Consider the following 56,181-nt stretch of genomic DNA (forward strand, 5'->3'; position numbering starts at 1 on the left):
CCGGGTCCGCCACGTACAAGGGCAAGGTGAAGGTCACCGGCCTCGGCACGCCCAACGAGATGCGCAAGTACGTCGGGGACGGCACGGTCGAGGCGTTCGAGCTGTGGGACCCGGCCAAGCTCGGCGAGCTCACCGCCCGCACGGCCGTCGCGCTGGCCTCCGGGCAGATCACGGGTGACAAGGGTGAGAGCTTCAAGGCCGGCGGCATGGGCGAGTACACCATCGGTGAGGACGGCGTGATCAACCTCGGCAAGCCGCAGGTGTTCGACAAGAACAACATCGATCAGTTCGACTTCTGACGCTCAGGGTCCTTCTGATGGATCTCCGTGGGAGAAGGAGCGGCGTTCGGTGCGTGCTCTCGCCGTGCCGTGTGGAAGCCCTCGTAGCGGCGCTACTTGGGCTTCCGTCGGGTGCAGCGGGGCCCGGTCCGTCGTCCCCTGCACGAACGGCTGCTTCGTGCACAGGCCGTGCCCGGTGAACAGCGGTCGTACGGCGGTGGCGCCGGTGCTCTCGGCGCCCTCGCGCAGCACCGAGTTGAGGGCCGCGAGACGGGAGCGCAGCACCTTGGCCTTCTCCTCGGTGAGCCCTTCGTCCTTCAGGCAGCCGAGATCCTCGCCGAAGGGGTCGTAGTACTCGTTGACCAGTACCTTCGGGTGCTGGGGCAGGTCGGAGAGCCGGCTGAGCAGCGTCTCGTAGTCCAGCGTGAACCGGGAGATCCGGCGCTGGAAGAAGGCGTCCGAGGCATTGTCGTCGCAGCTCGGCGAGGCGGCGCAGAGCCGGACGAGGTCCGCCCAGCCGACGTCGTTGGCCCCGACGCTGACGATGACCAGCGAGGCGTCCGTGGCGCGCTGCGCCTCGGCGAGCTGCGGCGGTGCCACCCGGTCGCCGAGTATCTGCACCCCGAGCAGCCCGTCGCGGACCGTGGCGCCGGAGCAGGCGAGGTTGAGCACCTTCCAGCGGTTGTTCTCCGCGAGCACCCGCGCGTACGCGTCGGCGCTGCGCTTGCACGCGGTGTCCAGTGCGTCGGGGTCGGGCAGCGGACGGTTGCCCGTGCCGGCCGCGGTGGAGTCCCCGAGGACCACGGCCCGTACGTCGCCGAGCACCGGGCCCTCGGCGCGCGGCACCGCGGTGACCGGGCTGCGGCCCACCAGGTCCGCGAGCGACCGGACCTTGCGCAGCGCGTCGGGGGTGGAGGAGGCCAGCAGGTAGAAGCCGACGGCGTTGAGCGCGCACACCACCGCGACGCCGGCCGCCAGCATCCGTACGGTGCGGCGCCACGGCATGCGGCGCAGTCCCGTCCAGGCGGCGAGCAGCAGCAGGACCAGACCGACGGCGACGGCCGTCTCCCACAGGCCGTAGCTGAGCCAGCCCGAGGCCAGTCTGCCCTTCAGATGCAGTGCGAGCTGGCTGTGGTCGCCGGATCGCAGCAGATGGTCCACCTGGGAGTCGGTGGCTATGTGCGTGAGCTGGAGCCGTGGCCGGATCGGTCCGTCGAAGTGGACCTTCGTCGGGATCGGCTGGCCGAACAGATCGAGTTCGCCGGGCCCGGACAGGCTCAGCCCCAGGGGCGCGGCCCCCACCCGGACGGTCTGGCCCGCCACCGACACGGATTGCAGCGGCGTGAGGCGCACGGCCAGCCACACGGCCGCGAGCGCCGCCGCGGCCATGCCGACGACGTGGGCGAGGACGATCCCGGCGCGGCGCAGCACCGGGTGCGGGCGGCGCGGTACTGGAGCTGTTCCCGTCGCTTCCTCCGGTCTTCCGGTCACTGCCGGTCGCCTCCGCCCCGTCGGTCCGTCGTCACCGGTCGCGGGCGCCCGCGGACCACCGTGGTGGGCAGGCGCGCCGGTCATCCCGGTTGAAGTGCCCCGCGCCGCGCCTCCTACGCCTCTCCCGGCGGACGCCGTCCCCGGCCCGAGACGGCGTCCCGGACACGGTCGGCGATCCGGAGCACGGGGCCGAGCATCTTGTGCGCGGCGGGGGAGTGCGGCGCCGACGGGTGGGGGCGCAACGGCGCCCTGGTCAGGGTGATCCGCACCTTGTCCCCGAGGAAGACCAGCTGCTCCTCGGAGACCTCGGCGGCGAGCAGCGGGAACAGCCGGTTCTCCTCGTCGGCCACATGGGCGCGGACCTCGCGGATCAGTTCCCTCAGTACGCGGTCGAGGTCCGGGTGGTCCGCGGGCAGGCCGTCGAGACCGGCGGCGAGCCGCTCGACGGCGGCGTGGTCGGCGATCTCCTTGTCCGCCAGGGCGTCCCCGTCCGGGACGTGCTCGCGCACCGCCGGATACAGGAACGCCTCCTCGGCGGAGGAGTGCCGCATCAGCCGGCTCACGGCCCGGTCCGCGCAGACCCGGCGTTCGGGGCTCGACGGGGGCAGCTCCTCGATCCGCGCGAAGAGCCGCTCCACCTCGCGGTGGTCGCTGGTCAGTTCCTCGATGACGGTTCCGCCGTGCCACGGCATCGCGGTCACCTGCCTTCCGGACCCTGGGCTGCCCCGGCGCCGGACGCGGCCGGGCCGTTCGGCGGGTCCCCGCGGTGCGGCACGCCGAAACGGCGGGGCGGAGCGGACGGTGTCCGCCGCGCGCCACCGCCCGCCGCCGTGTGCCGCTCCGGCGGTGCCGGGCGCGTGCCATGAGGCGACGTCAGGACGCGGCCGGGCGGCGGGTCCTGCGGCCGTACGCCTTTTGATGCCGGATTCAAGAAGTCGTGTCGATGTTGTTGACGCCGAGTCGAACAAGGCGCACATTACTTCTCGGTAGAACCGTTCGGTAACCGAGTGGCACCTCCCCGTTCCCCCGTCACCCGATCCCCGTCCCCGCCGACGGCGCGCGCGGCGTCCCCGCGCCCGGCCGCCGCCGGCCTCTCTTGAGCCGCCGAGTTCCCCACCCGTACGCCGCCGGGCACCGCCGTGCCCGGATCCGGCCTGCCCGACTCCGAGGAGAGAGCAGAATGCCCAGACGTGCACTCCGCCGTGCCCTGACGGCCGCCGCCACCGCCGCGAGCGCACTGGCCCTCGGCCTGGCCGCACCCAGCAGCGCCCACGCCGCCGCGCCCCTGCCGTACGTCGCCCTCGGCGACAGCTACAGCGCCGGTTCCGGCGTGCTGCCCGCCGACCTCTCGGCACCCCTGCTCTGCCTGCGCTCCACGCTGAACTACCCGCACGTCATCGCCGAACGCACCGGCGCCGACCTCACCGACGTCACCTGCGGCGCCGCCGAGACCGGCGACTTCACCGAGGCCCAGTACCCCGGCGTCCCCGCACAGCTCGACGCGGTCAAGAGCGACACCCGCCTGGTCACCCTCACCATCGGCGGCAACGACAACAACACCTTCATCGGCGCCATGCTGGCCTGCGGCACCGCCGGCATCGTCACGGCCGGACACGGCAGCCCCTGCAAGACGCTGTACGGCAGCACCTTCGACGACCAGATCGACGACACCACCTACCCCGCCGTCAAGGCCGCCCTCCAGAAGGTCCACGCCAAGGCACCGAACGCCCGGGTCGCCGCGCTCGGCTACCCCTGGATCATGCCGGCCGCCGCCGACAGCTCCTGCTTCCTCAAGATGCCCATCGCCTCCGGCGACGTGCCGTATCTGCGCGCCATCCAGGCCCACCTCAACGCGGTCATCGGGCGCGCCGCCCGGGAGACCGGCGCCACCTTCGTCGACTTCTCGAAGACCTCCGACGGACACGACGCCTGCTCGGCGAGCGGCACCCGCTGGATCGAGCCCCTCCTCTTCGGCACCAATATCGTCCCCGTCCACCCCAACGCGCGCGGCGAGCGCGCGATGGCCGAGCAGACGATGTCGGCCCTCGGCCTCGACTGACCGCCGGACCGGCCCACCGGCCGGTGGCCCGCCGCCGTACCACGCCGGCGGCGGGCCACCACCCCTCTCACCGGCGGACACCGGCGGACACCGGCGGACACCGGCGGACCGCCACCGCTCAGCCGCGTCCGGACCGGTCGGTGACCGGCGGCCGGTCCGGAGCCTCGTCGTGCGAACGCCGGCGCCGCCGCACCCGCCACACCACGAGCAGCACGACCACCAGCACCGCGATCACGACGGCGGCGGCCCGCCCGACCAGACTCTCGGCATGCTGGTACGCGGCGCCCGCCCCGTACCCCAGCAGCGTGAACCCGACCCCCCAGACCAGTCCGCCCAACGCGTTGAACAGCAGGAACCGCCGGTACGGCATCCGCGAGGCCCCGGCCAGCGCCGGCATCAGCGCGCGGAACAGCGCGACGAACCGGCCGAGGAACACCGCCGCGGGACCGCGTCGGCGTATCAGCTCGCTCGCCCTGTCGACTCCCTCGGAGTGACGGCGCAGCGGCCGGCTGTTCATGATGCGCGGCCCGAGCCGCCGCCCGATCTCGTACCCGACGCTGTCGCCCGTCACCGCGGCCAGGACCACCACGGCGGCCAGCAACCACACGTCCACGGTGCCCTGCCGGGCCAGTACCCCGCCGATGACCACCGCGGTCTCGCCCGGCAGGACGAAGCCGAAGAACAGCGCGTCCTCGGCGAACACCAGACCCGCGACCACGAGGTAGATCACAGGTCCGGACAGCCCGCTGAGCCAGTCGGTCACGACGTGCACCCGCCGACTCCTTCCCGCACCGGTCAGCCGGGACGGCCCACTCGTACGTCGCCCCGGAGTACGGCGGGTTCCCCCGGGAGGCCTCCCGCAATCCGGCGGGTCCGCGCGCGGCAGGACGCCGCCGGCGGTGTCGGTCAGGCCGGGCCCAGCAGGGCGGCGAGCGTGGTGACCACGCCGTTCTCGGTGTGCGCGGGCGCCTGGTGGCGGGCACGGAGCTTGATCTCGGGGTGGGCGTTGGCCATGGCGAACGACCAGGTCGCCGTGTCGAGCATCTCCAGGTCGTTGAGGTAGTCCCCGAAGACCACCGTCTGCTCCGGCGTGATGCCGAGGCGCCGCTGGAGACCGCGCACGGCGGCGCCCTTGTTGGCGGTCGGGTTCATCACGTCGGTCCAGTGCTCGCCGGAGAGGACGACCTGGTGGGTGAGTCCGTACCGCTTCAGCGCGGGCGCGGTGCCCTCCTCGGCCCGGCCGAAGTCGTAGAAGGCGAGCTTGATGAGGTCGTCGTCGACGGCGGTGACGTCCTCGACCTGCTCCAGGCGCGCGTAGTACTTGCGTACCTCGGCGAGGAAGGCGGCGTCGGTGCGCTCGACGTAGGCGGACTTCTTCCCGCACACCACCGTGCCGACGTCGACCCCCTGAGCGGGCAGCTCCCGCATCGTGCCGACCACCTCGGCGACGACGTCGCGGTCCAGCACGTCGGAGCTGAGCTCATGGCCGTCCCGGACGACATAGGTGCCGTTCTCGGCGATGAAGACCGTACCGGCGGCGGCCCGCCGGAACTGCTCCCGCAGGGTGGCGTACTGGCGTCCGCTGGCGGGGCAGAAGACGATGCCGCGCCGTTCCATCCGGCTCAGCAGCGGCCAGAACTCCTCGGGTATGCGGCCCTCGCTGTCCAGCAGGGTGCCGTCCATGTCGGTGACGACGAGCCGGATGTCGGGCCGGGCCTCGGACAGCGGGGGGAGCGGGGGCGTCGGATGGTGCGGGGAGGTCATGAATGTCCTGAGCAGGGCGGGTGTGTGGTCCTCCAGTGTAGTGAGGGACGTTTGCGGAGGCCGGAGGGGGTGCGAAGGGCTCCGCGCACGGTGAGTGCGCGGAGCCCGGGGGGTCAGGACGTGGTGCAGGAGACCGTCGGCCAGGTCCAGCTTCCGTTGGTCTGGATGGTGACGCCCCAGTTGTCGCCGCTGCCGTTCGGTTTGGCGGTGAGCACCTGCGCGCTGGGGTAGCTCGCGCTGATGTTCCAGGTGGAGAGGATCTTCTCGGGGGAGGGCACGTTCATCGTGACCGTCCAGTTGCTGGAGCCGCTGACGGAGACGTTGAGGTTGTAGATGCGCGGGATCGCCGCGAGGGTGTTGGCGGGCCACTCGTGCATGAGGATGACCTGCCCGTTGCCGAGCCGGTTCACCGCCTGCACGATCGCGTCGGTGCTCGCGCCGTTCCAGTCCTGCGAGTCGACGTCCCAGATGACCTCGGTCAGCCCGTACTTGGCCTCGACCGCCTTCAGCGTGGAGTTGGTCTCCCCGTACGGCGGCCGGAACAGCTTCGGCGTGCCGCCGCCGGCGTTGGCGATGGCCTGCTGGGTCCGTGACACCTCCGAGTCGATCGCCGACTGGCTCTGCTGGATCAGATGCGGGTGGGTGTAGCTGTGGTTGCCCACCCACATGCCCGCGTTGACCTCGGCCGCCACCTGGGAGGGGTACGAGGCGGCGTACTGGCCCTCGTTGAACATGGTGGCCCGCAGCCCGTTCTGCTTGAGGGCGTTGAGCACGGCCGGGGTGTGGTCGTTGGACGGGCCGTCGTCGAAGGTGAGTCCGACGTACCCGTTGCAGGTGGCGGCCTGCGACGGGGCCGCGTCGATCACCGCCGTACCCGCCACGGCCAGCGCGACGACCGCCAGCCTGGCGACCAGGGAACGCAGCGCCGGTGGTGCCGTGGTTCTCAGTGGTGCCGTGGTTCTCATGGGGACCTCCTCTCCGTTCCGGTCGCGGTCAGCTCGCCGAGCAGCTGACGGTGGGCCAGGTCCAGGTGCCGTTGGTCTGGATGGTGACGCCCCAGTTGTTGCCGCTGCCGTTCGGTTTGGCGGTGAGCACCTGCGAACTGGGGTAACTGGCGCTGATGTTCCAGGTGGAGAGGATCTTCTCGGGGGAGGGCACGTTCATCGTGACCGTCCAGTTGCTGGAGCCGCTGACGGAGACGTTGAGGTTGTAGCCGCTGCTCTGGTAGCCCTCGGTCGCCAGGATCATGTAGTGGTTGAGGGTGCCGAGCGGCATGCCGTGGGACTGCCAGGCGTCGAAGTGGTTGCCGGTGGTGATGGTGCCGCCGGTGCGCTTGGACTGCCGGACGCTCCAGTACTGGTTGAAGGTCTTGTTGTCGCCCTCGATGGAGGGCGCGTTGGTGCGGGTCGTCTCGTAGATGTCGTACGTGCCGCCGTCGCTCGTGACCGTGCCCTTGTAGTTGCCGGTGGGCCGGTAGGTGCCCCAGTTGTCGACGATGTAGTACTCGACGAGCGGGTTCGACGACCAGCCGTAGAGCGACAGATAGGCGTTGCCGGACGGGTTGAAGCTGCCCGAGTAACTGACGGCCTTGCGGCTGCCGTTGCTCCAGCCCTTGCCCGCGACGAAGTTCCCGGTGTTCCGCCACGAGGTGCTGTAGTTCCCGCCGGACCCGGTGTTCATGGAGACGGTGCCGGGGCTGTCGGTCCAGAACGAGTAGTAGTAACCGCCGCTGGTGCCGGTCTGGTTCGAGGTGATCGTGTCGGCACTCGCGGTGCCGGACAGCATCAGCGAGGCCACGGCGGCCAGGGCGACGGCCCAGGCTGCCCTGACGAGCAGGGTGAGGCGGCCGCCTGCGCGGCCTCTGGGATGGACGAGCGCGTTCATGTCGGTTGCGTCCTCCTGCGGATCGGCTGGTGTGGGGGGTGGGCGGCGCCGGCACGGCCCGTGGGGCTCTCAACGGCGAACAGTGTTGGCCTGACCTTGTCAACTGTCAATAGTTTCGGTGTCGTTAACGAAAGCTTCGAGAGTTTCGGGGGTGCGAAGAAGGGTGTACGTGCTGGTCATGGCCAATGATGAGGAGGGCGCCTCGAAAGTCATACTTAACGCCGTGGGGCGTGGGGTGGCACCGAGTGCCGTATGTCCGAAACTTTCGGGGCTTCCTGTGTCACGGTGCCGGGCGCCTTCCGGACTGTCGGGGGCGGTGCGTGGAAACGTGTCGGGGCAGGGAACGATGGGGTGAGGAAACGGGCGGGGTGAGGGAGCGCGGTGAGCGAGCGTCAGGACCGGGAGTGGACTGCCATGACGCCCGGCGACTTCGACCGGGAGGCACCGCTGCGCCTGAACGTGGGCACCGGGCCCACCCCCGTACCGGCCGAGCCCGACGAGTACGGCACCGCGCCCCTGTTCGGCGACGAGGCGCCGGCCCGGCCTCCGGCGCCCCGGCCGGCCGGACGCCGGACCGTCCGCGTCGAACAGGACCGGCTGTTCTAGCGGCACCGACCGACCGCTCCGGCTCCGTCGGCCGCCGACCTGCCCGAAAGGTCCGCAAGGCCCGTCGCGCCTATATTGGCCTGGTGATCGGTCGTCTGGATTTCCTGTACGCCGCCGACGACAGTGTCACCGACAGTGACGTGCTCCGGCTCGCCGTGCAGCACGCGATGGCGGAACTGGGCGCCCTGGGCGGATGCGTTCATGTGCGGGGGAGCGGGGGAGAACTCCACCTCGTGTCCTCGGCGGGTCTGCCCGCGGTGTCCGTACGGGCCTGGGAGGTGCTGCCCGGTGACAGCGCCTCCGCGACGGCGCGGGCGGTGGGCTGCGACGGGCGCGCGTGGGACCCGCCCGGCAGCCGGCCCGCCGACGCCGTGCTGCCGCCGGCCGGCGCGGCCGGCCGGGTCGCCGTCCCGCTGCACGGCGCGGAAGGGCGGGTCGGCGCCCTGACCCTGCTGACCGGCCGCCGCCGGGAGCCCTCGGCCGAGGAGTGGCGGTTCCTGCGCCAGGTCGCCGACTGGGTCCACGACCGGCTCACCGCCTGGCCCCTCCCGGACCCGCCGGCCCGCATCCCGGCGACGAACCCCGCCGACCCCACGGCCCCCGCCCCCACCGACGCACGGGAACTCGCCCGCGCCCTCTGGAACGCCGAGGACGCCCTCCTCCGCGTCGACACCGCCTGGCGGGTCACCGCCGCCAACCCCGCCGCCCGTGCCCTGCTCGGTCACCCGGACGGGCCCACCGCCGTCGGCCGGGTCCTGTGGCAGGAGCCCGGCCCCTGGCAGCCGCCGGACGCCGAGGAGCGGTGCCGTCTCGCCGTCGCCCGCGGGCGCGCCGCAGGTTTCGACGCCGTGCTGCCGGCCACCGGACGCTGCCACCACGTACGGGTGCTGCCCGCGCCCGGCGGCGCCGTCCTGCACGTCATGGAGGCGGGCGCGTGGCGGCGCCGGCAGGCCGACGAGGTGGCCGCCATCCGCGGCTCCGCCGAACGGGCCCGCAGCACCGTCGAGCTGACCACCGCACTGGCCGCCGCACGCACGTCCCAGGACGTGGTCACGGCGGTGGCCGAGCGCGTACTGCCGCCCTTCGCGGCCCACGGCCTGCTCGTCCTCGTCCGGGAGGGCGACCGCCTCGCGTACATCGGCTCCGTGGGCTACCCCCGGTCCTTCCTGGACGACATGGGCGGCACCCGGGGCATGACCATGACCGGCCGCCTGCCCGCCGAACGGGCGCTCCTGCGCGACGAGCCCCTGTTCTACGCGTCCCGCGAGGAGTGGCTGGCCGACAACCCCGGCGACGACCGGCCGCCCAGCACCAAACAGGCCTGGGCGTTCCTGCCGCTCACGGCCTCGGGGCGCACCTTCGGCGTCTGCGTCATGGCGTTCGACACCGAGCGCCGCCTCACCCCCGAGGAACGCACCCTGCTCCTCACCATCAGCGCCCTGGTGGCCCAGGCGCTGGAGCGGGCCCGGCTGTCCGACGCCGAACTCACCCGCTCCCGCGAGCTCCAGCGCGATCTGCTGCCCCGGCACCTGCCCCGGCTGCGCGAGGCGACCGCCACGGCCCGCTATGTGCCGGCCGGACAGGGCTCGGACGTGGGCGGCGACTGGTACGACCTCATCCCGCTCTCGGCCGGGCGGGTCGCCCTGGTGTGCGGGGACGTGATGGGACACGGACTGTCCGAGGCGGCCACGATGGGCCGGCTGCGCACGGCGACGCACACCCTGGCCGCCCTCGAACTGCCGCCGGACGAACTGATGGGCCACCTCAACGACATCGTCGCGGAGATCGGCCCCGACGCCTACGCCACCTGCCTCTACACGCTGTACGACGCCACCACCGGCACCTGCACCGTGGTCCGGGCCGGCCATCCGCCCCCGCTGGTGGTGCACCCGGACGGCCGCACCGCCTACCCGGACGTCCCCGACAACCCGCCACTGGGCGGCGCCCGGCCGCCGTTCGAGACGGCGGACCTGACGTTGCCGGCCGACAGTCTGCTGCTCCTCTACACCGACGGCCTGGTCGAGTCGGCGCAGCGGGACATCGACGAGGGCATGGCCGCGCTCGCCCGGCTGGCGGCCGCCGCCGACCGCACCGACCTCGACCGGCTCGCGGACCATCTCGTCGCCCGGCTCCTGCCCGGCGGGCAGCCCGCCACGGACGACGCCGCGCTCCTCGTGGCCTGTCTGCACGCGCTGCCCCGGGCGGACGTGGCGTCCTGGCAACTGCCCGACGGTCCCCGGGCGGCCGGCGAGGCGCGCCGACACGTACGGGAGCAGCTGGCGACCTGGCATCTGGACGACCTGTCCGTGACGACGGAACTGCTCGCGAGTGAACTCGTCGGGAACGTGGTCCGGCACGCCAAGGGCCCCATCGGCTTCCGGCTGCTGCGCACCGGCGCCCTGGTGTGCGAGGTGTCCGACGCCAGCCTCACCATGCCGCGCGTCCGGCGTGCCTCGGAGACCGACGAGGGCGGCCGGGGGCTGCAATTGGTGAGTGTGCTGGCCGAGCGGTGGGGCAGCCGGTTCACGCCCGACGGCAAGACCATCTGGACCGAGCAGCCGCTGACACCGTCGCCCGAGACGGTCGCCGAGGCACTGCTCTCCCTGGCGGACGCGGACTGACGCCGCGGCACCCGCGTACGGGTGCGCCGTGCGGGGCGGCAGGGGCGGCGGCCGAACGTGTACAGTCCCTGGCGCACGCCAACAACCCTGCTCCACCCCCGTGTTCACGGTGCGCGGTGCGACGGCGACGGCGTGCCGACCCCCACGAGCACACGGAAGCCAGGTACCGCAGTGCATGAGCGCAAGCCGCGTTGGCGGCTGCCCCTGACCGTCACGGCCGGCCTGCTGGCCGCCACCGGACTCGCCACCGCCCCGCCCCTCGCCCTCGCGTCGTCCACGGAGTCCTCGGGGTCCTCGGCCAACGCGACCGCGCAGAGCCAGGACGCCACCCGGCAGAGCGCCTTCGCGCGGGCCGCGGCGGAGTACCACGTGCCCCTGCCCGTCCTGCTCGCCGTCGCCTACCACGAGTCCGCGTGGGACGCGCCCGAGGGCGAGCACAGCACCAGCGGCGGCTACGGCCTCATGCATCTCACCGATGTGACGCCGAAGATGATGGCCGCGGGCGAGGCGGGCGCGGCCGGCCGCGCCGACGCCAAGAAGCTGGCCGCCGACCCGGCCCTGCACACCCTCGACGCGGCGGCCGACCTGACGGGCATGTCGTCCGGCGCGCTGCGCGACGACGAGGACGCCAACATCCGCGGCGGCGCCGCCCTGCTCGCCTCCTACGCCAGGGCCACCGTCGGTGACACCCCGTCCGACCCCGGCAAGTGGTACGCCGCCGTGGCCCGTTACAGCGGCTCCCAGGACGAGCGCGCCGCCCGCGCCTTCGCCGACCGGGTCTTCGCCACGATCCGCGGCGGCGCCGCCGAGACCACCGGGGACGGCCAGCGCGTACGGCTGTCCGCCGCACCGGACGTCAAGCCCGCCACCGGCCAGCTCGCCGTGCTGGACCTGAAGAAGACGGCCGCGGACGACACCGAGTGCCCGGCGGAGCTCGACTGCTCCTTCGTCGCGGCGGCATCGGCCAACGGCCAGGTCTCCGACCGGCCCGCCAACGGCATCCGGATCGACTCCATCGTCATCCACGACACCGAGTCGTCCTACGAGTCGGCCATCAACACCTTCCAGCAGCCGGGCGGCGGTTCGGCGCACTACGTCATCCGCTCCTCGGACGGCGCCGTGACCCAGATGGTGCCCACCAAGGACCTCTCCTTCCACGCGGGCAACTACTCGGCCAACATGCACTCCCTCGGCATCGAGCACGAGGGGTACGCCGCCTCCGGGGGCACCTGGTACACCCAGACCGAGTACGAGACCAGCGCCGCCCTCGTCAGATACCTGGCCGACCGCTTCGACATCCCGCTGGACCGGCAGCACATCATCGGCCACGACAACGTGGCCGGCCCCAGCTCCGCCCTCGTCTCCGGCATGCACTGGGACCCGGGCCCGTCCTGGGACTGGCAGCGCTTCATGCGCCTGGTCGAGGCCCCGGCCGACGGCAAGCACGGCGTCGGCCCGGTCGGCACGGCCGTGACGATCACCCCTGGCTACGCGGACAACGAGCAGACCGTGCGGGTGTGCCCGTCCGACGACCCCACGGGGAACACGCCGGAGTGCACCGAGCGCACCCAGCCGTCCAACTTCGTGTATCTGCGCACCGCGCCCAGCGACACCGCCCCGCTCTTCGGCGACCAGGCCCTGCACGCCGACGGCGTCGGCACCGACCGTGTCAACGACTGGGGCAGCACCGCGCAGGCCGGTCAGCAGTTCGTCGTCGCCGGGCGCGAGGGCGACTGGACGGCCATCTGGTTCAGCGGCGAGAAGGTGTGGTTCCACAACCCGCACGGCTGCAACACGACCCCCGCCCACGACGTGACGCTGGTCGGCGCGGCCGGCACCTCGCCGGTGGCGGTGTACGGGTCGAGCTACCCGGACGCCGACGAGTACCCCGACGGCCTCTCGCCCTCCACCCAGGCCCCGCTCAGCGCCTACCGGGTGCCGCCCGGCCAGGCCTACGTGGCCACCGCGCAGGCCGAGCCCACCGACGACTACTTCCCCTCCAGTGGCCGGGTCGTGACCGGCGGCAAGAAGATGTACACCATCCAGTACAACCACCGCACGGCCCTGGTGTACGAGGGTGACGTGACCGCCGGGAAGTGACGGCACACCGGCACCGACCGGGCCCCTCGCCCCCGCACCCGCGGCGGGCGAGGGGCCCGTTCCGTTCGCCCCTCAGCCGTCCAGCGAGGCCACGTACGGCGCCAGCTTCTCCGGGTTGAGGATCCACAGGAGCCGGTCGATGCCGTCCGCGCGGGCGTCGATCGACAGCAGCGCCTTCGCCGTCCCCTCGGACGAGACCAGCACCGCCGGACGCCCGTTGGCCTCCACCCACCGCACCTCGGCATCGGGCCAGAAGCGCGGCGCGAAGGCCACCATGACCTTCGACACATGGGTCCGCCCGACGATCGGGATGCGCGCCGCGTTGCGGATGCCGCCGCCGTCGGAGTAGTGCACGACGTCGGCGGTGAGGACCCGCTCCAGCGCCGCCAGGTCGCCCGTCCGTGCCGCGGCCACGAACACCTCGAGCAGCCTCCGGTGCTCCGCCGGGCTCACCCGCTCCCGGCGCTCGGCGGCCAGATGCCTGCGCGCCCGGCTCACCAGCTGGCGGGCGTTGGCCTCACTGGTCTGAAGGATCTCCGCGACCTGCCGGTGCGGGTAGTCGAAGGCCTCCCGGAGCACGTACGCGGCCCGCTCGAGGGGGTTCAGCTTCTCCAGCAGGAAGAGCACCGCCAGCTCGACGGCCTCGGCGCGCTCCGCGCCCACCTGCGGGTCCGCCCGGGTGTCGAGCGGCTCGGGCAGCCATGGGCCGATGTAGGTCTCCCGCCGTGCCTGGGCGGACGTGGCCCGGTTGATGGCGAGCCGGGTGGTGACGGTGGTCAGGAACGCCGCCGGTTCACGGACGCCCGTACGGTCGGTGTTCTGCCAGCGCACCCAGGCGTCCTGGAGGATGTCCTCCGCCTCGGCCGAGCTGCCGAGCATGCGGTAGGCGATGCCGAACAACTGCGGCCGCGCCGCGAGGAACTGCCGGGTCGCCCGGTCCAGGGAATCGGCCTCGGCCTCGGTCTGCATGCTCGTCCCTTCCGGCGGCGGGGCGCCCATGCTATCGCCGCCCCGCCGGCACACGCGCGGGAGCCGCCCCCGGACCCGGGACGGCTCCCACGCGTTGCGAGTGCCGCTCAGCCGAACTGCCCGGGCTGGTAGCCGCCGGCCGGCTGCTGGTTGATCACGTTGATGCGGTTGTAGGCGTTGATGACGGCGATGAGCGAGATCAGCGCCACCAGCTGCTCCTCGTCGTAGTGCTTCGCGGCGCGCGCCCAGGCGTCGTCGGTGACGCCGCCGGAGGCGTCGGCGAGGCGCGTGCCCTGCTCCGTCAGCTCCAGTGCGGCCCGCTCCGCCTCGGTGAACACCGTGGCCTCGCGCCAGGCGGCCACCAGGTTGAGCCGCACGGAGGTCTCCCCGGCGGCGGCGGCGTCCTTGGTGTGCATGTCGGTGCAGAACCCGCACCCGTTGATCTGGCTGGCGCGGATCTTCACCAGCTCCTGGGTGGCGGCCGGCAGCCCGGCGTCCGAGGCCGCCTTCCCCGCCGAGTTGATGTGCTTCAGCACCTTGCCGCCGAGCGCACTGCCGAAGTAGTCGAGCCGCGATTCCATGGTGAACTCCTGGTCGAGTAGCCGGTTACACACTGCTGACCGGACAGGCCCACGGGATGTGACACGCCTCCGGGAAGAAATCCGAATGGGTGCCGTGGGCGGGCGGGGCACGGGCGGTCTGCGTACGTTCGGTGACGAGCGCGTCACCCTGTGATGCGGGCCTCTCGGCCCGCCGCGGGCGGAGGACGCGGCTCCGGGCCGGTTGCCGGTCCGTTCCCCATCCCGCCCGCGCAGGGGAGTCGCCCCCGCGCCGGCCCGGCGGAAGGTTCATGGAAGTGGCGATATCCCTTGCCCGGCGCGTCACGGTGGTGGCGGCGTGTACGGCGTCCCTGGTTCTCACGGGTGGTCCGGCGGCGTGGAGCGTGCCCGCCGCCACCGTCGTCGCGGCCCCGCACGGCGGCCCGGCCCCGCGCGGCGGTGACACCGAGGACCGTGCGCCGATGCCGGCGGACCCGATGGCCTACGAGTTCGGCCGGACCCTGGCGTCACTGGACGTGGAGGAGCTCGAGACGACGTTCCTCGCCCAGATCGTCGCCCAGTACCGGACCGTCGTCGACATGGCGCGGCTCGAGGTCGAACGCGGCGCCGACGCCGCCGTCCGCGACCGGGCCAGGGCCATGGTCACCGACCGCGGGCAGCAGGCCGAGCAGTGCGAGAAGTGGCTGCACGACTGGTACGGCATGACGCCGGAGCAGGCCATGGACAAGGCGCCGGCGAAGGCCCGCGAGCAGATGGCCGCGCTGCGGCAGGGCATGGCGCGGATGACCGACGACCTGCGCAAGGTCGACAAGGGCGAGAAGTTCGACACCGAGTTCGCGCGCCGGATGGTCTCCCTGCACTCCGCCGCCGCCGTCGAATACTCCGAACCGCAGGTGCGCGCCACGCACCCGGAGCTGCGCGCGGCGGCGGCCTCCGGCATGAACTCCCAGCTCGCCGGGGTCACCGAACTGATCGGCTGGCTGACCGGCCAGGTCGCCGACGCCCAGGACAGGGGGGCGCTGCCCACGACCCCGCAGACGCCCCAGGCCCCGGTGCCCCAGGGCGCGGCGCACGCCGGCGCCGGCGGCACCCAGGGGCCGGCCGCCCCGCTGACGGCGGCCGCCGGCGGCGCGCTGCTCGCGGTGGGCGGCGGCTTCGCTCTGACGCTGCTGCGCCGCAGGCGCGCGACCGTGCGGCAGCGGGGCTGAGCCCGGCCGCGCTCCGGCCGCTCCCGACCGGAAGGGAGCGGCCGGAACGCGGTACCTCGGACACCGCGCTCAACAAATCGAGACACATGCAAAAGTCTGTACAAGCTCAAAGCAACAAATCTTGACGAGAACAATCGCCGCGCGTACGTTCCGCAACGGCCGCAGGTGCGTGAATTCGGCCTGCCCGCCCACCCGTTGGAAGCTCCGCCCCCACCTTCCGCCGAGGAGTGCGCCGTGCACGGAACGAGACGTATTGTCATGCTCAGAACCAGAGTGCGGGGGCGGCTGCTGTCCCTCCTCGCCGTCCTCGGACTCGCCCTGGGCGCCCTGGTCGGCCTGCCCGGGGCGGCCCAGGCCGCCGGTTCGCTGCCGTGCGACCTCTACGGCGACGCCGGCACCCCCTGCGTCGCCGCGCACAGCACCGTGCGCGCCCTGTTCTCCTCGTACGACGGCCCCCTGTACCGGGTCACGCGCGTCTCGGACGGCGCCGCCACCGACATCGGGCTGCTGGCGCCGGGCGGTTACGCCGACGCCGGGCGCCAAGACACCTTCTGCGGCGGCACGAGCTGCCGTATCACCCGGATCTACGACCAGACCTCGCGCCACAACGACCTCAACCCCGGCCCCGCGGGCACCGCCGGCATGGGCGCGGACCGCGGCGCCGACGCCAGCGAACTCGCCGTCACCGCCGGCGGTCACAAGGTGTACGGCATCTTCACCTCGCCCGGCGTCGGCTACCGCTCCACGGGCGCCGCCTCCGGTGTCGCGGTCAACGGGCAGCCCGAGGGCGTCTACATGGTGGCCAGCGGCACCCACGTCGGCTCCGCCTGCTGCTTCGACTACGGCAACGCCGAGAGCACCCCGGCCGACACCGGCAACGGTCACATGGACGCCGTGTCCATCGCCACCACCTGCTACTTCGCGCCCTGCACCGGCTCCGGGCCGTGGGTCGAGGCCGACCTGGAGAACGGCATGTTCCAGGGCGACAACGGCTCCAACACCGCCAACCGCGGCAACAACAGCACCTACGTCACGGCCGTGCTGAAGAACAACGGGCAGACCCGGTACGCGCTCAAGGGCGGCAACTCGCAGTCCGGCGGGCTGACCACCTGGTGGGACGGCGGACTGCCCACCCGCGGCGGCTACCAGCCCATGCACCAGGAGGGCGGCATCATCCTGGGCACCGGCGGTGACAACAGCAACTGGAACATGGGCACGTTCTTCGAGGGTGCGATGGTCTCGGGCTACCCGAGCGACGCCGTCGAGAACGCGGTCCAGGCGAACATCGTCTCCGTCGGCTACTCCGGCCAGACCAACGTGCCCAACGGCCCCCAGGGCACCATCACCGGGCCCGGCGGCAAGTGCGTCGACGTGGCCGCCGACGACACCGGGGTCAACGGCGCCGCCGTGCAGCTGTGGGACTGCCAGTCCTACGCGGAGGACCAGCACTGGACCCACAACCCCGACGGCTCCCTCTCCACGCTCGGCCGGTGCCTGGACATCGAGAACAACGGCACGGCCAACGGTGCCAAGCTGGAGCTGTGGGACTGCAACGGGGTGGGCGGCCAGAAGTGGGTGCGGCAGGCGGACGGTTCGCTGCGCAACCCGCAGTCCGGGCGGTGCCTGGACTCGCCCAGCGGCGCCACCGGCAACGGCACCCGGTTGCAGATCTACGACTGCAACGGCTCGGCCGCGCAGAAGTTCTCGGTCGACGCCGGTTCACCGGTGGCCGGTCCGGGGAGCAAGTGCGTGGACGTCGCCGCCGACGACACCGGGGTGAACGGCACCGCCGTGCAGCTCTGGGACTGCCAGAGCTGGGCCGTCGACCAGCACTGGTACCACGCCTCCGACACCTCGCTGCGCACCCTGGGCCGGTGCCTGGACATCGAGAACAACGGCACGGCCAACGGTGCCAAGGTCGAGCTGTGGGACTGCAACGGGGTGGGCGGCCAGAAGTGGGTGCAGCAGGCGGACGGTTCGCTGCGCAACCCGCAGTCCGGGCGGTGCCTGGACTCGCCCAGCGGCGCCACGGCCAACGGCACGCGGCTCCAGATCTACGACTGCAACGGTTCGGCCGCGCAGAAGTTCGCACTGGGGTGACGGTCGCCGTGTGAGCCGGGGTACGGCGCCGTCCGGGCGTCGTGCCCCCGTCATGCGTATCTCCGTCATGCGTGTCCCCGTCGGGCGTGCCGCGCTCAGTCGCCCGACCCCGCACGCACCGCGCGGCCCACCTTGGCGCGCAGGGCGACGAACGCGTCGGAGCCGCGGGTGGCGATCTGGTCACGCTCGCCCGGGAGTTCGACCGGGAGGTCCAGGACGATGTGGGCGGCAGGGCCGGGCGAGAGGACGACCACCCGGTCGCCGACGTAGACGCTCTCGTCGATGTCGTGGGTGACCAGGACCGTCGTCGTGCCGTCGGCGCGGTGCACCTGGAGGAGCAGATCCTCCAGATCCTCCCGGGTCTGCGCGTCCAGCGAGCCGAAGGGCTCGTCCAGGAGCAGCAGGGCCGGACGGCACACCAACGCCCTGGCCAGCGCCACGCGTTGCTGCATACCGCCGGAGAGCTGCCAGGGATGCCGGCGGGCGGCGTCGGACAGGCCGACCCGCTCCAGCATCCGCGTGGCCTCGGCGCGCCGCTCGGTGCGGCGCAGGCCGCGGCGGCGCAGCGGCAGGGCGACGTTGTCCAGGACCGTCAGCCAGGGCAGCAGCGAGCGGCCGTAGTCCTGGAAGACGACCGCCAGCCGGTCGGGGACCCCGATGACCGGCTCGCCGTCCAGGCTGATCGTGCCCTCCGTCGCGGGCAGCAGCCCGGCGATGGTGCGCAGCAGTGTGGACTTGCCGCAGCCCGACGGGCCCGCCACGCACAGGAGTTGCCCGTCGGGCACGGTGAGGGTGAGGTCGCGCAGCACACGTTGGTCGCCGTAACACCGGCCGAGGGAGTCGAGACGCAGCATGCCGGGCCTCACCCGGCCCAGGGGTCGGTGTAGAGCGCCTCGCCGGTGTCGGCGATCCGCAGGTGCAGCAGTCGCGGGCCGTCGTCGTCGTCCTCGTCCGCCGCGGCCAGCACCCGGTCCAGGGCGGCCGGCAGCCCGGCGGGGTCCTCCGCGTACTCCGCCGGGCAGCCGAAGGCCGCGGCCAGGGCCGGGAAGTCGACGCCCCCGATCTCCGTGCCGGGCACCGGGGCGACGCCGATACGGCGGCCCAGGCCGCGCACGGCCGCGTACCCGCCGTTGTCCAGGACGACGTAGCTGACGGGCGCCCGGTGGCGGGCGGCGGTCCACAGTGCCTGGACCGAGTAGAGCGCGGACCCGTCGCCGAGCACGCACACCACCCGCCGCCGGTCCGCCAGCGCCCGCCCCACGGCCAGCGGCAGCCCCCAGCCGAGGGCCCCGCTGCCGGTGGTGAGGAACCCGCCCGGGGCCTCGACGGGCACGCGCGCGTGGAGCGCGTCCCGGTGACTGGGCGTCTCCTCGACGAGGACCCGGTCCCGGGGCAGCCGGGCGCGCAGCGCGTCGAAGACGTACTCCGCGGTGAGCGCGTCCCCCGGCGCGGCCGGGGCCGGTGCGGGGCGGGGCGGAGGCGGTTCCCGGTCGGCGGGTTCCAGCAGTGTGGTGAGTTGGGCGAGCGCGGTCCTGAGCGTGGTGACGACGCTGGTGCCGGTGGGCAGCCAGGCCGCCTGTGCCGGATCGCAGTCCAGGTGGAACAGCTCGGTCCCCGGCCGCAGCGGCGGACCGTCCCCGGCCACGTGGTACGTGAACACCGGCGCCCCGAGCGCGACCACCACGTCGTACGCGGCGAGGCGGTCGGCCAGTTGCCCGGGGACCGGCGGCAGGAAGCCCTGGAAGAGGGGGTGCCGTTCGGGGAAGCCGGAGCGGCCGGAGAGCGGGCTGATCCACACCGCCGCCCGGGTCCGCTCGGCCAGCGCGACGGCCTCGGGGAGCGCCCCCTCGTCGTCCACGCCGGGACCGACGACCAGTGCGGGGCGGGCGCACCCGGAGAGGCGGGCGGCCACCGCGGACAGCGCGGCCGGGTCCGCGGTGAAGCCGCTGTGCACCGTGCGCGGGAGGACGGGCTCCGCCGGCCGGTCCCAGTCGTCCTCGGGGACGGAGACGAACACCGGCCCGCGCGGCGGTGTCGACGCGATGCGGTGGGCCTCGGCCAGCACGGCGGGCACATCGGCGGCGCGCTCGGGCTGCCGGGAGAACTTCACGTACGGGCGCGGGAAGCGGGCCGGTTCGTCCGCGCCGAGGAACGGCCGGAGCTGGAGCAGGGAGCGCGACTGCTGGCCGGCGACGATCACCAGCGGGACGCGGTCGCGGTAGGCGTTGAAGACGGCGCCGAGCGCGTGTCCGACGCCGCCGGCCGAGTGCAGGCTGACGAAGGCGGCGCACCCGGTGCCCAGGGCGTGGCCCGCGGCCATGGCGACCGCCGTGGACTCCTGGAGGCCCAGGACGTAGGCGAAGTCCTCGGGCCAGTCGCGGAACATGCGCAGTTCCGTCGAGCCGGGGTTGCCGAAGACGGTCGTCATGCCGGTGTCGCGCAGGAAGCCCGTGACGGCCTCCCGCACGGTGGTGCCGCGCGGGGGAGTGCGCGCCCCGTCGGCGCCCCCGGTGGTCCCGTCCGCCGTGCCGCTCATACGCTTCTTCCCCCGTTCCTCTCCCCGCCGCCGAGGAGCCGTCCCTCCGCCGCCAGCAGGCCGGTGTTGAGCAGATGACCGAGCACGCCGAGCAGGAGCAGCACCGCCCACACGGTGAGCAGGTCCGAGCGCGACTGTGCGTCGGTGAGGGCGAAGCCGATGCCGTTCGCGGTGCCCGGCAGCAGCTCCGAGAAGACCATGAGGATGAGGCAGAGCGACAGGCTCAGCCGCAGCCCCGCGAAGATCCGCGGCAGCGCGGAGGGCAGCAGCAGGAACCACAGCCGCTCCAGCGGGGTCAGCCGCAGCACCGCGGCCACGTCCAGCCGCAGCGGGTCCGTGGCACGGGCGCCCTCCGCCGTGTTGACCAGCACCGGCCAGAGGGCGCTGAACGCGATCGACGCGAGCTGCATCGGCGTGCCGAAGTCGAACACGACGACGAACACGGGCACCAGGGCAGGCGGCGGGACCGCCCGCGCGAACTGGAGCACCGGGTCGCACAGCGCGTAGACCCGCGGTGAGCGGCCGACCGCCATGCCCAGCGCGATCCCGGCGACGGCCGCCAGCAGGAACCCGGCGCCCAGCCGGCCGAGGCTCGGCAGGATGTCGTCGACGGCGGCGCGGGTGAGGAACACGTGCCGGACGGGCCCGGAGAACCACAGGTCGTAGGCGTGCCGGACGATACGGACCGGCGGCGGGAAGTAGACGCTGCGGTGGGCCACGGTGACCGCCTGCCAGCCGGCCGCGGCGAGCACGGGCACCCCCAGCCGGAGCAGGAGACCGCGCGGCCCGCCCCCGCCGCTCACGCGTCCGCCGCCCGGCGGTGGTCCGGCGTCCACGGGAACAGCCGGCGCTCCGCCCACACCAGGACGCCGTTGAGGACGAGCCCCAGCGCGCCCGCCCAGACCACCCCGGCCAGGACGTCACGGGTGCCGTCGGTGGCGAGCTGCGCCTGGGCGATGAAGATGCCGAGCCCCTGCCCGAACCCGGACAGCAGCTCCGTCGCCACCGCCAGGATGAGCGCGACCGCCGCCGAGATGCGCACCCCCGCCGCGACGAACGGCGCCGTCCCGGGCAACTCCACGCGCAGCAGCACCGCGAGCCGCCCGAAGCCGAAGGCGCGCAGGGTGTCCTTGGCGAGCGGGTCCGCCTCGGCGAGGCCGTACACCGTGTTGAACAGGACCGGCCACACGCACGCGTAGGTGATCAGCGCGACCTCGGTACGGGTGCCCGTGCCGAGGAGCAGCGAGACGAGCGGGATCAGTGCCACGGAGGGCAGCGGGCGCAGGAACTCCACCAGGGTCCGCACGGCGGCTCCGACCAGCGGCAGGCTGCCCAGCAGCAGCCCCAGCGGGACGGCGATCGCGCAGGCCAGGCCGAGCCCGTACGCCCAGGCCCGCAGGGTGGCGCCGACGCCGTCGAGGAAGACGGGGTCGCCCGCCAGCCGGACGGCCCGCGCCACGACCTCCGAGGCCGGCGGGAGGTAGGCGCGGCGCACGATCCCGGCGCGGCCCAGCACCTCGCAGATCCCGAAGGCGAGCAGCACGCCGAGCACACCGAGTCCGTGCCGCCGGGCCCGGCTCATGCCGAGTCCGAACCGCCGGGCCCGGCTCATGCCGAGTCCGTGCCGCCGGGCCCCGCTCACTTGACCAGCAGGGTCGCCGGGTCCAGCGGCTTCTTCAGCAGGCCCTGCTTCGACATCAGCGCGGTCAGCCGGCGCAGTTGCGCGGGATCGGTGGCGGTGGCGTAGGAGGGCAGTGCCATGGACGTGGCCTGGGCCGCGGTGACCTTGGTGTACTGGGGCAGTTCGGCGCGTACGGCGTCGGGGTCCTCGGCGGCGATCTTCGAAGCCGCGCGGATCGCCCGCTGGAACGCGGCGGCGGCCTTGGCGTGCCCGTCGGCGTACTTCCCGGTGGTGACGTAGCCGCTGATGGGCAGCGAGGAGACGGGCGCCGTCCCGCCGTCGATCAGCACCCGCGCCTTGACCTGTTCCCGGATGGCGCTGTCGAAGGGCTCGACCGCGTGCACGGCGTCGACCTGGTGCCGTTCCAGCGCGGGACCCATCTGCGGGAAGGCGATCTGCCGGTAGACGGGACGGCCGAGGCCCTGCTTGTCGAGGATGGCGTCGAGGGTCAGCGACTGGATGTTGTTGAGGATGTTGACCGCGACCTTCCTGCCCTTCAGATCGGCGGCGCTCCTGATGTCCGAGTCCTCCGGCACCAGGACGTCCATCATGTGCGGGGCCACCCGTACGCCCTCGCTGACGATGCGCAGATCGAGGGTGCCCTTCTCGTCGGCCTGGAGGAAGGTGACGTAGTTGGCGCCGGCGATCACGTCGACCTGGCCGTTCTTCAGCGCGGGCAGGGCCTGGATGCTCTGCTGCACTGGCTGGATGGTGACGTCCAGCCTCTCCTTGGTGAACAGCCCCCGGTCGCGGGCGAGATACAGCGCGGCGACGTCGGTGAGCGGCAGCGCGGCCACGGTGATCCTCTCGTGGCCGCCGGACGACTTCGACCCGCCGCCCCCTCCGTCGTCGCCGCAGGCCGCGAGGGACAGCGCGAGTACCACTGCCGCCGCTGCCGGTTTCCCCCAAGTTCCCCGTAAGTGACGTGACGTCATGGACAGCATGCCTACCAGACACGTGTCATGAACACCATCAATCGGGCGGGGCGGAACGCCGCGCCCCGGGGAAAGACCGGGCAAAGAGGTCGCGCCCGCGGCCGCTCAGTGGACCGAGAACCCGCCGTCGACGAAGAGCGACTGCCCGGTGACGTAGGCGGAGGCCGGACCGGCGAGGAAGACGGCCGCGCCCGCGAAGTCCTCGGCCAGACCATTGCGTCCGGTCATCGTGCGCGCGGCGAGCGCCTCGGTCTTCTCCGGGTCGGACGACAGCCGCGCGTTGAGCGGGGTCATCACGAAACCCGGCACGAGCGTGTTGCACGTGACGCCGTACGGCGACCAGGCCTCGGCCTGTGAGCGGGCCAGCGACTCCAGCGCCCCCTTGGAGACCCCGTAGGCACCGCTCTGCACGAAGGCCCGGTGCGCCTGCTGCGAGGTGACATGGATGATCCGCCCGAAGCCGCGCTCGGCCATGCCGGGTCCGAACCGCTGCCCGAGCAGGAAGGGCGCCTCCAGGTTCACCGCCATGGTGGTGTCCCACACCTCCGTGTCCAGCTCGCCCATCGGGGGCCGCAGATTCACCCCCGCGCAGTTGACGAGGATGTCCGGCTCGCCGAAGATCCCGGCGGCCTCCTCGGCGGCCGTGCGCACCCCGGCGCGCCCACCCAGGTCGGCGCTCACCCACGCCGCCCGGCAGCCGTCGGCCGCCAGCTCCTCCACGGTGCCGGCCAGCTTCGCCTCGTCCCGTGCCACGACCACCACCCGGGCCCCCGCCCGCGCCAGCGCCCCGGCGATCGCGCGCCCGATCCCGGAGCTCCCGCCGGTCACCACGGCGACCCGGTAGTCCAGTGCGAACATGGCGGAGAGGTAGTCCCTGGAGCTCATGCGCGCAGCCTAACCGGGTACGGCTGTGCGTACGCCCGGCGGCGGCTGTGGGGAAAGTGTCCCCGGAGTGTCGAGCAGGCATTAACTCGGGATATTTGAGGGTGAGTTGAGAGTCCTACCCGGAGTAACAAGATCGAATTGCCGTATGAACCCTTCGCAGGACGCCCTCGAGCGGGCACGTCTGGACTATGAGAACCACCTCGAGACGTGCCGGCAGTGCGCTCAGGACCGGGTGCCGTGCGCCGCGGCGAAACACCTGCGGCGGCTCTACAACAACCTCGGCAGAGCGGCCAACACCGAACGGGCCCGCCACCGCCCCTGAAGGGCGACGGCGGGTCCGTTCCGTTCGCCGGTGACCGGGAGCCGCGTCCTCAGTGGCCGAGCGTCGCGCGCAGCGAGGGCTGCAACAGATCGGCGTGGGCCCGGACCATGTCGTCGCACAGGTCCCAGATGCGCTCCACGGGCAGCGTGGCCGCGGTCGCCGGGTCGGTCATGGCGGCCTGGCGGATCGAGCGCGGGTCGTCCTCCAGGGCGGCCCGCACCACCAGGTCGTTCATGCTCAGGTACGTACGGTTCAGCGCGGCGCACTGGGCGGGCAGCGCCCCCACCCGCGTCGGCTGGACACCCCCGCCGTCCACCAGGCAGGGCACCTCGACGGTCCCGGAGGCGGGCAGGTTGTCGATCAGCCCCCGGTTCGGGACATTGCCGTACACCGTGCGCGGGGTGCCCGTGGTGATGCTGTGGATGATCTGCGGGGCGTACTCCATGGTGCCCTCTACGGTGAGCGGTTCACCCTTGGCGAGGGCCTCGCGGGTCTGCTCGTAGGCGGCCACGTTCTCGTCGACGATGCCCAGGTAGGCGCCGACCGGCAGCCGCAGCCGCTCGATCTCGCTGTCGTGGTGCAGATACCAGGGCACGTACTCCGAGGAGTGCTCGCTGGTCTCGGTCGGGTAGTAGCCGAGCCGCCGGTACATGTCCACGCGTACCCGGCGCCGCAGCTGGGGGTCCTCGGCGATCAGCGCGTCCAGGCGCGGGTACAGGTCCGCGCCCCGGTGCTCCAGACGCAGCAGCCACGCCTGGTGGTTGACGCCGGCCGCCCGGTAGGTGACCTCGTCGTAGGGGACGCCGAGCAGGTCGGAGAGGTCGCGGACGGTCCAGTACACCGAGTGGCACAGCCCCACGACACGTGTCAGCCCGGTGGCCTGGGCGAGGTACTGGATGTTCATCGTCATCGGGTTGGTGTAGTTGAGCAGCCAGGCGTCGGGGCACACCTCGGCGATGTCCTCGGCGAGCGACTTCAGCAGCGGGAAGGTGCGCAGCGCGCGGAAGATGCCGCCGATGCCGAGGGTGTCGCCGATGGTCTGGCGCAGCCCGTAGCGGGCCGGGATCTCGAAGTCGGTACGGGTGGACTCCCGCATGCCGACCTGGACGATGTTGATGACGAAGTCCGCGTCGGTGAGCGCCGCGCGCCGCTCGGCGTGGGCGGTGATCCGGGGCCGGGGGCCGTCGCCGTCCCGCCCGGTGCGCTCGTCCGCGATGAACTGGGCGGCGCCGCGCGCGGTGTCGAGCCGTTCGGGGTCGATGTCGTGCAGGGCGATGTGCGCGCCGCGCAGCTCGGGGAAGGCCAGCAGGTCGGCCAGGAGCCCCTGCGTGAACACGACGCTGCCCGCGCCGATGAAGGCGATCTTGGGGGTGGTGAGGGACATCAGAGTTCTTCTCCGTAGCGGGCGCCGCCGGAGCGCGCCCCGTTCCGAGTGGTTCCGGCGGCGGGATCGATGCCGCCGGAGAAGGGCAGGTCGTAGGGGTGCGGCAGGCCGGGGAGCCGTCGCTCGCGCGGGCTCATCCCTTCAGGCCGCTGGAGGTGATGGACTGGATGAAGGTCTTCTGCGCGGCGAGGAAGGCGAGCAGTACCGGAAGCACGGTGAGCACATTGCCCGCCATGACCGCGGACCAGTGGGTGTGGTGCTGCCCCTGGAAGGTCGTCAGACCGAGCTGCAACGTGTACTGGGTGTCGTGGTTGATGGCGATGAGCGGCCAGCTCAGGTCGTTCCAGGTGGTGAGGAACGTCAGCACCGCCACCGTGCTCAGGGCCGGCCGGGACAGCGGCAGCACGATCCGGAACAGCACCCGCAGCCGCGAGCAGCCGTCGAGCCAGGCCGCCTCCTCCAGTTCCCTGGGCAGCGACAGGAAGAACTGCCGCAGCAGGAACACGGCGAACGGCGTCACCAGCGAGGGCACGATCAGCGCGCCCAGGGTGTCGATCAGGCCCAGCCGCTTCATCACCAGGAAGGTGGGGATCATGGTGAGCTGGAACGGGATCGCCATGGTGGCCAGCATCAGCCCGAGCAGCAGCCGGGAGCCCGCGAACCGCATCCGGGCGAACGCGTAACCGCCCAGCGCCCCGAGGAGCAGATTGGACACCACCGCGGTCACCGACACGATCAGCGAGTTGGCGAACCAGCGCGGGAACATGGCGTTGCCGATGACGTACCGGTAGCCGTCCAGATGGATGCCGGAGGGCCACAGGGCGGGCGGGAAGCGGTTGATCTCCGCGTCGCTCATCACCGAGCTGAGCGCCAGCCAGACCAGCGGCACGGCGAACAGCAGGCACAGCGGTGCGAGGAGCAGGTGCCAGGCGCTGAACGGCAGCCGCCCGCGGCGCCGGCCGGGGCCGCCGTCCGCCGGGACCCCCTGCGGGGCGGGCGGGGCGGAGGACAGGGAGGGGGCGGAGGACGTGGCCGTCATCGGGTGGCTCCTTCGATGCCGCGGCCGGTGCGTGCCCGCAGCGCCCGGACCAGCCGGGGCAGCACGCCGAGGACGATCAGGACGAGCGCCAGGGTGTAGGCGGCCGCGGCGCCGTAACCGGCGGTGAAGTTCTTGAAGGCCTGCTCCCAGATGAAGTAGACGATGACCGAGGTGGAGCCCAGCGGCCCGCCCTTCGTCGTCACGTACACCAGGTCGAAGACCTGCAAGGCGTTGATGGTCTGCCACAGCAGCAGGAAGACCAGGACCGGGGTGATCGCGGGGAGGGTGACATGGCGCAGCAGATGGCGGCGTCCGGCACCGTCGAGGCGGGCCGCCTCGACCAGCGAGGGCGGCACGTCCTGGAGGGCGGCCAGGAGCACCACCACGCAGAAGCCGGTGCCGCTCCACAGCGAGATCGCGATGAGCGCGTACAGCGCCTGCCCGGGGTCGGTCAGAAAGCCCTGGGGCGAGATGCCGATCTTGTGCAGCACGGAGTTGGCCGCGCCGAACTCGGGGTCGAGGATGAAGGAGAACAGCACGCCCTGCGCGGTGGCCGAGACCACGAACGGCACGAAGACGAGGGTGCGGTACAGGCCCACCAGCCGGATCCGCCGGTTCAGCGCGAGGGCGAGGAACAGACCGAGACCGATGGAGAGCGGCACGTACAGCACCGTGTAGAGCAGGGTGCTGCGGACCGCGTCGGCGAAGTGCGGGTCCTGCGCGAGTGCGCGGTAGTTGTCCAGACCGACCCAGCGACTGGGGGTCACCAGGTCGTCGGCCTGGAACGACAGCAGCAGCGACCAGACCACCGGGACGACGCTGAGCCCGAGGATGACCAGGACCGAGGGCGAGATGAACGCCCACGCGGTGGCGGTCTCCTGGCGCCTGCGGCGCCGTACCGAGCCGGAGCCGGCGGGTGCGCCGGTGCGCGGGGCGTCCGGGTCCGTGCGGTTTCCCTGCTCCTTGCCGTGGTCCGCGAGGGTGAGGGGAGTGGGTAGACGGGGCATGGTGGTCCTCTCAACGCGGGATGAGCAGGGCGGCGTTGGCTTCGTCCGCGCAGGTGCGCAGCGCCTTGGCCGGGGAACTGCGGCCGAGGAGTACGGCGACGATCGCCTGGCCGAGCGCCTGGGAGATCTGCGGGTAGGCCGGGTGCACCGGGCGGGCCCGGGCCGAGTCGAGGGCCGAGGTGAAGACGTGCAGTCCCCCGACCTTCTTCTCCCGGTCCTGCCAGGCGGGCAGCGCCTCGGTGGAGCGGGTCAGCGGGAGGCTGCCGGCGTCGATGTCCCACCGCACGTCCTGCGCGGGCTCGGACAGCCAGGTGACGAACGTGCGGGCCGCCTCGACCCGGGCCGGGCCGTTGTCGAAGACGGTCCAGGTGTCGGGCCCCGAGATGGTCACCGGCTTGCCGCTGTACGTGGGCAGCGGCACCACGTGGTAGTCGATCTTCGCCTGGCGGACGTCGGGCAGCTGCCAGGGGCCGGTGGGCACCATGCCCATCCGGCCGGAGGCGAAGACCTGGTACATCTGCTCGCTGCCGGGCTTGGGGTCGATGTACACGCTCTTGTCGCGGGCGAGCGCGGCGACCGTCTCCAGGGCCCTGACCCCGGTGTCGGCGAAGCCGATGTGCTTGCCGTCCTCGGCGACGACGTCGCCGCCCAGGTCCCAGATCATCGGCCACAGCCGCCAGACGGTGTCCTCGTCGCCGACGCCGGGCCAGCCGGTGCCGAAGACACCGCGCCCCTTGTCGGTGAGCTTGCGGGCGGTGTCGACGAAGTCGTCCCAGCTCCAGCCCGCCTCGGGCAGTTCCAGGCCGGCGTCGCGGAACAGCTTCTTGTTGCACACCACCGCGAGCGCGTCGAGCAGCGCGGGCGCGGCCCGTACCTGTCCGTTGAGGGTGATGGCCGCGCGGGCCGGGGCCCAGAAGCTCTTCCACGGCACGGGGCCGTCGTGCAAGGTGTCGGTGAGGTCCACCACCGAGGGGCTGCGGGCGACGCTCGCCAGGTCGGAGCCGAAGATGTAGGCCACGTCGGGGAAGGAGCCGGCGGCGAGGGCCGCGGTGATCTTCTGGAGCATGGCGTCGGACAGCACACCGCCGCCGGCGTCGACCCGGATTTTGGGGTGGGTGCGGTTGAACTCCGCCACCAGCTTCTCGATCGCGGCCCGCCCGGTGTCCGACTGCCCGTGCCACAGCTCGACGGTGACCCGGCCGTCGGCGCCGACCCCGTCGTCCGTGCCCGCCCCGCAGCCGGCCAGGGCGGCGCCGGCGGCGGTGCCGAGCGCGAGCCCGCCGCCCCGGCGCAGGAGCGTACGGCGGGACGGGCCGGCGTGGCTGCCGGACGGACGGTGTGGTGCGGCCATGGGTGCTCCCGGGGAGGTGCGGAACGGGTGGATGTCACGGGCGTCGTACGGGCGTCGTACAGGTGTCACGGACGCTTCGGGACGGGCGGGACATCGCGGAAGGAGATACCGGCACGGCGGCGGTGTGGGGGTACTGCGCGGTGCGGGGCGAACAGGGGCGGAGCGGGCGGCGGTGCGCCCCCGAGGGCGCCCGCCGCGGGACGGGTCCGTCAGCAGGTCTCGCGGACGTAGCCGTCGCTGCCGGGGGCGGAGACGTCCACGTCGCGCAGGACGATGCTCAGCCGGTCGCCGAACTGGGAGCACGCCTTCTTGAGGTTGGCCTTCTTGTACTCGATGACGACGACGTGGTCGTCGTACGCGTCGGCGTAGTCACCGCACTCGTTCCACTCCGCGCACTCCTCGGCGACGGCGAAGTCCGTGCCCATCTCCTTGTGCGCGGAGGCGAGCTCGGCGGTGTTCTTCTGCCCGATCGCCAGCCCCTTGTCGTGCGCGTGGGCGGAGAGCAGCTTGATGAACGCCTTGGCGTTGGACTCGCTGAGCAGGTCCGTACGGTCGAAGGTGTCCAGGTTGTCCGGCTCGACGGCGTCGAAGCCCTTGTCGGCGCAGGAGTCGATCCAGGAGTCGACGCGGTCGGCGATCCGCTGCCGCTTGTCGGCGGTGCGGATGTCGAGCATCGCCTCGCCCCAGTCCTCGTCGTACACCACCTTGCCGCTGCCGTCCCGCAGCAGCAGGTCGCCCCACTCGTCCTCGGTCCCCGGCTGGGCCTGGAACGCGTTGACGTAGCAGATGTTGTACAGGCCCTTGGCCGGAGAGGCGGTGTGGTCGCGGGAGACCACCTTCACCCCGGCGGGCGGGGTGTAGGGCTCGCCGATCTGGTAGTCGAAGTTCGCGTGCACCGGGGGCAGGGAGACGGACGCGGTGGTGGAGGCGTCCGCCGTGGTGCAGGCGAGCAGCGGACAGAGGGCGGCCGCGGCGGCCGCCCCGACGAGGGCGCGCCTGCGGGACCGTAGGTGAGAGGTGTGGGGCATCTCTGCGCTCCAGAGGATGGGGGGTACGTCCCCGCCTCGGACCCCGGCTCCGCGCGGAAGTCCTGGCGACTCAGTCCGGACTTACGGCGCGGGGCCGTGCTACCGGCTGGGCGTACCTCTGACGCCGGGTGCTCGACCCAGGGCGTTGCATGGAGTAAAGCGAGCAGCTTTCGCCATGTCAACAGATCGAACATGCGCACTTTGCGCACATGGTCATGGCGGTGCGCACATGGCGGCGGGTGCCCGGGCCGGTGCGATCCGTGGTCGTGGCTGGAAGAAAGGTGGATGTCCGGTCGGCGTGGGTCGGTCTATGCTTCCTCGCATGCTGAAGACCGAGCGTCATGCGCGCATACTTGAGCATGTTTCCGCGCGTGGGGCCATGGATGTCACCGAGCTGTCCCGGCTGCTCAAGGTCTCGGGAGCCACCATCCGGCGCGATCTGCAACAGCTCAGCCGGCAGAACCTGCTGCGCCGGACGCACGGGGGAGCGGTACTGGGCGGTGCGGCGCTGCGCGGTGCCGGGCCCGAACTCCCGGTCCCGCACCGCAGCGGGCACCGCCGCGCGGAGAAGCAGGCCATCGCGCGGGCCGCGGCCGAACTGGTCCCGGAGGGCGCGGTCGTCGGGATGACCGGCGGCACCACCGTCACCGAGATCGCGCGGGTACTGGCCGCGCGCGGCCGGGTCACCATCGTCACCAACGCGGTCAACATCGCCGCCGAGATGGTGCCGCACAAGGGCGTCACGCTGGTCGTCGTGGGCGGCTCCGCCCGTACCGAGAGCTATGAACTCGTCGGCCCCATCGCGGAGAAGACGCTCGCCGACCACCACACCGACGTCACCTTCCTCGGTGTGGACGGCATCGGCGCGGCCCACGGCTGCACGACCCACGACCAGTTGGAGGCGGCGACCGACCGGGCGTTCCTCGCCAGCAGCGACCGTACGGTCGTGGTGGCGGACCACTCGAAGATCGGCCGGGTCACCTTCGCCAAGATCTGCCCGCTGCGGGACATCGACCGCCTCGTCACCGACGCCGCCGCGCCCGCGGCCGTCCTCGCGGACATCGGCGACGCGGGCGTGGCGGTGACGGTGGTGTGAGGGCGGGAGGGTGAGACGGCGTCAGGCGCGCTGCCCCGTGGGGTCCGGGTCGCTCTCGGGGCGGGCCGGGGCGGGGGCGTCGGTGGTCCGCTGCCGGGGGAGTTCGATGGCGGCCTGCGCCGGGGCGTCGGCGTCGGCCTCCGCGGGAGCCGTCGCGGACTCCTCGGCGAGGCGTTCCATCCCGCTCGTGGTCTTCAGCGGCTTCTCCTTGAGGAAGACGACGGTGACGAGCGCGAGCAGCGCGCAGGGCGTGGCGAACAGGAACAGATCGGCCGTGGCCACCCCGTAGGCGTGCTCGACGATGGAGCGCAGGGGGGCCGGCAGGGTGTGCATGTCCGGCACACCGCCGCCGCCCGCGCTCCCGCCCGTCGGGGTGATGCCCGCCTCGCGCAGCCCCTTGGCCGTCTCGGTGGCCACCCGGTTGGCGAGGATCGCGCCGAGGACACTGGTGCCGATCGTGCCGCCCATGCTGCGGAAGAACGACAACACCGAGGTCGCCGCGCCGAGTTCGGCGGCGGGCACGTCGTTCTGGGCGGCCAGCACCAGGTTCTGCATCAGCATGCCGACACCGATGCCGAGCACCGCCATGAACAGGCTGAGCAGGGCGAAGGAGGTGTCCGCGCCGATGGTCGAGAGCAGCCCCAGACCGACGGTCATGGCGACGGCTCCCGCCACCAGGTAACGCTTCCACTTCCCGGTCCGGCTGATCACCTGACCGGCCACCGTGGACGACACCAGCAGACCGAGGATCATCGGCAGGCTCATCAGCCCCGCCACCGTGGGCGACTTGCCGAGCGAGACCTGGAAGTACTGCGAGAGGAACACGGTGCCGCCGAACATGGCGACACCCACCAAAAGACTGGCCACGGTGGTCAGCGCGACCGTGCGGTTGCGGAAGATGCCCAGCGGGATGACGGGTTCCGCGGTGCGGGACTCCACGAACACCGCGACGGCCAGCAGGACGACACCGCCGCCGGTGAGCGCGGCGGTCTGCCAGGACGCCCAGTCGAACTGGTTGCCCGCGAGCGACACCCAGATCAGCAGCGCGCACACGCCCGCCACGATCAGGAACGCGCCCAGGAAGTCGATCTTCACCTCGCGCTTGGCCGTGGGCAGGTGCAGGGTGCGCTGGAGCAGCGCGATGGCCAGCAGCGCGAACGGCACGCCGATGAAGAAGCACCAGCGCCAGCCCAGCCACGAGGTGTCCACCAGCACACCGCCGACCAGCGGCCCGGCCACCGTGCCCACCGCGAAGACGGCACCGAAGACGCCCGCGTACTTGCCCAGCCGGCGCGGCGGGATGACGGAGGCCATGACCACCTGGGCCAGCGCCGTCAGACCGCCCGCGCCGATGCCCTGGACGACCCGGCTGACGATGAGCAGCCCCACGCCGTGCGAGAAGCCCGCGAGCAGCGAGCCGACGACGAACATGCTCAGCGACAGCTGTAGCAGCAGCTTCTTGTTGTAGAGGTCCGACAGCTTGCCCCACAGGGGCACGGTCGCGGTCATCGCCAGCAGCTCCGCCGTGACGACCCAGGTGTAGGAGGACTGGCTCGCGCCCAGGTCCGCGATGATGGTGGGCAGGGCGTTGGACACCACGGTGCCCGCCAGGATGGCGACGAACATGCCCGCCATCAGGCCGGACATGGCCTGGAGTATCTGGCGGTTCGTCATGGAGGCCGGGGACGCCTGATCGGGCGCCGGTGGTGCGGTCACGGTTTCTCTTTCGACAGGGATCGACGGGGCCCGCGGGGGCCGACGGCGATCACGGGTGAACTCGGAGGGGTACGGAGGGGGCGGCGGGGGAGGGCCGGCCTCGCGCGGCCGCCGGGGGTTACCGCCGCGGTGCCGGGAGGCCCGCCGCGAGCAGCGTGAAGACCTGCTGGAACACCTCGGCGAACGAGGCCCCGTCGCGGCGGGAGCACCAGTGCTCCACACCGACCCGGACCGCCGTGTGCGCCACGGCCGCCAGCAGCCGCGGATACAGCTCCAGCGCCGCACGCCGCGCCTCGTCGGTGGGCGAGCCGGTGGCGGCCGAGCCGGTGGCGGCGGAGCCGATCCGTGCGGCCACCGCCTCCGCCAGTGCCGTCTCGTCGGCCATGTGGGCCCCGAGGCTGCGCACCAGCAGATGCGGTGCGGAGCGCAGCACCTCGGCGTGCAGCCACCACAGCTCGTGTTCCTGCTCGGCCTCCGCCAGTTCGGCCGCCAGCGCGTCGCGCAGCGCCTCCAGCGGGGAGAGCGCGGCGGGCGCCGCGAGCAGCGCGGCGCGCACCCGGGTGCTGGCCTCGGTGTCGATGACCACGAACGCGTCGTCGCGCGAGTCGAAGTAGTTGAAGAACGTCCGCACGGAGACCCCGGCCGCCGCGCTGATCGCCTCGACGGTCACCTTGTCCACCCCGTGCTCGGCGGCGAGACGGATCGCGGCCTCGGCCAGCGCGGCACGGGTGGCCCGCTTCTTCCGCTCGCGCAGTCCGCCCTCGGCGGCGCCCTTCTCCGACATGCTTGCATGGTATGCAAAAGTGCAGACTCTGCAAAATCCGCCCCGGCGGGAAAGGTCCGCGCCGGTGAGGCCGCTATTGACATGGACGAGACGTGTCCGACCGGCATATCGTTCACCGGCCGCGTGATCATCCGCGAGCCCGTTTCTTCCGTTCTCGTCCGTGGGGGGCGCCGCCGTCATGTCCGCATCCAGTGAGCCGCAGCAGAGACCGGCGGGACCGCCCGCGGAACCGGGGGAGCGGGCGCGGAGCGCGGCATCCGTGCCGCGGGCGGTGCCGGGCCGGGCGTCCTCCGTGCTGCTCGCCGTGGCCGTCGCGGGCCTCGCCCTCGTCGCCGTCACCGACCTGGTGAGCATCTTCGCCGGGATACGGCTGCGGGGCGTGGTGGACGGGGACACCGGTTTCCTCACGGCGTCGCAGCGGGAACTGGACGACGCCGCCGGCTTCTACGACGCGGTCGCCCGGTACCAGGTCATCGCGTATCTGCCCTGTGCGATCGCCTTCGTCACCTGGTTCTTCCACCTGCGCCGCCTGACCGGCCCGCTGGCCCCCGACCGGTTCCGGCACGGGACCGGGTGGGCCGTCGCGGCCTGGTTCATCCCGTTCGCCAACATCTGGCTGCCCCACCGCGTCGCCGCCGACATGTGGCGGGCCGCCACCCCGCTGCCGACCGGGGAGACGCCGTACCGCGAACGCCTGTGGCCGGTGCACCTGTGGTGGGCCCTGTTCGCGTTCGGCATCCTCTTCAACCGGGTGGCCGGGACCAAGTACGACGATGCCGAGCTGCTGACGGACATCCGGTCCGCCGTGACGCAGTACATGGTCGCCGACGCGCTCAACATCGCCGCCGCGGCCGCCGCGGTGCACTTCGCGGTGCGGCTGACCCGGATGCAGCGCCGCAAGGCGGCCGAGGGCCCCTACCTCGCCTCGCCGTTCACCGGCGCACCGCTCTGAGACGTGCCGCGGCGCGCAGGGACCGGCCGCCCCCGAGGGCGACCGGTCCCTGTGTTGCCGTACGGTCCGCTCAGCCGGCGGCGAGCAGTTGCAGCGTGTCGATCACGCGGTGGGAGAAGCCCCACTCGTTGTCGTACCAGGCGACCACCTTGATGTGCCGGCCGTCGACCCGGGTGAGCGCCGAGTCGAAGACGGCGGAGGCCGGATTGCCGGTGATGTCGGCGGAGACCAGCGGGTCCTCCGAGTACTCGAGGATCCCGGCGAGCGGCCCGTCGGCCGCGGTCCGGTAGGCCGCGAGGACCTCGTCACGGGTGACGTCACGGGCGACGGTGGTGTTGAGCTCGACGATCGAGCCCACCGGCACGGGCACGCGGATCGAGTCGCCCGACAGCTTGCCGTCGAGGTTCGGCAGCACCAGGCCGATCGCCTTGGCCGCGCCCGTGGTGGTCGGCACGATGTTCACCCCGGCGGCGCGGGCCCGGCGGGCGTCGCGGTGCGGGCCGTCCTGGAGGTTCTGCTCCTGCGTGTAGGCGTGCACGGTGGTCATGAACCCGTGCTCGATACCGGCGAGTTCGTCGAGGACGGAGGCCAGCGGCGCGAGCGCGTTGGTGGTGCACGAGGCGTTGGAGACGACGGTGTGCGCCGCCGCGTCGTAGGCCTCGGTGTTGACGCCGTACGCGAGCGTCACGTCGGCGCCCGCCGAGGGGGCGCTGACGAGCACCTTGCGCGCACCGGCGGTGAGGTGGACGCGGGCCGCCTCGGCCGAGGTGAAGCGGCCGGTGGCCTCCAGCACCAGGTCGACGTCCAGTGCGGACCAGGGCAGCTTCGCCGGCTCCCGCTCGGCGAGCACCTTGATGCGCCGGCCGTCCACCACGAGCGTGTCCCCGTCGACGCTCACCGGACGGCCGAGCCGGCCCGCGGTGGTGTCGAAGGCGAGCAGCCGCGCGAGCGTGGCGGGCTCGGTCAGGTCGTTGACGGCGACGACCTCCAGGTCGCCGCCGCGCTCCAGCAGGGCGCGCAGCACATTGCGCCCGATGCGGCCGAATCCGTTGATGGCGATGCGAGTCATGAGTGTCAGGTCCTCTCCGTGGTTCGCCACCAGACTCGCGCGCCCCGGGGGCGCGGGACAGCGGCACGATCGCCACGGTCCGCAAGGATCGTGCCAGCCGTCAGCCGTCAGCCGTCAGCCGTCAGCCGTCAGCCGTCAGCCGTCAGCCGTCAGCCGTCAGCCGTCAGCCGTCAGCCGTCAGCCGCCGGCGCACGGGGCGCGCGGTCTACTCGCCCTTCGCGAACGTCCGCCGGTACTCACTCGGCGTGGTGCCGAGGATCCGCTGGAAGTGCAGCCGCAGATTGGCCCCGGTGCCCAGGCCGACGTCACCGGCGATCTGCTCGATGCTGCGCTGCGAGCGTTCCAGCAGTTCACGCGCCACGTCGACGCGGGCCCGCATGACCCACTGCATCGGCGTGTACCCGGTGTCCTCGGCGAACCGCCGCGAGAACGTCCGCGGCGACACCTCCGCGTGCCGGGCCAGCGCCCGCAGGGTGAGGGGCTCGTCCAGCCGGCGCAGCGCCCACTCCCGGGTCGCGGCGAACCGCTCGCCCAGCGGCTCCGGCACACTGCGCGGCACGTACTGCGCCTGCCCGCCGCTGCGGTAGGGCGCCGCGACCAGCCGCCGGGCGGCATGGTTCGACGCGGCCACCCCGAGGTCGCCGCGGAGCAGATGCAGACACAGGTCGATGCCGGAGGCGGCCCCGGCGGAGGTGAGCACACTGCCCTCGTCGACGAAGAGCACGTTCTCGTCGACCCGCACGGCCGGGTGCTTCGCCGCGAGCGCGCGGGTGTAGTGCCAGTGCGTGGTGGCGCGCCGGCCGTCCAGCAGTCCGGTGGCGGCGAGCGCGAAGGCGCCGGTGGAGATCGCGGCGAGCCGCGCGCCCCGGTCGTGCGCGGCCACCAGCGCCTCGACGACGGCGGGCGGCGGCTCCTCCCGGTCCGGGAACCGGTATCCGGGCACGAACACGATCTCGGCCCAGGCGAGCGCGTCGAGCCCGTGCGCCACGTGGTACGACAGTCCGTCACCCCCGGCCACGAGCCCGGGCGCCGCGCCGCACACACGTACCTCGTACGGCATGCTCGCGCGGGTCGTGAACACCTGCGCCGGAATCCCGACGTCGAGCGGCTTCGCCCCTTCGAGCACGAGCACGGCGACGCGGTGGAGAGGGGGAACGGACACGGGAACAGATTACGGTGGCTGATCAGGGGCGCGGGGCCCTGTCAATGTGCGGCCGTGCCGCGCGTGCGCGTCTTTCGGGGGTCCGGGGGCGCAGCCCCCGGGGACGGGAAGGGCGGGGGCGGCGGGGGCGATAAACCGCCCCGCGCACCCCCGCCCACCCCACCTACCGGAAGGAAACCGTCACCGGTGCGTGCACCGACCGGCTCGGCAACGTCACGGTCAACGTCCCCGCGTCCCGGTCCAGGTGGTACGACTTCGGCGACAGCCGCTTCCCGTTCGCCGAGACCTTCCCCGGCACATGATCACCGAGCCCGACCAGCGTGACCGTCCACTCCCGCTTCTTCACCTGGCCGCGGAAGGACCCCTGCACCCCGCCGATCGACACGGTGTGCTGCGCACCCTTCACCCGGTAGCGCACGGTCGTCGTGGCGCTGTGGTGCCGCCCCGTGCCGGTCCCGTCGTCCTCGTACAGCCGGTACGACCCCGACTTCCCGGCCGCGACGGTCAGCGTCACGTCGGTCAGCGGACTGCGGTCGTCGGACGACACGTCGTGCGTGCGGGTCGGCATGATGCCACCGGCCTTGATGAACACCGGCATGGTGTCCAGCGTGGTGGTGACGTCCTGCGTCGTCCCGCCGGTGTACGTCTTGCCGGTGAAGTAGTCGGTCCACTGCCCCGGCGGGAACCAGACCGACGTCGTGGCCGAGTCGCCGGGGTCGGTGACCGGGGCGACCAGCACGTCGGACCCGTAGAAGTACTCGCTGCCGGCGGTGGCGTACGCCTTCGCCTCGTCCGGGTACTCCAGGTAGGTGGGCCGGACGATCGGCACACCGGTGCGGTTGGCCTCCTCGGCGAGCGAGTAGGTGTACGGCACCAGGTTCTCGCGCAGGTTGAGGAACGCGTCGGCCGACTTGCGCGCCGCCGTGCCGTACTGCCAGGGCAGCCGGTCGCTGTGGTTGCTGTGCAGCCGGTCGATGGGCTGGAAGGTGCCGAACTGCACCCACCGCGCGTACAGGTCGTCGGGCAGCTTGCGCGTGGTGCGCGTCTGCCCGCCGTCGGTGTACTGCTCCGAACCGGTCAGCCCCGTCGTGTCGTTGTGGCCGCCGATGTCGTGGGTGATCGACGCCATCCCGGTCGCGGCGGACTCGCCCGGGGTGTAGCCGACCTCCATCTTCAGCACGCCCCACGTGGAGGAGGTGTCACCGGTGAAGTGGACGGTGGAGCGCTTGTCCGCCCACGGTCCCGTGGGCAGCCCCGCCTGGCCGCTGTACCCGGCCGCCTGGAGCGAGCCGTAGGCGCGGGAGAGCACGAAGCCGCGGCCCTCGTTCTCGGCGGTCATGGACGCGTACTGCTGGTTGATCCAGGCGTCCGGGGTCACGCCCGGCAGCGAGGACTGGGAGGCGTCGCAGCACCAGTCGAGCCACCAGAAGTCGTTGCCCTGCTGGTCCATGGTGCGGTGCAGGTCCAGGTAGGCCTGGAGCTGGTCGGGGTCGCCGAAGTCGAAGGTGTAGCAGTCGTTCCCGGCGCCGGCGCTCCCGCCGCAGCCGCCCTTCTTCAGCTTGCCCTTGGCGGTGGCCTGGGCCTTGGCGAACTGCGGGTCGGAGCCGAGGATGCTCGGGTGCACGTTGAGCGTATTGTGCAGCCCCTGGGCGTCGGACCAGTCGGTGAAGAAGCCCTTCGGGTCGGGGAACCTCTTCGTGTCGATTTCCCAGCCGCTCCAGTCGTTGACGGCCTTGTAGTCCGTGTCGGTCACCAGCACGTCGAGCGGGACGCCCTCGGAGCGGAAGGCCGGCAGGATCTTCTTCTGGTAGTCCTCGGCCGTACGGTCGATGTACTCCGAGTACCAGACGCCGTAGGCCCACTGGGGCAGCAGCGCGGGCGGGCCGGTGAGCGTGGCCAGGTCCGTGAGGCCCTGCTTGTAGTCGTGCCCGTAGCCGAAGAGGTAACCGTCCTGGTAGGCACCGCCCTTGTGCTCCGGGCGCTGCCGGATCTTCTTGGTGGCGGTGTCGTACAGCGCCGACGGGGTGTCGTCGAGCAGGTACCAGCCGTCCTTGTTGAGCAGACCGGGCGTGGTGACGGGGGCGGCGCCGCTGCCGGTCACGCCGTCCAGGCCGCGGCGGTATCCGCCGAGCGCGAGGTGCGGCGCGGGCGCGGGGTCGCCCGTGGCGGCCACGGAGACGGTGTCCGCGTTGATGTGGCAACTGCCGTCGTCCGGGCAGCCGAGGGTGACGTCGTTCTCGCCCTTGGCGAGCTTGACCGGCACCGAGGCCGTCTGCCAGTCGTCCCAGTTGTCCGTCGCCGGGAACTCGAGCGTGGCGTGCGCGTCCCCGGCGGTGACCGAGGCGGTACGGGTCTTGTGCTGCCCGTCGCCGCCGGTGCCGTTGGCGTAGCGCACCCGCAGGGTGTAGGTGCCGTCGGCGGGCACGCCCACCAGATGCGTCGTCAGGCCGGAGCCCTTGTTGAGCTCGGCGACGAAGCCGGTGCCCGCGTAGCCGGTGTGGTCCGTGGCGCCGGCGGCCGAGCCGCCGATCCGCCCGGCCTCCGCCTCACAGCTCACCCCGAACGCGCAGTCCCTGATCGCGGTGGTGGCGACCGAGGGGTACGCGTCGCCGGGGCGGACCAGCGCCACGCTGTCCAGGTTGACGTCACCCGAGTCCGAGGCGGTCCGGGTGAGGGCGAGCGTGTGGTGGCCCGCGCCGAGGTCGACCTTGGCGGTGGCGAGCTTCCAGGTGTCCCAGCTGCCCGTGGTGGGCAGCGAGATCTTCTGCGGCGAGCCGCCGTCCACGGTCAGGGTGAGCGTACGGGTCTCGTTCTTGCCGTCCCCGCCCACGGAGTTGGCGTACCGCAGGTCGAACTGGTAGCTCCCGGCCTCCTTGACATCGATGTCAGACGATGCCGAGGCGCCCGTCCCCTCGAAGCCCGCGGCGAACCCGATCCCGGTGTGGTCCCGGTGGTCGGAAGCCAGGGACACCCCGCCCAGCTGGAGGTCCTCCGCCTCGCACAGCGCGCCGAGGGTGCAGGTCAGACGGTGCCAGGGAGAGGCGGTGACCGGCGAATCGCCCGCCGTCACGTCGACGGAGAGGTTGCCCGCGTCGAACGGACCCGAGCCGACCTTGTACCGCAGGGTCACCGCACTGGTCCTGATGGTCAGCCAGCCGTCGGCCGTCCGCGAGGTGTACGAGGCCGGGGAGAACCCGCTGCGCCCGATCGCGTTGAACGTCGGGTCGTCGGTGAACTTCCCGTCGGCCGCGTACTCGGTACGGATCAGCGTCGGTGAGAGGACCTGGAAACGGGCGTCACCGGAGGTGACGGTCGGGATGCGTTGGCTGTGCGCCCCCTTGGCCGTCGCCGCGCCGGTGCCTGCCACAGTCATGGCGGCGGCGACCGCGAGAACGGTGGCCACCCCCGTGTGTCGTCGTACGGTTCTCAGTCGTCTTCTCGGCGGTGAGGTGCTGGTCATGGACAATTCCGTTTCTCCTGTCGGCCATTGCCGCTCGTCCACGCCGGGCGGACCGTGACGGAAGATCGGCCGCACAGCGTGCACATGGCATAGGAGCACGGACCTCCGGTTCATGTCCATGCAAGTGACTCGACGGAATCGGGAGTTGCGCGAATTCGCCCGGTACCGGTCGCTACGCGTCCGCGGGGACGGCGGCCCTGGTCAGCGTGGTCGCCGTCCGTACGGCGCTGGCGACCGCGGTCTCCGGATCGAGCCCGCACAGATCGGTGAGGACGAACAGCGCCTCGGCGCTCACCGCCACCGCGAGGTCCCGTTTCAGCTGTGCGAGGGCCTCCGGGTCGCTCGCCCCGAGCGTGTCCCGGAGCGGCAGCAGCGCGTGGTCGATCAGTCCGAATCGGATGCCGGGGCGGGCGCTCACGGCCTCCGGCCGCACGATCGTCGCCGCGATCATGGCGCGTACCGCACTCTGCCGGGCGAGCACGCCGCGCAGCAGGAACTCGGTGGCGAACGCGACCCGTGCGACCGGGTCCGTGCTGTCCGCGACCGGCGCCAGGGCCTCGGCGGGGGGCGGCCAGGCGCCCGCCAGGGCCTCGCTGACCAGTGAGGGCAGGTCGGGGAAGTAGCGGTAGGCGGTGGCCTCGGACACCAGGGCCCGGCGGGCGACCAGTGGCATCGTCAACTCCGTTCCGTCCGCGATGAGTTCGCGGGCGGCCGTCACGATCGCCGTCCGGGTGCGCTGCCGCTGGTTGGCGCGGCCGCCGGCCGTCCCGGTGCCCGTGTGTGCGGTCATCGAGCGCTCCTTCCTCCTGTTGGGTGGCTCCCATACTAGCGCTTAACCCTCGTTATGAGAGCGCACTTGCATTACGGGATTCCTGTCTCTACTCTCCTGAGAGTCAACTCTCACGAACCGCGAAAGGGGACGGCATGAGCGCCACGAACCAGCCGTCCGTCGTCGGACCGGACGACGGCGAGAGCATCCAGCTCGGCACCACCCGCATGCGCATCCTGGAGGACGGCAGCACCACCGGACACCGCCTCGGCATCGGCGAGATCACGATCGCCCCGCACACCGAGGGCCCGCCCCAGCACCGCCACGCCCAGCACGACGAGGGCTTCTACGTGGTCTCCGGCACCGTCCACTTCACCGTCGGGGACACCACGCACGAGGCCCCGGCCGGCACCCTCGCGATGATCCCGCCGGGCGCCCCGCACACCTTCGCCAACCTCGGCGACGAACCGGCCGTCATCCTCAACACCTTCACGCCCGACCTGTACGTGCAGTACTTCCGCGATCTGCGGAACATGATCGCCGGCGGCCAGGAGCTGACGCCGGAGTCGACGATCGCGGTGATGGGCCGTTACGCCACGGTCCCGGCCACCGACTTCGCCTGACGGCGCTGCCCTCTCCGTACGTCCCCCCTCTCTTCCCACGGCCCGTCCGAGCCGCACCAAGGAGCACCGACATGACCCGCACCACCCACACCCTCACCCTCGACCAGGGCACCCTCGACCTCACCGTCGACCAGTACGGCGAGCAGGGCCACCCCTTCCTCCTGCTGCACGGAGGCGGCGGCCCGGCCACCGTCACCCCGTTCGCCGGCCTGCTGGCCGAACAGCGCCCCGCCAGGGTGTTCGCCCCCGTCCACCCCGGCTTCGACGGCACCACCCGCCCCGACCGGCTCACCGACGTCCCCACCCTGGCCCGGATCTACGCCGAACTCCTCGACACCCTCGGCCTGCGGGACGTCGCCGTCGTCGGCAACTCCATCGGCGGCTGGATCGCCGCCGAACTGGCGGCGCTCGGCAGCGACCGGATCACCAGCGTCATCCTCGTCAACGCCGTCGGCATCGCCGTCCCCGGCCACCCCGTCGCCGACACCTTCTCCCTGACGCCGGTGGAACTCTCCCGGCTCTCCCTCCACGACCCGTCGAAGTTCCGCTTCGACCCCTCGGCGCTCACCGACGCACAGCGCGCGGTCATGGCCGGCAACCGGGCCGCCCTCCAGGTCTACTCGGGTCCGCACTCCATGGCCGATCCCACCCTCATCGACCGGCTGGCCAAGATCGCCCACCCGACGCTGGTGGCCTGGGGCGAGAGCGACCAGGTCGTCGACGCCGACTACGGGCGCGCCTACGCCGAGGCCGTGCCCGGCGCCGAGTTCCGGCTCCTTCGGGCCACCGGGCACATGCCGCAGACCGAGACCCCCGACCAGCTGCTTCCGGTGGTCTGGGACTTCGCCGACGCCCACGCCACCCACCGGCCGCAGCACTGACCGGCGGACGGAGCACCGACGTGCCGGCGACCGACCGCGGGCGACCGACGGTGATCCTGGCCGTGTGCTGCCTCAGCGTGCTGCTGGTCAGCCTCGACACCACGATCCTCAACGTCGCCCTGCCCGCCGTCCAGGCGGACCTGCACTGCTCGCTCGCGGGACTGCAATGGACCCTGGACGCCTACACCCTCGTACTGGCCTCGCTGCTCATCCTGGCCGGCGCCACCGCCGACCGGGTGGGCCGGCGACGCGTCCTCCACCTCGGCCTCGTGCTGTTCACCGCAGGCTCCGCCCTGTGCAGCCTGGCCCCCTCGCTGAACTGGCTGATCGTCTTCCGCATGGCGCAGGCGCTGGGCGGCTGCATGCTCACCCCCGTCGCCATGGCCATCCTCACGCACGCCCACCCGCGGCCGAAGGAGCGGGCCCGCGCCATCGGCGTGTGGGGCGGGGTGGTCGGCATCAGCATGGCGGCCGGGCCGGTCCTCGGCGGCGTGCTGGTGCGGAGCGCCGGGTGGCGGTCGGTGTTCTGGCTCAACGTGCCCATCGGGCTCGCCGCGCTGGTGCTCGCCGCCGTGTTCGTCCCGGAGTCGCGCGCGCCGCGCCCCCGCCGGGCGGACCCGGTCGGACAGCTCCTGCTGACCGGCGCGCTCGGCACGCTGACGTACGCCGTCATCGAGGCGCCGGGCCACGGCTGGACCTCGCCGCTGATCCTGTCCTGCCTGCTCGCCGCGGCGGGCGCGCTGGCCGCGTTCGTCCCCTGCGAACTGCGGCGCGAGGAGCCGCTGATCGACCCCCGGCTCTTCCGCGACGCCTCCTTCGCCGGGGCGACGGTGACGGCGGTGTGCGCCTTCACCGCGCTCGGCGGCTTCCTGTTCGCCGCGTCCCTGCATCTGCAACGGGACCTGGGGCTCGGGCCGCTGGCGGCGGGGACGCGGCTGCTGCCGATGGCGGTGCCGTCGCTGCTGTGCCCGCCGCTGGCCGGGCGGATGGTCGCCGGGCGCGGCCCGCGCCTCCCGCTGCTCCTCGCCGGGGCCGGCATGGCCGCGGGCGGCCTGCTGGCCCTCCCGGCCACCCGGCCCGACACGCACTCCACCCTGCTGCTGCACCTGGCGTTCGCGCTGTTCGGGGTGGGCTTCGGCTTCGTCAACGCGCCCATCACCGACACGGCGGTCTCCGGCCTGCCGCGCGCACAGGCCGGCGTGGCCGCCGCCATCGCCGCCACCAGCCGCCAGGTCGGCGCGGCCCTCGGCATCGCGGTGACCGGCGCGGTACTCGCGGCGGGAAGCCGCACGGCCGCGTGGTGGATCATCGCCGGGTGCGGTGCGGCGGTCCTCGCGGTGAGCGCCTTCACCGCCCGCCGCCGGCCCGCCGCCGCGCACCCCGACGCCGTGGTGGCGCGGCTGCCGGTACGGGGTCGGGGTCAGGACTGGTCGTCGGCGGGCCGGCGCAGCCCCGCGACGAGGATGCCGACGAGGCGGCGGGCGTCGTAGTCCGGGTCGTGTTCCGCCCCGATGCAGAGGTTGCCCACGCCCCGCATGAGCTCGTACGCCTTCGGGCCGGGGCGGATCTCGCCGGACGCGACCGCCGCGTCCATCAACTCGGCGCAGACGGGGAGCAGACGGTCGAGGAAGTGGGCGTGCAGGGACTGGAAGCCGGGGTCGTCGGAGCGCAGTACGGAGGCGAGGCCGTGCTTGGTGACCAGGAAGTCGACGAAGAGGTCGATCCACTGGGCGAGGGCGGCGTGCGGGGTCGCGGCGCTCGCCAGCAGGGCCGGGCCGGCCTCGGCGCAGGCCTCGATCTGGTGCCGGTAGACGGCGACGATCAGGTCCGCGCGGGTGGGGAAGTGGCGGTAGATCGTGCCGGTGCCGACGCCCGCCCTGGCGGCGATGTCCCGTACCGGGGCCTCCACGCCGGAGGCGACGAAGGCCGCGGCGGCCGCGTCCAGGAGGGTCTGGGCGTTGCGGCGGGCGTCCGCCCGCTTGGACCGGGCGGTCTGGGCGGTCGGGGCCGTGCGGTCGTCGGCGTCTTGCACGCGCGTCCCTTCGGTGTGCGTTGGCGGGGGCCGTCTTGGCGGCTCCCATTGTCGCACCGGTGGGTGGGGGTGGGGCTGCGGGTGTGGTGCCGGCTTGCCGCCGGCGGGGGTGGTCCGCGCGGTTCCCCGTGCCCCTTCGGGGGGCCGGGGTCATGCCGTGGTCTCCGCCTCCCCCGGGGTACGGCGGGCCATCCATGCCGCTGTCAGGGCGCCGGAGATGTTGTGCCAGACGGAGAAGACCGCGGCGGGGAGAGCGGCGAGGGGGGTGAAGTGGGCGGTGGCCAGGGAGGCGGCCAGGCCGGAGTTCTGCATGCCGACCTCGAAGGCCATCGCGCGTGCGGCGGGGCGGCCGAGGCGGGTGAGCCGGCCGCAGCAGTAACCGAGGGCCAGCCCGCAGCCGTTGTGCAGTACGACCGCCAGCAGGACGGTCCCCGCCGCCGACCTCAGCGTGTCCGCGCTGCCCGCCACGACCACGGCGACGATCGCGGCGATGGCGAGCGAGGACAGCCACGGCATCGCGCCCAGCACCCGCTCGACCCGGCGCCCGGCGACCAGTCGCACCACCAGCCCCGCGAGGACGGGCAGCAGCACCGTCTTGAGGATGTCGGTCACCATCGACCCCGCGTCCACCGGCAGGTACTCGCCCGCCAGCAGCAGCGTGAGCGGCGGTGTCAACAGCGGCGCGAGGACGGTGGAGACGGTGGCCACCGAGACGGACAGCGCCACGTCGCCCCGCGCCAGATACGTCACCACGTTGGACGCGGTCCCGCTCGGCGCGCAGCCGACGAGGATGACACCGGCCGCGAGCGCGGGGGACAGGTGCAGCAGGTGGGCAAGGAGCCAGCCGAGCCCCGGCATGATCACGTAGTGGGCGGCGAGACCGAGCAGCACCACCCAGGGACGCCGGGCGACGCCCCGGAAGTCGTCGAGCGACATGGTGAGCCCCATGCAGAACATGACCACGCCCAGGAGGTAGGGCACATCGGTGCCGTACCCGGAGAACGTGCCGGGGGAGAGCAGACCGGCCGCGCCCGCGGCGATGACGAGGAGCGGGAAGACGGTGACGGCCCGGCGGGCGGCACGGTCCGCCGGAGCCGGGCCGCCGCCCGCGCCCGTGGGGGAACCGGTGGTCGGTGTGGGGGACTGGGAGCTCTGCATAAGATGCATGTAAATGCCATGTATCGGTGTGCGGCAACGCCGTCTCGGTATACGGGCAGCGAGGGCCGCGGGACTACCTGGTGGGCACCCGCCGCGCCGTCGCGGGAGTGGTCGACGGTGACCGGGTGCTCGGCACGGCGGCGGAGGTGACCTCGATGCGGTCCCCGACGCGGGCGCGCTCGTAGAACCACTTCGCGTCCCCGGCGTCGAGCCCCAGCCACCCCGTCCCGGAGCCGAGCGAGCGGGCCGCCTCGGCGGAGGCGAGGCCGCCGGCGTAGACCTGCGCGTTGTCGGCCGTGCGCAGCTCCACCACGTACGGCACCTTGTACGCGTAGCGGTCCTTGGCGGCGGCGTCGTCCGGGAGCAGCAGGGGTTGGCGCTTGGCCGTGACCGTCAGCGTGCCACCGGCCGGGAACGCGCCGAGGGAGGCGGAGTCGACCCGCATCACCCGGTTCCCGGAGAGCAGTGTGTGCCCGTCGAGGTCCAGGGAGCCGTCCACCTGCCGCGGCACCGGTGCCGCCGTGGGCCGGGGCGAGGCGGCGGACGCCGCGGTCTGCCGGTGATGGCGCGGGCCGGGGTCCTGGGGATGCACGGCGAACACGACCGCCGTCAGCGCGCAGGCGGCCGTGGCCGCGGTGCCGAACGCGGCCGTCGTCCGGCGGCGCAGCAGCCGGCGCCGCGCCCGGAGGCGGATCTCGGCGGGCGGCACGGGGGCCGCGGTCTCGTGTGCGGTCGCCAGCTCGCGCAGCGCGGTGGCCAGCTCATCCGACACGGCCGCTCTCCCTCCTGGCCGGCTCCTCGGCCTCGTCCACCGCCAGCCGCCGGGCCAGCGCCGCCCGCCCGCGCGACAGCCGGGCCTTGACCGTTCCCACGGGCGCACCGGTCTCGGAGGCTACCTGTTCGACACTGAGGTCGCACAGATGGTGAAGGACGATCGCCATCCGCTGACTCTCCGGCAGCTGCCGCAACGCGGCCACCAGGGCGGCGCGTTCGGGACCCGGACCCGGCTCCGATTCGGGTGGCGGGCTGCGGCGCATCAGCTCCACCCAGCGCTTCGCCCGCCGCCAGCGGCTGACCGCGAGCCGCATGGCCACCGTGCGTATCCACGCCTCCGGCGCCTCGTCGGCCAGGAGCCCCCGACGCCGGTCCCAGGCCCGCACGAACGCCTCCTGCACCACGTCCTGCGCCTCGCCCAGATCTCCGGTGAAGGCGTAGAGCTGCCCGGTCAGACGGGGGAACGCGGCCGCGTAGAAGGCGTCGAACTCGTCCTCGGTCATGCTCTCCACCGAACGTCTCGGAATCCCGTGCGACCCACCCGTCCCTGACGTACGGACGGATCACACGGGTCGCGCACATCGAAGCACACCCCGCGGTGGGTACGTCGTGGGGCCGGGGCGTTCGCGCCCGGCCCCGCATGCCTGTGCCGGGCGACGGTTGGTGTCGCCCGGCACGTGCTGAGCGGGGATCAGAGGCCGTCGGCCGCCGTCAGCGCCTGAAGGGCGCTCGCCTGCGTGCGCCAGTCCCTGGTGTTCGGGGTGCTGCCCGACCAGCGCTGGCCCAGACGGTTGAGGGCGTCGCGGTCGGACGCCCAGACCGTGTCGGCCTGCTTCCTGAGGTAGGTGCGGTAGGCGGAGGATCCCGTGGCGCCGGCGAGGTCGGCGAGGTGCCGGACGAAGACGCCCTTGAACTGCTTCTGGTTGTCGTCGCAGGTGCCGGTGCCGGTGTCGCAGGACTCGGTCAGGACGCCGTCGCGGGTCAGTGACGAGGAGGAGAGGGCCGCGTCGGCCAGACGCTTCGCGGTGCTCAGATAGCGGTCGTCGCCGGTCGACCGCCACAGTTGGGTGAACGCCCCGATGGCCAGCCCCTGGTTGTAACTCCACACCGTCTGACCGTTGTTGGCGCAGCCGTCGGTGAGACCGTCGTTGACGAGCCCCGAGGAGTTGATCAGACCGCTGTTCAGGTACCAGTCGGCCGCCGTGGTCGCCCGGGCGCCCCATGTGGTGTCGCCGGACAGCCGCTGGTGCAGTGCGGTGGTGAGCCACAGATAGAGCCCGTTGGTCACCGCGTTCTTGTACGTGCGCTCACGGTTCCACCAGACCCCGCCGCCGCAGGTGCCGGTGTCCCAGAACGTGTGGATGTACGAGGTGATCGTCACCGCCTCGTCCAGGTACCGGCGTTCGTGGGTGTAGTCGTACGCGTCCACCCAGGCGATCGCCCACCATGCCGCGTCGTCGACGGCACGGCTGATGAAGTGGCCCTCGATCGGATCGGAACCGCGGCCGCCCGCGGGGAAGACGCCCCGGTTCTGCTCGAAGGTGCGGGCGACGGCCCAGTCGTAGTCGTGCGTCCCGGTCCGCCGCGCGAAGTCGACGAGCGCGCTGAGCGTGGCCGCCGAGTTCCACCAACTGCTGCGCCACCAGCCCTCGTTCGTCTGGTACGACGCCATCAGCGCATCGGCCGCCGCCCGGGCCCTGGTCGGTGCGGGGCGGGCCCACGCCGTGCAGCTGCCCTCCTGGTGCCCGGCCGCGCGGCCGCAGGCGCGGACCGCGCCGCCGTAGAGCAGGCCGCGCGGGTCCCGGGTGGCGAACATGGCCGTACGGGCCGAGGTGGCGCCGGAGGCGACACTCGTGCGGCCCAGGGAGGAACCCTCGGGCCAACTGGCGCCCTCGTCCCAGGAGCGGTCGAGCCAGATCTCGTCGCCCTGGCCGCCGTTCTCGACGACACCCCAGGCCATCGCGTTGCGCTGGTCCACGTGGAGGCTGATGGTGCGTCCGAAGAGCGTGGTGGACGGCACCGGACGCTCGTCACCGGCCGCCGTGGCGGGGTTCGCGCCGTCGCAGTGGGTGCCGTCGCACACCTTCGGGTACACCCAGTCGGTGCAGCCGACCCCGGCCGCGTCACCGCAGGCGCGGATCCAGCCCCGGCGGTGCCCCACGGGGTCGGTGATGTTGTACATGAGGGTGCGCGTGCCGGTCCACGTGCCGGGGATGCCCGCCTTGCCCAGCAGCCCCTCCCAGGTGGCGCCCCGGTCCCAGGAGCGGTCGAGCCACACGGCGTCGCCCTGTGTGCCGTTGTCGATGCTCGCCCACGCCATGTCGTCCGGGTCGGAGACGTGCAGCCGCAGCACGCGTCCGTTGATCGTGCGGTCGGCGACCGGGAAAGTCTCCTTCTGCGCGCGGGAGGGGTCCAGCGTGTCGCACGCCAGCGCGCAGACCTGCGCCGTCGCCGCCCGGGAGGGCGTGGGCAGGGCGACGACGCCGGCCAGGGCGCCGGTGAGCGTCAGGAGGAGGGAGAGGAGGAGGGGGAGGGACCGCGCCTTCTTGCCGCCGGACAACGTTGTCGTCCGGCGCGGGCGCTTCACGAGAACGCTACTGAAGCCGTTCACGAAGCCGTTCACGACGCCGCTCATGACGCCGCTCATGACGCCGCGTTGAGCAGGTCGAGGGCGCTCTGCTGGCGCGCCGCGTCCACCGTGTCCAGCGGGCCCGACCAGCGCAGCCCGTACTGGTCGAGCGCATTGCGGTCGGCGGAGTGGGCACGGTCCGCCTGGCGCCGCAGATAGGACGTGTAAGGGTGGTCGGAGAGCACGGAGTTGAGCCGGGCCAGGCCGCGCACGTCCGCGCCCTTGAAGGACGGGCCGTCGCCCCCGCAGTCGCCGCTCTCGCACGGGTCGCGCAGGATGCCGTCACTCGTGTGCAGCGAGGACGTGGTGGTCGCCGCGTCGGCGATCTGACGGGCGGCGGTCAGGGTCCCGGAGTCGCCCGTGGCCTTGTAGAGCTCGGCCAGCGCGCCGAGCAGGACGCCCTGGTTGTACGACCACACGGTGTCGCCGTTGTTGCGGCAGGTGGAGAGGTTGACGCCGTCGTTGACCAGGTGCGAGCCGTTGATCATGCCCGTCCCCTGGAACCAGCTCCAGCCGGACCGGGCGCGGGACAGATACGCCGTGTCACCCGGAACGCGGTTGTGCAGGGCCGCGTTGAGCTGGATGTAGAGGGAGTTGGCGATGGCGTTCTTGTAGGTGCGCGCGGTGCTCCACCACACCCCGCCGCCGCATGTGCCGTCCCAGTAGGCGGCCATGTGGTCGGCGTCGGCGCGGGCGGTGTTCAGATACCGGCTGTCGCCCGTGAGGTCGTAGGCGGCCACCCAGGCCAGGCCCCACCAGCCGGTGTCGTCGAGGTAGTCGTTGCGGAACTGCCCGCCCTGGGCGCCTATGTTCTGGTCGTAGGTGCGGGCGATCGCGTAGCGGTAACTGCCCATGCCCGTCACGCGGATGTTGTCGATGACGGCGGTGAGGGCGTTGGCCGAGTTCCACCAACCGGTGGTGTCGAACAGGCCGGTGCCGTAGTTGTACAGGCTCATCAGGCCGGTGGCCGCGGCGGTGCGCCGCTCGCCGGCGTTCCAGGTGGTGCGGGCCCAGGCGGTGCAGGCGATCTCGCCGCGGTCCCCGGCCTTGCCGCAGGCACGCAGCGCGCCGACGCCGTGGTTGTTCCAGTCGTCGACGTTGTACATCAGGGTGCGCCGGCCGCGCTGTCCGGCGGGCACGGTGGTGTCGCCCAGCTTGCTGCCGGAGTTCCAGGTGCGGCCGCCGTCGAGGGAGCGGTCGAGCCAGACCTCGTCGCCGGGGCTGCCGTTCTCCAGGGAGGCCCAGCCCATCGCGTCGCTGTCGTCGAAGTGCAGGACGAGGGAGCGGCCGTAGATGCTCGCGGTGACGGATGCCCGGTCGCCGGGGGAGGAGGCGGGGTCGCGGGCGTCGCAGTAGGTGTTGCAGATGGTCGCCGTCGTGGCGGTGTCCGCGGCGGTGGCCGTGGTCGAGGTGAGGGGAGTGAGGGCGGCGCCGAGGACCATGGCGAGTGCCACGGCGGGCCGGCGCAGCGGGCTGCGTCTGTCCATGGGGGTCATGGGACCTCCCTGCTCGGTGGGGGGACCCGGTCCCGGCCGTCGGGGCGTGCGCCGTGCGGTCGCGTGCCGCGACGGTGGGGCCGGGGAGGTGGGGTGAGAGCGGGGTGGAGGTGAAAGGGGGGAGAGCGCTTTCAGCGAGGCGCCTTGCGGGGACGCCGGGCACAGAGAGCGCTCTCAGACGGTAGTGCCGAGCAGGGAGGGCGTCAACGGGGCGTGGCGGGGGTGGAGTTGGGGCCCCGTCGTCGGGGGTGGAGTTGGGCCTCCGCTGTCGCAGGCGGAGTTGGGCCTCCGACGGGGGCCGGCGTGGCGGACTGGGGCGGCTCCCCGCCGTCGCAGGCGTACGGCGGCCGGATCAGGCGTGGGTGCGCAGACCGTCCAGTACGAGGTCCAGCAGACGCTCCGCCTGCGCGCGCTTGTCGGGGCTCGCGGAGGTGAGGGCGATGCCTTCGAGGGCGGCGCCCATGTCGTCGGGGCCGATGTCGGTGCGGATCGCCCCGGCGGCCACGCAGGCGTCCATGAGGGTGCCGAGGGCGCCCCAGATCAGCTCCCGGCTGTGGCCGTACGGGTTGCCGCTGCCCGACGCGGCGATGGCGCGCAGCGCGTCGATCACGCCGTACTTGACCGTCACGTAGTCGAGGAAGAGCCGGGTCCAGGCGTGCAGCGCCTCCAGGGGAGGTCTCTCCGCCAGCAGGGCGGGGGCCGCGTCGCAGAGCTGGGCCACCTCGTTGCGGTAGACGGCTTCCACCAGCGCTTCCCGGGTCGGGAAGTTGCGGTACAGCGTGGCGCTGCCCACCCCGGCCTCCTTGGCGATGCGCTCCAGATGGGCGTCGAGTCCCTCCGCCGCGAAGACGCGCACGGCCGCCGCGAGGATCTTCTCCCGGTTGCGCCGCGCGTCGGCGCGCAGTGGTCGTGCCGCTTCCTCGGTCATCGGTCCTCGTGATCCCTTCCCAGCGTTCCGGCTTGCTAAGTGGGGGCGCCCCCACTTAGTCTTCGAGGGAAGTGGGGACGCCTCCACTTCCACTGTAGGCCAACGACTGGCCTGCTCCTCTACCGAAGGACGCATCATGTCGGGCATCAAGGGCAAGGTCATCGCGCTCACGGGCGCCAGCAGCGGCATCGGGGAGGCGACGGCGGTCCATCTCGCCGCGCGGGGCGCCCGGCTGGTGCTGGGTGCGCGGCGCGAGGACCGGCTGGACGCGGTGGTGGACCGGATCACGGCGCAGGGCGGCGAGGCGGTCGGGATCGTCATCGACGTCACGCGCCGCGCGGACCTCGTGCGCCTGACCGAAACGGCGGTCGACCGCTTCGGCCGGCTGGGCGTCCTGGTCTCCAACGCGGGCACCATGGCGGTCTCGCCGTTCGACGAACTGCGCCAGGACGACTGGGACGCCATGGTCGCCACCCATGTCACGGGCCTGCTGAACGGCATCGGCGCGGCGTTGCCGGTCTTCCGGCGGCAGCGCTCGGGGCAGTTCGTCAACGTGGCCTCCACCGCGGCCCATGTGGTGAAGGCGCCCATGGGCGTCTACGCGGCGACGAAGACGGCGGTGAGGATACTGAGCGAGGGGCTGCGCCAGGAGGCGGGACCCGATCTGCGCGTCACCCTCGTCTCCCCGGGCTTCACGGACACCGAGGGCGTGGGAAAGACGGCGAGCCCCGAGGTCGCGGCGGCACTGGTGCGGCAGCGCGACGAGATCGCCATGCCGCCCTCGGCCGTCGCCTCGGCCATCGGGTACGCGATCGAGCAGCCGGCGGGCGTGGACATCGGGGAGATCGTCATCCGCTCGACCGCGCAGGCCTGACGGCCGCCCCGCGCGGTCGGGCGGCGGCGGGCTCAGCCGCCGTGGGTGGAGCCGCTGCGGTAGTCCGTGTACGTGTACGGGTTGTCGAGGATCTTCGTCTCCGGCACGTCCGGGTTCATGCCCTTCTGCCAGCCCTCCTCGCCCAGCGACTCGCGCAGATACGCCACCGTGCCGTCGATCTCGCGCCGCGCCGCCGCCAGATCGACGCCCAGCAGCCGGTGCTCGTGCTTGACGACCCTGCCGTTCACCACGACCGTGTGCACATCGCCGCGCTGGGCCTGGAACGCCACGTGGCCGTAGGGGTTGAGCAGCGGGAACGAGACCGGCGAGTGGTCGTTCTTGATCAGTACGACGTCGGCCTTCCGGCCGGGCTCCAGGCTGCCCAGATCGTCACGGCCGAGCGCGTGCGCGCCCCCGCGCGTGGCCCAGGAGACGACCTCCTCGGCGCGCAGCGCGGCGTGCGTGACGGTGTCGCCCTTCGCCTGCGCCTGGAGGTGCTCCCGGGAGCGGTCGGCGCCGAGCGTGGTCCGCATCGCGGAGAACAGATCGCCGCTCCACCAGACGCTGGTGTCCATGGACAGCGACACCGGGATGCCGTGGGCACGGATCGCCCAGGTGGGAGGGTAGCCCTGGCCCGCGCTCTGCTCGCTCTCCGTCGAGACGGAGACAGAGCCCCCGGTCGCGGCGATGCGGTGGTAGGAGTCCGCGGAGAGCGAGGCGGCGTGCACATAGACCGTCTCGGGGGTCATGAACCCGTGGTCGTACATCAGCCGGATGCTGTCGTCGCCGGTCGCGCCCCACACACCGGCGTGCGTGGTCACCGGCACACCGAGCTCGCGGGCCACCTCGAAGGCCGGCTTCTCCGGGAAGGCGGGGTCGCCGGTCACGTCGAAGGCGAGCTGGAAGCCGAGCATGTCGTCCCCGGCGACACGGCGTGCGAAGTCGCGGAACTCCGGGGTGGCCGTCCACTCGGCGGGCGGCTGCTGGATGTTGCCGTAGGCGAGGACGGCCCGGCCGGGCACCGAGCGCAGGGCGTCGACGGCGGCGTCGGCGTGGTCGACCGTCTGGAGGCCGTGCGACCAGTCCACGACCGTCGTGACACCGGCGTCGATCGCCTCGATCGCGGCGAGCAGATTGCCGGCGTGCACGTCCTCGGGGCGGAAGAGCCTGCCGGACTCCAGGTAGTACCAGACGAAGTACTGGGTGAGCGTCCAATCGGCGCCGTAGCCGCGCATCGCGGTCTGCCACATGTGGCGGTGGGTGTCGATCATGCCGGGCATGACGATGCCGTCCGTGGCGTCGATGACGGCGGTGCCCTCGGGGACGTCGAGAGCGGGACCGACGGCGGCGATGCGGTCGTCGACGATCAGCACGTCGGCGCCCGTGAGCACCCGGCGCGACGCGTCCATCGGCAGTACCGTCCCGCCTCGCAGGACCACCGGTCGTCCCGGCCGGAACTCGCTCGACTCGCTCATCCGTGGACTCCTCACACCGCGGGCGCGACCGAAGCTGGCGGACGAGCGTCCGCCAGGCGGTCAGCAATTGATGGATGTCACTCTGAGGAGCGGGCCGAGCAGTGTCAAGCGGCAGCGCGGAATCGGTTCGGACGGGGGAGTGGAGGGGAATGGGGAAGGGTGTCCGTCCACCGGCCGGGCGAGGGGCCGACCTTCGGACGACACCCGTCGGGAAGGGGGTCCGCAGTCGCGCCGTGACTCCGGCCTGCTCGTCTCACCTGCGCTTCCGCCGGCCGGAAGCGTGGTGGCGGTGCGGGGTCTCGTCCGGGAGCGCTCGTCCGCGTGGCGGACGGACCGTGCAGTAGGGTGGCGGCCGTTTCGCCGGCTCCTTCCCCGGTGTTCCCGGCCGTTCCGGGCCGTTCCCGACTGTTCCCGATCGTTCCCGACTGTTCCGAGGAGACGCCATGCCGCGCGAGGGCACCGGACCGGATTTCATCGAGGCGCTGGCCCGCGGCCTGGAGGTGATCACCGCCTTCGCTCCGCACCGGCCCGTCATGGGCCTCAGCGAGCTCGCGACGGCGACCGGGCTGGCCCGGCCCACCGTGCGCCGCATCCTGCTCACCCTCCAGGAACTGGGGTACGTGCGGGCGGACGCGCAGGGGTTCGCGCTCACCCCGCGCGTGCTGGAGCTCGGGGTCGCCTATGTGCGGTCCATGGGGCTGTGGGACGTGGCCCGGCCGCACATGGAGCGCCTGTCGGCGGGGACCGGCGAGTCCGTGTCCGCGGCCCAGCTCGACGGCTCGGACATCGTCTACGTGGCGCGCGTGTCGGTGCCGAAGATCGTCGCCCTCGCCGTCCAGATCGGTACGCGCTTCCCCGCCCTGCAAACCTCGCTCGGCAAGGTGCTGCTCGCCGCGCTCGACCCGGAGCGGCTGGACGGCGTCCTGGCCGAGCCCAGCCGGTCCGGGCTCACCCCGCGCTGGCAGCCGGACCGCGCCGAACGCGACGCGGAGCTGCGCGAGGTCAGGGCGCGCGGCTGGGCGCTCACCGACGAGCAGCTCACTCTGGGCATCCGCTCGGTGGCCGTGCCGCTGCGGGACGGTTCGGGCCGGGTGATCGCCGCGCTCAACGTCAACGCGCATGCCGCGGAGACCTCCGTCGAGCGGCTGCTCGACCATCATCTGCCCCTGCTGTTGCAGGCGGCCGGCGAGATCAGTGCGGACTTCGCGCGTCTGGAGACGGCACCTCACGTCGTGCGGTGACGTGGGGTCGGCTGGGAGTGCGCCCGCCGGGCGGGGAGGTGACGGTGTTCTCGCGGGTGCGGGTGCGGGTGCGGGTGCGGGTGCGGGTGCGGGTGCGGTGCGGGTGAGGGCGCGGGCGCGGGTGCGGGCTGGCTGGGCGCGCAGTTCCTCGCGCCCCTGTAGGGAGCCGCCTCTTGACGTGCGTGCCGTCGGGCGTGCCAGAATCAGTGAGCGGACAGTCGTCCGCAGAGCGGTCAACCATGGAGGCGGTCCTGATGGCAGACGACACCGGGCCCGGCCGGACCGCCCAGGACGGCGGCCCCCTCTCGGGGCTGCTGGTCGCCGACTTCTCCCGGATCCTCGCGGGCCCCTACGCCACCATGCTGCTCGCGGACATGGGCGCCGACGTCATCAAGGTCGAGGGGCCGCGCGGTGACGACACCCGCACCTGGATGCCCCCGGTGCGCGACGGCGTCTCCACGTACTACCTGGGCGTCAACCGAGGCAAGCGCGCCCTCACCCTTGACCTGCGCGATCCCGATGACGCCGAAGCGGCCCGGGAACTCGCCCGCCGCGCGGACGTCCTGATCGAGAACTTCAAACCCGGCGGTCTCACCCGCTACGCCCTCGACTTCGACTCCGTACGGGACGCCAACCCCGGCATCGTCTACGCCTCCATCAGCGGCTTCGGCACCGGCGCGGGCAAGCACGTACCCGGCTACGACCTCATGGTGCAGGCCATCTCCGGGCTGATGAGCCTCACCGGCGACCCGGACGGGCCGCCGTACCGGGCCGGGATCTCCGTCTTCGACGTGATGGCCGGCAACCACGCCGTCATCGGCATCCTCGCCGCCCTGCGCCACCGCGATGCCACCGGCACCGGCCAGCACGTCGAGGTCAACCTGCTGTCCTCGGCGCTCACCGGACTGGTCAATCACAGCTCCGCCTACGCCGCCGGCGGCGTCGTCCCGTACCGGATGGGCAACGCGCACCCCAGCGTCTTCCCCTACGAGCCGCTGCCCACGGCCGACAACGACCTCATCGTCACCGCCGCCAACGACGGCCAGTTCCGCAGACTCTGCGAGGTGCTCGGCATCCCGGAGACCGCCGACGACCCCCGCTTCGCCCGCAACGCCGACCGCACCGCACGCCGCGACGAGCTCCGGCCGCTGCTCGTCGAGCGGCTGCGCACCCGCGGCGCCCTGGAGTGGTTCGAGCTGCTGGTGGCGGCCGGGGTGCCGTGCGGGCCGATCAACACCATCGACGGCGGCTTCG

At 72.6% G+C, this 56,181-nt stretch carries 50 protein-coding genes (2 of these 50 only partly in view); 16 read left to right on the plus strand and 34 right to left on the minus strand.

Annotated elements, in window-relative coordinates; all coding sequences use genetic code 11:
* Positions 1 to 299: the end of a rhamnose ABC transporter substrate-binding protein gene (rhaS, locus tag IO29_RS33900; RefSeq protein ID WP_030379205.1), read on the plus strand. It extends 769 nt beyond the left edge of the window; 299 of the gene's 1,068 nt are visible here — the last part of the coding sequence; the start codon falls outside the window, past its left edge; the stop codon is at positions 297 to 299.
* 3 nt (positions 300 to 302) lie between these two features.
* Here the strand turns inward: rhaS and IO29_RS33905 are convergent, their stop codons facing one another.
* Together IO29_RS33905 and IO29_RS33910 are read right to left on the minus strand one after the other, a co-directional pair.
* The gene (locus IO29_RS33905; protein WP_234316406.1) at positions 303 to 1,769 is read right to left on the minus strand and encodes an SGNH/GDSL hydrolase family protein; all 1,467 of its coding nucleotides are present in this window, start codon (positions 1,767 to 1,769) and stop codon (positions 303 to 305) included.
* 113 nt (positions 1,770 to 1,882) lie between these two features.
* A complete protein-coding gene (locus IO29_RS33910; RefSeq protein ID WP_030379207.1) occupies positions 1,883 to 2,461 on the minus strand; it encodes a hemerythrin domain-containing protein in 579 nt (192 codons plus the stop codon).
* A gap of 488 nt (positions 2,462 to 2,949) precedes the next feature.
* Between IO29_RS33910 and IO29_RS33915 the strand changes: the two genes are divergently transcribed.
* Positions 2,950 to 3,828 carry an SGNH/GDSL hydrolase family protein gene (locus IO29_RS33915; protein WP_030379208.1) on the plus strand — a complete coding sequence of 293 codons (879 nt, stop codon included), beginning with the start codon at positions 2,950 to 2,952 and terminating at the stop codon, positions 3,826 to 3,828.
* Between the two features lie 118 nt (positions 3,829 to 3,946).
* Here IO29_RS33915 and IO29_RS33920 read toward each other — a convergent pair whose 3' ends face one another.
* The 4 genes from IO29_RS33920 to IO29_RS33935 form a co-directional block, all read right to left on the minus strand.
* Positions 3,947 to 4,600, minus strand: coding sequence for a DedA family protein (locus IO29_RS33920; protein WP_051707517.1), 654 nt, complete (start codon positions 4,598 to 4,600; stop codon positions 3,947 to 3,949).
* 134 nt (positions 4,601 to 4,734) lie between these two features.
* Positions 4,735 to 5,592, minus strand: a complete 858-nt coding sequence (locus tag IO29_RS33925) for a Cof-type HAD-IIB family hydrolase (protein ID WP_030379210.1) — start codon at positions 5,590 to 5,592, stop codon at positions 4,735 to 4,737.
* Positions 5,593 to 5,705: 113 nt separating this feature from the next.
* Positions 5,706 to 6,557, minus strand: coding sequence for a polysaccharide deacetylase family protein (locus tag IO29_RS33930; RefSeq protein ID WP_051848720.1), 852 nt, complete (start codon positions 6,555 to 6,557; stop codon positions 5,706 to 5,708).
* A 28-nt stretch (positions 6,558 to 6,585) separates the two neighbouring features.
* Positions 6,586 to 7,476 carry a glycoside hydrolase family 11 protein gene (locus IO29_RS33935; RefSeq protein WP_037840765.1) on the minus strand — a complete coding sequence of 297 codons (891 nt, stop codon included), beginning with the start codon at positions 7,474 to 7,476 and terminating at the stop codon, positions 6,586 to 6,588.
* A 381-nt stretch (positions 7,477 to 7,857) separates the two neighbouring features.
* Here IO29_RS33935 and IO29_RS33940 point away from each other — a divergent pair, with 381 nt between their 5' ends.
* From IO29_RS33940 to IO29_RS33950, 3 genes are all read left to right on the plus strand, one after another.
* Positions 7,858 to 8,082, plus strand: coding sequence for a hypothetical protein (locus IO29_RS33940; RefSeq protein ID WP_030379493.1), 225 nt, complete (start codon positions 7,858 to 7,860; stop codon positions 8,080 to 8,082).
* Positions 8,083 to 8,165: 83 nt separating this feature from the next.
* Positions 8,166 to 10,703 carry an ATP-binding SpoIIE family protein phosphatase gene (locus tag IO29_RS33945; RefSeq protein WP_051707519.1) on the plus strand — a complete coding sequence of 846 codons (2,538 nt, stop codon included), beginning with the start codon at positions 8,166 to 8,168 and terminating at the stop codon, positions 10,701 to 10,703.
* A 171-nt stretch (positions 10,704 to 10,874) separates the two neighbouring features.
* Positions 10,875 to 12,803, plus strand: a complete 1,929-nt coding sequence (locus IO29_RS33950; protein WP_030379495.1) for an N-acetylmuramoyl-L-alanine amidase — start codon at positions 10,875 to 10,877, stop codon at positions 12,801 to 12,803.
* A 72-nt stretch (positions 12,804 to 12,875) separates the two neighbouring features.
* Here IO29_RS33950 and IO29_RS33955 read toward each other — a convergent pair whose 3' ends face one another.
* Both IO29_RS33955 and IO29_RS33960 read right to left on the minus strand, forming a co-directional pair.
* Entirely contained in the window at positions 12,876 to 13,772 is an 897-nt protein-coding gene (locus IO29_RS33955) for an RNA polymerase sigma-70 factor (RefSeq protein WP_030379496.1), read from the minus strand.
* Positions 13,773 to 13,879: 107 nt separating this feature from the next.
* On the minus strand, positions 13,880 to 14,353 hold the full coding sequence (locus tag IO29_RS33960) for a carboxymuconolactone decarboxylase family protein (RefSeq protein ID WP_030379497.1): 474 nt from the start codon (positions 14,351 to 14,353) through the stop codon (positions 13,880 to 13,882).
* 275 nt (positions 14,354 to 14,628) lie between these two features.
* On the opposite strand from IO29_RS33960, the gene IO29_RS35855 reads away from it, so the two are divergent.
* Both IO29_RS35855 and IO29_RS33970 read left to right on the plus strand, forming a co-directional pair.
* Positions 14,629 to 15,540 (plus strand): DUF305 domain-containing protein, encoded by a 912-nt coding sequence (locus IO29_RS35855; RefSeq protein WP_158709313.1) that lies wholly within the window; start codon positions 14,629 to 14,631, stop codon positions 15,538 to 15,540.
* Between the two features lie 258 nt (positions 15,541 to 15,798).
* Complete coding sequence (locus tag IO29_RS33970; RefSeq protein WP_030379499.1) at positions 15,799 to 17,640, plus strand: arabinofuranosidase catalytic domain-containing protein; 1,842 nt, start codon at positions 15,799 to 15,801, stop codon at positions 17,638 to 17,640.
* A gap of 95 nt (positions 17,641 to 17,735) precedes the next feature.
* On the opposite strand, the gene IO29_RS33975 is transcribed toward IO29_RS33970, so the two are convergent.
* From IO29_RS33975 to IO29_RS34000, 6 genes are all read right to left on the minus strand, one after another.
* Positions 17,736 to 18,494 carry an ABC transporter ATP-binding protein gene (locus IO29_RS33975; RefSeq protein WP_030379500.1) on the minus strand — a complete coding sequence of 253 codons (759 nt, stop codon included), beginning with the start codon at positions 18,492 to 18,494 and terminating at the stop codon, positions 17,736 to 17,738.
* A gap of 8 nt (positions 18,495 to 18,502) precedes the next feature.
* A complete protein-coding gene (gene mdlC, locus IO29_RS33980; RefSeq protein WP_078618244.1) occupies positions 18,503 to 20,176 on the minus strand; it encodes a benzoylformate decarboxylase in 1,674 nt (557 codons plus the stop codon).
* Entirely contained in the window at positions 20,173 to 20,979 is an 807-nt protein-coding gene (locus tag IO29_RS33985) for an ABC transporter permease (RefSeq protein ID WP_234307494.1), read from the minus strand. The genes mdlC and IO29_RS33985 overlap by 4 nt, the downstream gene beginning before the upstream one ends.
* The gene (locus IO29_RS33990; RefSeq protein ID WP_030379503.1) at positions 20,976 to 21,788 is read right to left on the minus strand and encodes an ABC transporter permease; all 813 of its coding nucleotides are present in this window, start codon (positions 21,786 to 21,788) and stop codon (positions 20,976 to 20,978) included. Before IO29_RS33990 ends, IO29_RS33985 begins: the two co-directional genes overlap by 4 nt.
* A 26-nt stretch (positions 21,789 to 21,814) precedes the next feature.
* Positions 21,815 to 22,741, minus strand: a complete 927-nt coding sequence (locus IO29_RS33995; RefSeq protein WP_030379504.1) for an ABC transporter substrate-binding protein — start codon at positions 22,739 to 22,741, stop codon at positions 21,815 to 21,817.
* A 156-nt stretch (positions 22,742 to 22,897) separates the two neighbouring features.
* Entirely contained in the window at positions 22,898 to 23,677 is a 780-nt protein-coding gene (locus IO29_RS34000) for an SDR family NAD(P)-dependent oxidoreductase (RefSeq protein ID WP_030379505.1), read from the minus strand.
* A 145-nt stretch (positions 23,678 to 23,822) separates the two neighbouring features.
* Between IO29_RS34000 and IO29_RS39175 the strand changes: the two genes are divergently transcribed.
* Entirely contained in the window at positions 23,823 to 23,999 is a 177-nt protein-coding gene (locus IO29_RS39175) for a hypothetical protein (protein ID WP_199806938.1), read from the plus strand.
* A 49-nt stretch (positions 24,000 to 24,048) separates the two neighbouring features.
* Here IO29_RS39175 and IO29_RS34005 read toward each other — a convergent pair whose 3' ends face one another.
* From IO29_RS34005 to IO29_RS34025, 6 genes are all read right to left on the minus strand, one after another.
* On the minus strand, positions 24,049 to 25,383 hold the full coding sequence (locus tag IO29_RS34005; RefSeq protein WP_030379506.1) for an alpha-glucosidase/alpha-galactosidase: 1,335 nt from the start codon (positions 25,381 to 25,383) through the stop codon (positions 24,049 to 24,051).
* Positions 25,383 to 25,520 (minus strand): hypothetical protein, encoded by a 138-nt coding sequence (locus IO29_RS38760; protein ID WP_158709314.1) that lies wholly within the window; start codon positions 25,518 to 25,520, stop codon positions 25,383 to 25,385. The genes IO29_RS34005 and IO29_RS38760 overlap by 1 nt, the downstream gene beginning before the upstream one ends.
* A complete protein-coding gene (locus tag IO29_RS34010) occupies positions 25,517 to 26,422 on the minus strand; it encodes a carbohydrate ABC transporter permease (RefSeq protein WP_030379507.1) in 906 nt (301 codons plus the stop codon). Before IO29_RS34010 ends, IO29_RS38760 begins: the two co-directional genes overlap by 4 nt.
* Positions 26,419 to 27,429 (minus strand): carbohydrate ABC transporter permease, encoded by a 1,011-nt coding sequence (locus IO29_RS34015; RefSeq protein WP_030379508.1) that lies wholly within the window; start codon positions 27,427 to 27,429, stop codon positions 26,419 to 26,421. The genes IO29_RS34010 and IO29_RS34015 overlap by 4 nt, the downstream gene beginning before the upstream one ends.
* Before the next feature lie 10 nt (positions 27,430 to 27,439).
* Positions 27,440 to 28,780: an ABC transporter substrate-binding protein gene (locus IO29_RS34020; protein ID WP_030379509.1), complete on the minus strand. Its 1,341-nt coding sequence runs from the start codon at positions 28,778 to 28,780 to the stop codon at positions 27,440 to 27,442.
* 209 nt (positions 28,781 to 28,989) lie between these two features.
* Positions 28,990 to 29,808 carry an endo alpha-1,4 polygalactosaminidase gene (locus IO29_RS34025; protein WP_030379510.1) on the minus strand — a complete coding sequence of 273 codons (819 nt, stop codon included), beginning with the start codon at positions 29,806 to 29,808 and terminating at the stop codon, positions 28,990 to 28,992.
* Positions 29,809 to 30,130: 322 nt separating this feature from the next.
* Here IO29_RS34025 and IO29_RS34030 point away from each other — a divergent pair, with 322 nt between their 5' ends.
* Entirely contained in the window at positions 30,131 to 30,904 is a 774-nt protein-coding gene (locus IO29_RS34030; protein ID WP_033225193.1) for a DeoR/GlpR family DNA-binding transcription regulator, read from the plus strand.
* A 21-nt stretch (positions 30,905 to 30,925) separates the two neighbouring features.
* On the opposite strand, the gene IO29_RS34035 is transcribed toward IO29_RS34030, so the two are convergent.
* Together IO29_RS34035 and IO29_RS34040 are read right to left on the minus strand one after the other, a co-directional pair.
* On the minus strand, positions 30,926 to 32,578 hold the full coding sequence (locus tag IO29_RS34035) for an MDR family MFS transporter (protein ID WP_234307498.1): 1,653 nt from the start codon (positions 32,576 to 32,578) through the stop codon (positions 30,926 to 30,928).
* A 160-nt stretch (positions 32,579 to 32,738) separates the two neighbouring features.
* Positions 32,739 to 33,404: a TetR/AcrR family transcriptional regulator gene (locus IO29_RS34040; protein WP_030379513.1), complete on the minus strand. Its 666-nt coding sequence runs from the start codon at positions 33,402 to 33,404 to the stop codon at positions 32,739 to 32,741.
* Between the two features lie 178 nt (positions 33,405 to 33,582).
* On the opposite strand from IO29_RS34040, the gene IO29_RS34045 reads away from it, so the two are divergent.
* Positions 33,583 to 34,356 (plus strand): DUF4328 domain-containing protein, encoded by a 774-nt coding sequence (locus IO29_RS34045; protein WP_078618253.1) that lies wholly within the window; start codon positions 33,583 to 33,585, stop codon positions 34,354 to 34,356.
* 70 nt (positions 34,357 to 34,426) lie between these two features.
* On the opposite strand, the gene gap is transcribed toward IO29_RS34045, so the two are convergent.
* From gap to IO29_RS34065, 4 genes are all read right to left on the minus strand, one after another.
* Entirely contained in the window at positions 34,427 to 35,425 is a 999-nt protein-coding gene (gene gap, locus IO29_RS34050) for a type I glyceraldehyde-3-phosphate dehydrogenase (protein ID WP_030379515.1), read from the minus strand.
* Between the two features lie 205 nt (positions 35,426 to 35,630).
* The gene (locus IO29_RS34055; protein ID WP_030379516.1) at positions 35,631 to 36,587 is read right to left on the minus strand and encodes a GlxA family transcriptional regulator; all 957 of its coding nucleotides are present in this window, start codon (positions 36,585 to 36,587) and stop codon (positions 35,631 to 35,633) included.
* Between the two features lie 163 nt (positions 36,588 to 36,750).
* Positions 36,751 to 39,960: a TIM-barrel domain-containing protein gene (locus tag IO29_RS34060; protein ID WP_030379517.1), complete on the minus strand. Its 3,210-nt coding sequence runs from the start codon at positions 39,958 to 39,960 to the stop codon at positions 36,751 to 36,753.
* 259 nt (positions 39,961 to 40,219) lie between these two features.
* A complete protein-coding gene (locus IO29_RS34065) occupies positions 40,220 to 40,837 on the minus strand; it encodes a TetR/AcrR family transcriptional regulator (protein ID WP_030379518.1) in 618 nt (205 codons plus the stop codon).
* Positions 40,838 to 40,971: 134 nt separating this feature from the next.
* Between IO29_RS34065 and IO29_RS34070 the strand changes: the two genes are divergently transcribed.
* The 3 genes from IO29_RS34070 to IO29_RS34080 all read left to right on the plus strand — a co-directional run bounded on the left by IO29_RS34070 (position 40,972) and on the right by IO29_RS34080 (position 43,810).
* On the plus strand, positions 40,972 to 41,439 hold the full coding sequence (locus tag IO29_RS34070; RefSeq protein WP_030379519.1) for a cupin domain-containing protein: 468 nt from the start codon (positions 40,972 to 40,974) through the stop codon (positions 41,437 to 41,439).
* A gap of 71 nt (positions 41,440 to 41,510) precedes the next feature.
* A complete protein-coding gene (locus tag IO29_RS34075; protein ID WP_030379520.1) occupies positions 41,511 to 42,320 on the plus strand; it encodes an alpha/beta fold hydrolase in 810 nt (269 codons plus the stop codon).
* Between the two features lie 20 nt (positions 42,321 to 42,340).
* The gene (locus IO29_RS34080; RefSeq protein WP_063738092.1) at positions 42,341 to 43,810 is read left to right on the plus strand and encodes a DHA2 family efflux MFS transporter permease subunit; all 1,470 of its coding nucleotides are present in this window, start codon (positions 42,341 to 42,343) and stop codon (positions 43,808 to 43,810) included.
* On the opposite strand, the gene IO29_RS34085 is transcribed toward IO29_RS34080, so the two are convergent.
* The 7 genes from IO29_RS34085 to IO29_RS34115 form a co-directional block, all read right to left on the minus strand.
* Positions 43,741 to 44,352 (minus strand): TetR/AcrR family transcriptional regulator, encoded by a 612-nt coding sequence (locus IO29_RS34085; protein WP_033225194.1) that lies wholly within the window; start codon positions 44,350 to 44,352, stop codon positions 43,741 to 43,743. The genes IO29_RS34080 and IO29_RS34085 overlap by 70 nt on opposite strands.
* 150 nt (positions 44,353 to 44,502) lie before the next feature.
* Positions 44,503 to 45,510: a bile acid:sodium symporter family protein gene (locus IO29_RS34090; protein WP_030379523.1), complete on the minus strand. Its 1,008-nt coding sequence runs from the start codon at positions 45,508 to 45,510 to the stop codon at positions 44,503 to 44,505.
* Between the two features lie 73 nt (positions 45,511 to 45,583).
* The gene (locus IO29_RS34095; RefSeq protein ID WP_051707524.1) at positions 45,584 to 46,282 is read right to left on the minus strand and encodes a hypothetical protein; all 699 of its coding nucleotides are present in this window, start codon (positions 46,280 to 46,282) and stop codon (positions 45,584 to 45,586) included.
* Positions 46,272 to 46,787: a SigE family RNA polymerase sigma factor gene (locus IO29_RS34100; protein WP_030379525.1), complete on the minus strand. Its 516-nt coding sequence runs from the start codon at positions 46,785 to 46,787 to the stop codon at positions 46,272 to 46,274. Before IO29_RS34100 ends, IO29_RS34095 begins: the two co-directional genes overlap by 11 nt.
* A gap of 188 nt (positions 46,788 to 46,975) precedes the next feature.
* Positions 46,976 to 48,919 carry a glycoside hydrolase family 76 protein gene (locus IO29_RS34105; protein ID WP_078618246.1) on the minus strand — a complete coding sequence of 648 codons (1,944 nt, stop codon included), beginning with the start codon at positions 48,917 to 48,919 and terminating at the stop codon, positions 46,976 to 46,978.
* An 8-nt stretch (positions 48,920 to 48,927) separates the two neighbouring features.
* Entirely contained in the window at positions 48,928 to 50,400 is a 1,473-nt protein-coding gene (locus tag IO29_RS34110; protein WP_051707532.1) for a glycoside hydrolase family 76 protein, read from the minus strand.
* Between the two features lie 361 nt (positions 50,401 to 50,761).
* Entirely contained in the window at positions 50,762 to 51,337 is a 576-nt protein-coding gene (locus tag IO29_RS34115; RefSeq protein WP_030379528.1) for a TetR/AcrR family transcriptional regulator, read from the minus strand.
* A 136-nt stretch (positions 51,338 to 51,473) separates the two neighbouring features.
* Here IO29_RS34115 and IO29_RS34120 point away from each other — a divergent pair, with 136 nt between their 5' ends.
* Positions 51,474 to 52,211: an SDR family oxidoreductase gene (locus IO29_RS34120; RefSeq protein WP_030379529.1), complete on the plus strand. Its 738-nt coding sequence runs from the start codon at positions 51,474 to 51,476 to the stop codon at positions 52,209 to 52,211.
* Positions 52,212 to 52,243: 32 nt separating this feature from the next.
* On the opposite strand, the gene IO29_RS34125 is transcribed toward IO29_RS34120, so the two are convergent.
* Positions 52,244 to 53,686, minus strand: a complete 1,443-nt coding sequence (locus IO29_RS34125) for an amidohydrolase family protein (protein ID WP_030379530.1) — start codon at positions 53,684 to 53,686, stop codon at positions 52,244 to 52,246.
* 443 nt (positions 53,687 to 54,129) lie between these two features.
* Here IO29_RS34125 and IO29_RS34130 point away from each other — a divergent pair, with 443 nt between their 5' ends.
* Together IO29_RS34130 and IO29_RS34135 are read left to right on the plus strand one after the other, a co-directional pair.
* On the plus strand, positions 54,130 to 54,927 hold the full coding sequence (locus tag IO29_RS34130) for an IclR family transcriptional regulator domain-containing protein (RefSeq protein ID WP_030379531.1): 798 nt from the start codon (positions 54,130 to 54,132) through the stop codon (positions 54,925 to 54,927).
* Positions 54,928 to 55,181: 254 nt separating this feature from the next.
* Positions 55,182 to 56,181, plus strand: the 5' portion of a protein-coding gene (locus IO29_RS34135) for a CaiB/BaiF CoA transferase family protein (RefSeq protein WP_051707533.1). The gene runs 221 nt beyond the window's last position; only the first 1,000 of its 1,221 coding nucleotides appear in the window; the start codon lies at positions 55,182 to 55,184; its stop codon lies beyond the right edge, outside the window.

This window comes from Streptomyces sp. NRRL F-6676, from assembly GCF_000725625.1.
Classification (GTDB): domain Bacteria; phylum Actinomycetota; class Actinomycetes; order Streptomycetales; family Streptomycetaceae; genus Streptomyces.

What these genes read in the sequence shown, in the direction of transcription:
- IO29_RS33910 (WP_030379207.1), bottom strand. Translation starts at nt 2,461, where the DNA reads ATGCCGTGGCACGGCGGAACCGTCATCGAGGAACTGACCAGCGACCAC.
- IO29_RS33915 (WP_030379208.1), top strand. Translation starts at nt 2,950, where the DNA reads ATGCCCAGACGTGCACTCCGCCGTGCCCTGACGGCCGCCGCCACCGCC.
- IO29_RS33925 (WP_030379210.1), bottom strand. Translation starts at nt 5,592, where the DNA reads ATGACCTCCCCGCACCATCCGACGCCCCCGCTCCCCCCGCTGTCCGAG.
- IO29_RS33930 (WP_051848720.1), bottom strand. Translation starts at nt 6,557, where the DNA reads ATGAGAACCACGGCACCACTGAGAACCACGGCACCACCGGCGCTGCGT.
- IO29_RS33935 (WP_037840765.1), bottom strand. Translation starts at nt 7,476, where the DNA reads ATGAACGCGCTCGTCCATCCCAGAGGCCGCGCAGGCGGCCGCCTCACC.
- IO29_RS33955 (WP_030379496.1), bottom strand. Translation starts at nt 13,772, where the DNA reads ATGCAGACCGAGGCCGAGGCCGATTCCCTGGACCGGGCGACCCGGCAG.
- IO29_RS33960 (WP_030379497.1), bottom strand. Translation starts at nt 14,353, where the DNA reads ATGGAATCGCGGCTCGACTACTTCGGCAGTGCGCTCGGCGGCAAGGTG.
- IO29_RS33970 (WP_030379499.1), top strand. Translation starts at nt 15,799, where the DNA reads ATGCTCAGAACCAGAGTGCGGGGGCGGCTGCTGTCCCTCCTCGCCGTC.
- IO29_RS33975 (WP_030379500.1), bottom strand. Translation starts at nt 18,494, where the DNA reads ATGCTGCGTCTCGACTCCCTCGGCCGGTGTTACGGCGACCAACGTGTG.
- mdlC (WP_078618244.1), bottom strand. Translation starts at nt 20,176, where the DNA reads ATGAGCGGCACGGCGGACGGGACCACCGGGGGCGCCGACGGGGCGCGC.
- IO29_RS33990 (WP_030379503.1), bottom strand. Translation starts at nt 21,788, where the DNA reads ATGAGCCGGGCCCGGCGGTTCGGACTCGGCATGAGCCGGGCCCGGCGG.
- IO29_RS34000 (WP_030379505.1), bottom strand. Translation starts at nt 23,677, where the DNA reads ATGAGCTCCAGGGACTACCTCTCCGCCATGTTCGCACTGGACTACCGG.
- IO29_RS39175 (WP_199806938.1), top strand. Translation starts at nt 23,823, where the DNA reads ATGAACCCTTCGCAGGACGCCCTCGAGCGGGCACGTCTGGACTATGAG.
- IO29_RS34005 (WP_030379506.1), bottom strand. Translation starts at nt 25,383, where the DNA reads ATGTCCCTCACCACCCCCAAGATCGCCTTCATCGGCGCGGGCAGCGTC.
- IO29_RS38760 (WP_158709314.1), bottom strand. Translation starts at nt 25,520, where the DNA reads ATGAGCCCGCGCGAGCGACGGCTCCCCGGCCTGCCGCACCCCTACGAC.
- IO29_RS34010 (WP_030379507.1), bottom strand. Translation starts at nt 26,422, where the DNA reads ATGACGGCCACGTCCTCCGCCCCCTCCCTGTCCTCCGCCCCGCCCGCC.
- IO29_RS34015 (WP_030379508.1), bottom strand. Translation starts at nt 27,429, where the DNA reads ATGCCCCGTCTACCCACTCCCCTCACCCTCGCGGACCACGGCAAGGAG.
- IO29_RS34020 (WP_030379509.1), bottom strand. Translation starts at nt 28,780, where the DNA reads ATGGCCGCACCACACCGTCCGTCCGGCAGCCACGCCGGCCCGTCCCGC.
- IO29_RS34025 (WP_030379510.1), bottom strand. Translation starts at nt 29,808, where the DNA reads ATGCCCCACACCTCTCACCTACGGTCCCGCAGGCGCGCCCTCGTCGGG.
- IO29_RS34030 (WP_033225193.1), top strand. Translation starts at nt 30,131, where the DNA reads ATGCTGAAGACCGAGCGTCATGCGCGCATACTTGAGCATGTTTCCGCG.
- IO29_RS34035 (WP_234307498.1), bottom strand. Translation starts at nt 32,578, where the DNA reads ATGACGAACCGCCAGATACTCCAGGCCATGTCCGGCCTGATGGCGGGC.
- IO29_RS34040 (WP_030379513.1), bottom strand. Translation starts at nt 33,404, where the DNA reads ATGTCGGAGAAGGGCGCCGCCGAGGGCGGACTGCGCGAGCGGAAGAAG.
- IO29_RS34045 (WP_078618253.1), top strand. Translation starts at nt 33,583, where the DNA reads ATGTCCGCATCCAGTGAGCCGCAGCAGAGACCGGCGGGACCGCCCGCG.
- gap (WP_030379515.1), bottom strand. Translation starts at nt 35,425, where the DNA reads ATGACTCGCATCGCCATCAACGGATTCGGCCGCATCGGGCGCAATGTG.
- IO29_RS34060 (WP_030379517.1), bottom strand. Translation starts at nt 39,960, where the DNA reads ATGACTGTGGCAGGCACCGGCGCGGCGACGGCCAAGGGGGCGCACAGC.
- IO29_RS34065 (WP_030379518.1), bottom strand. Translation starts at nt 40,837, where the DNA reads ATGACCGCACACACGGGCACCGGGACGGCCGGCGGCCGCGCCAACCAG.
- IO29_RS34070 (WP_030379519.1), top strand. Translation starts at nt 40,972, where the DNA reads ATGAGCGCCACGAACCAGCCGTCCGTCGTCGGACCGGACGACGGCGAG.
- IO29_RS34075 (WP_030379520.1), top strand. Translation starts at nt 41,511, where the DNA reads ATGACCCGCACCACCCACACCCTCACCCTCGACCAGGGCACCCTCGAC.
- IO29_RS34090 (WP_030379523.1), bottom strand. Translation starts at nt 45,510, where the DNA reads ATGCAGAGCTCCCAGTCCCCCACACCGACCACCGGTTCCCCCACGGGC.
- IO29_RS34100 (WP_030379525.1), bottom strand. Translation starts at nt 46,787, where the DNA reads ATGACCGAGGACGAGTTCGACGCCTTCTACGCGGCCGCGTTCCCCCGT.
- IO29_RS34105 (WP_078618246.1), bottom strand. Translation starts at nt 48,919, where the DNA reads ATGAGCGGCGTCGTGAACGGCTTCGTGAACGGCTTCAGTAGCGTTCTC.
- IO29_RS34110 (WP_051707532.1), bottom strand. Translation starts at nt 50,400, where the DNA reads ATGGACAGACGCAGCCCGCTGCGCCGGCCCGCCGTGGCACTCGCCATG.
- IO29_RS34115 (WP_030379528.1), bottom strand. Translation starts at nt 51,337, where the DNA reads ATGACCGAGGAAGCGGCACGACCACTGCGCGCCGACGCGCGGCGCAAC.
- IO29_RS34120 (WP_030379529.1), top strand. Translation starts at nt 51,474, where the DNA reads ATGTCGGGCATCAAGGGCAAGGTCATCGCGCTCACGGGCGCCAGCAGC.
- IO29_RS34125 (WP_030379530.1), bottom strand. Translation starts at nt 53,686, where the DNA reads ATGAGCGAGTCGAGCGAGTTCCGGCCGGGACGACCGGTGGTCCTGCGA.
- IO29_RS34130 (WP_030379531.1), top strand. Translation starts at nt 54,130, where the DNA reads ATGCCGCGCGAGGGCACCGGACCGGATTTCATCGAGGCGCTGGCCCGC.